Consider the following 57671-nt stretch of genomic DNA (forward strand, 5'->3'; position numbering starts at 1 on the left):
CCGGCACCCTAGTCCTCAAAAACCCCGAACTCTTCAACCTCACCCCACCCGACGCCACCACCACACTCATCCGCCACATGCGCGTCAACCACATCACCGGCACCACCACCAAACTCCGCGACATCGCCACCACCATCCTCACCATCCGCACCGACCAACCACTCCCCGGAACCCACACCGTCCCGGTGATCGCTCGCAACGGTGGCGTCGTCCACGCGATCCCCCTCTCTCGCAACGGTGTCGTCGTCCACGCGATCCCCCTCCCTCGCGACAGTGGCGTCGCCTTCGTCGACCCCGCCTACTCCCCCAATGTCAATGCGGCCTTCGCCCACTCCGACGCCGACGTCGTCCACGTCCTCGCCCACCACGACACCACCGAAGACACCTATTACCTGCCCGGTCACCTCGACAGCCGAGTCCCCTACTCCCCGGCGGATTTCGCCGACACGATCGCCGCCCTTCCCATCACCTGGAACACGAAGAACACCCTCAACCTCTGGGCCTGCAACCTCACCTTCGACCAGCACACCACTCTCATCAACCACCTTTACCGACACCCCGCCCTCCACCACCTCACCATCGTCGCCGCCTATCTGGACACCCCCCTCTACATCGCCCCCGATGGCACCATCACCACGCGGAATCCTTTCGTCGCGAACACCCTCTTCCTCGGTGTCGGTCCGGATGTCAAACGTGGTCTCGACAATGACGCCGAAGCCGGGCGATTCGGTGGTGCCAAACGGCATAAGGCATCCTTGCCGACCGGGCCCACCTCACCGGCGGCGGTCTCCCTTCTTCCCGCCGCGCCCTCTTCTCTGGTGGCGGGCATCCGCGACCGGCTCGATCTGTTCGGAGAAGCCGCCGCGGGCGGCCGCCCGTTCGATCCGATGCTCGGCCCGGATCTGTTCGGTCTCGGCCGGCCGCCCGAAGCTCCGGAGGGACTCAGCGAGATCGACTACGACCTGCTGAGCGTCGCGCAGGGAATGACCCTCCTGCGGCGCCTGGATCTCACCCGTCCCTTCCCTGACGAAGACACGCTGACTCCGGAGTCACTTGCCGACGGCCGGGCCGACGTGCTCACTTCGGAATGGACGGACAGCGACCGCAAGCACTGGGAGCACGAGGAACTGGACTGGGACACGCTACCCGCACGCAGGGAGACCCCGAAGCTGCTGCACGGTATCTGGCTGGGTGGGCCACTCGCCGATGCCGGTACGACGGGAATCTTCCAGCAAGGTTTCGCGGAGTCGGCCAGGACACTGGCCGGGCAGGCGGTGTTGTGGACCGATGTTCCGCGGCGCCGCTTCGAAGCCGCGCTGGCGAACGAGTCCGACGCTTCCTACGCCGGTGAGCGTCAAATGGCGCGCTGGGCGAGGTCGAACGGCATCAACCTGGTGAATGTCGACGAGGTGTTCAACGCCGAAGCGCCGATGAGACTGGATTCGTTCTATCGTGCGGAGCTGACGAAGGGGACGCGGCGTGGCTATGCCGCGGCGTCCGACACCTTGCGAGTACAGGCACTCGCCAGGTTCGGCGGGCTGTACCTGGACGGTGACGACCGGCTGCTCACCCCGGACATCCTGCTCCGCGTCCACGAATCACCGCTGGGCTTCGGTGTCAGCGGTGTCTCCGGTGCGGCCTGGAGCGTGCCGGAGACGATGTGGAACAACAACGGCCTGGCCTGGGCCAAGGGGCACCCCATGGGATGGGTGTACCTGGACGTCCTCGAAAGGAGCTACCGGCTGCCTCAGGCGGAGGTCTTCCCGGACGTTCTCGCCAAGGCGGAGAAAGAATCCTTTGTCACTCGCTTCGGGCGGCCACGGCGCCACTCGGTGTTGTGGCGCACCGGTCCCCAGCTGTTCCCGAAGCTCCGGGATCGGACCGGCGAGTTCGCCCCGCTGACAGGTATCACGCACAACTCGCTCTCCAGCTGGGTGCCTGGACGCGGCCACGAAGCCGAGCCTCCTCGAGTCACGGCGGCGGATCCCGACGGCACGGCCTTGCTGACCGCGAAAGTGATCCAGACCCTGGTCCGTGAGCTGGCGAACCGCCAGGGCGATCTTCACCTCACCGAAGTAGCGGATCTGGTGGAGCGGCACGAAACACCCGCGGCGATCTGGTCGGCCGCGCTCGGCTACTTCGCCGACACACCGCTTCTCCGCGAACGAGTCCGCACGATGACCTCCGACCGGTATCAGCACGACGGATTCACCACCGTGTCGCTGCCTGCGGAGGCGGCGGCACTTCTGCTGCCCCGCGAAGGCCGGCACGTGGAGTTCCTGGGTGAGACGGTCGTCCCGATCACGATGCGGGCTTCTTCCGGCCGCACCGGCGGACCCAACGAGATCGACTGGCCGTCGCCGCCTCCGCCGCGGGATCTCGCCGAGACCGTTCTCGCGAAACGCGCGATCCCACGGTCCGAGACCACTTCCGTACGGGAAACCCCGGCCCCCGACACACCGGAGCTGGTGCTCGACGATCCCCTGGCCGGGCGGGCACCGGACGCCGGACAGGCGAACAAGTTGACCGAACTGGTGCGCTATCTGGCCGAACAGTCGGTCCTGCGCACGCGACGTGGCTTTCCCCAACCGTCCGTCGAACTCCGGGTGGCGGGTGACACCAGCGGAGCCGAGCTGATCCAACGGCAGCTGATAGACCAGACCCACCGCTTGCGGGACGATGCCTCGGCACCGGATCCGACCGTCCAGGTCCGGCAGGTGCCCGAGGTGGCGGCAGGCAAGGTCGAACTGCGGGTGGACTGGGAACTACGCGGCAGTGGCTCGTCCACACCCGCACCGATCTCGACGTCCCCGGTCGCGAAGCCGCTCACCATCACCACGGATCTGCCGCCCGCCCGGCACCCGATCCTCGACGATCACGGCTGGCGGCACAGCACCGCCGCCACCGCGGACTGGATGACCGACCCCGCGCCGCTCACCCGCGCCGAACTCGACGCGGCCCGCGACCGCGTCGAACCCGTCATCGTCCGCGCCGAGGACACCGGCCCGCAGGTGCTCGAACTCCTGCCGGGACGCCCGACCGAGCAGTGGTGGCAGCCCATCGCCTACGACTACCGCCGTTTCGAGGCCAGGCCGGGGAAGTGGGTGCAGGAGTACACTGTCCGGCTCGACTTCGTGAGCGCGCCCGGCTTCGGCCTCGCCCGCTATCTCGACCGGGCGCAAGGAGCCCTCGACCGGGTCTACAACCACCGTTACCGCCTGCCCACCGGTGACGCGTTCCACCTCCGCGTCGAGCACGATCCCTCCGGTCGCGCCCACGGTACCGTCACGGTCACCACCCCCGGCACCAGTGCCGACCAGCTGCACTGGCCCGCGGACATCGACGATCTCACCCTCGCCCACGAGTTCGGGCATTTCACCGGACTGCACGACGAATACGTCCGGTTGCACGGCAAGGACAAAACGACCGCCTGGGCGCTGCGCGGCCCGAAGTCGAGCCGGGTGGTGTCCGATGATGGCTTGTACACCCGTTACCTGGCCGACTATCTGAACGCCCCCAGCGGCCGGGCCGCCTTACCGGTTCCCTCGGTGAAACCCCGCAATCTCTGGCTCGTGGAGCACCGTGCGCGCACCCTCGGCGCGACCGCCGGGATCTCCACCGGCAGCCCGGCGACCACGGACGGGACGGCCCCTGCGGTGTCCCGGTCCACGAGCGAGCCGGACCCCGTCGCACGCCTGTCCGCCCTTGCCGCACAAGCGAATCGGCATCTCGCGGCGCTGCCCGAGTCCATCGCGCAGGGGCTGCGAGCACGGCTCGAGGACCAGCACGCCGAACTGGCCCGGATCACCACGGCTGGCCTGTCGCCGCGGGATCTCGCGGGACTGGCCGCCCGGATCGCGGATCTCGAGCAGGCGGTCACCGAACTGCGGGAAGCCCGCCTGCGGCAGCTGATCACACTGCACGAGGCGGCCGTCTCCGCCGGTACGCGTGGGGAGAACCCTTTGCGGTTCTATCCCGAGGGTGTCCCTGGCGGCGTGACCAGCCGTCCGGACGCCCGGTTCGGGCTGGAATTCGAGTTCCAGCTCCGCGGTGCCGATTTCGGCGGGCAGATCGGCGCCCTGGGCAGGCTGCTGGAAACGAACGGGATCGTCGAGTGGAACGGCGGCGCGTGGTTCGACGACACCGACACCGACCCCACCCGCTGGACCTTGGTGGAGGAGCCCGATCTCGATGCGGGCGCGGAGCTGCGGTCGCCGATTCTCCGGGGCGTTCCTGAGAGCTGGAGGGAGACCGAGCGAGCGTTGCGCGTCATCGGTTCGCACCGGAACTCCGACGGCGGGGAACCGGACGCCGGAGGGGTCGGGGGCCATGTGAACGTCAGCTTCGATCGGCGCCCCGACCTCGCCGTCTACGGCCGTCTGGCCCAGCTGACCAAGGTGTTCGAGGATGTCCTGTACCGGCTGGGCAACCACTCCGGTCCTGATGCCCCGCACCGCCGGCTCCAGCCGGTGGGCCCGAACGCGCTACCACTCGCCTTGAGTGACATCACCTCCGCCGACGATGTCCGGGCCCTCAACACCACCAAGGACGAGGCGGTCAGCTTCCGCAACGTCGACGACGAGCCCGGAGACCGCGTCGAATTCCGGTTCTGGGCGGGCGGACTCTCCGAGGCCGAGTGGCAGGCGCGCGCCGAGGTCAGCGGCGCGCTGCGGCTCGCGGCCGAAGACCCTGCCCTCGACGGCAGGTTGCGCGAGCTGCTCACCAAGCCTCGGCTGGTCGGGCACACACCCGCTTTCCCCGGCCGGGAAGCCGAGCTCGCCTACTTGCTGGACTTCCTGGAACTGCTGCCGCTGAGCCGCGCCGCGGAAGAACTCGCAGTCGTCCTGCACGCCAGGACCCGCACCCTGTCGGTGACCGCGGGCAACGACCCTCGGCTCGTGGCCCAGAGCGTCGTCGGTCCGGGTGGGCGGGGCTGGTCCTTCCCGGTCCGGGGCACCGGCATCCCCGAGGCGCTGCACACCACGGCGAGCCTGCCGCGGTATCCCGGAGCCGAGATCGTGGCGGCGACCCTGACAGCCGGTCAGGACGCGGTCGATCTCTGGACCGCCGACCCGGTTCCCCTCGACGCGTTCGGCGAAGTCCTCCAAGCACGGAACCCGACGTTCGGCGTGCCCGGTTCCGAACTGCCTCCGGGTGGTTCTCCTCGGCTCGTCCTGGCGGTCCCGGGAGGAGCGGCGAAGCTGGGACCTGTCGTGTCGAACGCCATCGACGAGCCGGTCGTGGCGACCGATGGACGGCTGTGGTTCACCGCGGACGACCGTCTGGAAACCGACAGCGAGTGGGTCGAGCTCGTTTCCGGTTCCGTCCGGCTGCGGAGCGGCCATTCCGATCTCGGTATGGCGCTGGCGCTCATGACCGCCATGGATCCCGATCACAGCGAAAGCCCGGCCGGTGTGCCGTCGGAGCAGCTCCCCCTCGGGCCGGCACTTCCGGAGGCCCCGGACCTCTCGTTCCTGCCGGAGATCGTGCCGGACCCGCAGTCGTTCACCCAGCAGGTAGTCACCACGTTCGACGACCTTTGGCGTACCGGGGAACGCATCGAGGCCATCGAGAGCGCGCCCCCGGGCGTCCCTCCCCTCAGCCTGTCGTTCCCCGAGACGGCCACCACCGTGATCGCCGACGGGTTCGCGGCACTTCGGCCGACCGCGCGCGCGATCGCTCAGGCCGCGGTGACGCGCGCGGAGCGGAAAACTCCCGGTTTGGAAGTCACCGTCACCACCTACAGCGAGCGACCGGGTGCGGCGTCCTTGCAGAGGGCCGCACAGGTGCGCGCACTGCTTCGCGCCGCCTTGGCCGAGGAGCTCGCCACCCGATCCGACGGTCCGGTCCGGCTGGAAGACATCGAGATCCACGCCGAAATCGCGAACAACCCTGATGGTGTGACACCGGACGGCCATCACCACGTCGTGGTCGAGACCTCCGTTGCCGTCACCCGCTCCGCCGCCGAGGACTCCGCGTTCAAAGCGTACGACTCGGTAACCCACAGTCTGGCGAGCCTTCGACTCCCCAAGGCGGAGGTCGAAGGCAGGCTGGCCGAGTTCAGCGAACTCGCCTCCGGTGGACGGCTTGAGCATCACCCCCTGCCCGACTCCGCCCGCGGGCAGCTGATCGTCCTGAACGAGACTCTGGCCGCCTTCGGTGACGCCGAGGTCGTGGACCGGGTACGCGCCTTGGTCAACGAAGCCGTGCTGGCCGCGTCCCTGGTCCCCGTCCGGGAGCAGATGCTTCAGCCGCAACAGGGAAGACGCGGTCTTCCGGTGGATCGGCGGACGATCCAGCCGGTCACGCCCGCCCGGCTCACCCAGCTGCTGGACGAGCTCACCACTCACCTCGCACGAGGCCAGGATCCGACCCGGGCGCCGACCTCGGCGGCGACGGGCATGACGATCACTCCCGGCGATCACCTCGCCGTGCGCCTCGCGTCGCTCGGTTTGGTCAACCTGAGCGCTTCCTCGCGGGCCGCGGTGGCCGGCGATCCGCTCTATCGGCACCTGCTCCGGAATCCGGCCGCGCTGGTGGAAGCGTTGTTCGCCGGAACGGGACACGAGGAACAACGCTTTCTCAACACCTGCGCTCCGGCCGCGATCGACACGGGTGTCCGCGGCCGGGTGCCGACCATCGCCGGGTTGCTGTCCGTCGGGCGCGCCGTGGCGGACGCCACCGATCGCGATCTCCTGCGGGTGGACCCGGTCGCGCGAAGCAAACGCGACCGCGCCTTCGGCCGGACGCTGGAAGCGATGGTCCGCAAGCGCGTCAGCGACGCGCGAGCCGAGTTCTCCGCCATCGAAGAGGCCGCTTTCGCGTTGGTGTCCGCGAATCAGGCAGACCCCTCGGCCAAACAGGCTTGGAACGCGCTGAGCGACCGCTGGGGCCGGACGATGCAGAAGTTGTCCGCCGCGGACCTGCAGGCGGTCTCGGTGCCGGTACTGACCCGCAAGGTCATCCCCGGCGATTGGCTGACGAGCCTGATCCTGACCTCGCCGCTGGTCGTCGACCGCGGTGCTCGGCGGCTGACCGGGGTGACCCGGAGTTCCTATGTCGCACGGCTTCAGCCGCACCTCGCTTTCGAGCCGGACGGCACGATGTTCGGCGCGAACGAACTGATCAGAGATCCTGAGCAAGAGGTCCGTCTCGGTGAAGAGCTCACCAGCCCGGACGCGCTGGCCGCGTTCTGGATGGAGGTGAGGGCGCGAGGCGGTACGGTCGTCCTGACTCCGGGCCACTGCGTCCAACTGGGAGCGGCGATCTCGGACGGTGAACCGGTCTTCGTCCTCGGCGACGGGAAGTACGCGAACTCGCTCCAGCAGACTCCGGAACAATTCGCCCGCTGGGCGAAATCGTGGGACGCGAGAACCCATTCGAAACTCTTCCCCACGCTCGACGACGAGTCGAAATCGGGATCATCCGGCTCGCTACATACCCGCGTTTCCCGATCATGATCCCGCCCACAAAGGCCATACAATTAGGTAAGGCTGTGCTTACCTAAACGGGTGACGAGCGTCGAAGGTGCCCAGTGAGCGGGGGCGTCCGGTTGCCGCCGGAGCTGCAGTCCTTCTTCCGGGTCGGCCTGGGAATGGAATGGCCGGAGTCCGACGAAGCCGGGCTCCGCGCGCTCCAGCGCACATGGCAGGACTTCGCCGACGCCCTCGGCGCGTACCAAGACGCGGTGGCGGTCGGCGCGAGGCTGGTCGACGACGCCATGGACGGCGACGTCGCGCGGGTCGGGTCGACGCGGTTGCGGAGTGACGTCTCGGCGGCACTGACCGAACTGGCCGAACGAAGTGAAGACCTCGCCGACATGGCCAAAACCGCGGCGCTCAACGTCCAGAAGACGAAGATCATCTTCGTCGCGATGGCGGCACTGGCCCTGACCACCGTCATCACCTTGCTCTCTTCCCTGCTTTTCTTCCTCGTCCCAGCAGTGAAAGCGGCGGCACAGGTCGGGCTGCGGGCGGTGCTGCAGAAGCTCATCACGAGCATGACGAGCCTCACCGTCAAGCAACTCGCCGTCGCGACCGGGCATCTGGCCAAGAACGTCGCCATACTCGCGGGCACCGGCGGCGCGTTCATGGGCGGCCTCGACCTCGGCGTCCAAATAGGACAGATGCTGTTCTCCGACCGGGACGAGATCGACTGGTCTTCGGTCGGCTACTCGACGCTCGGCGGCATGGGCGGAGGTGCCGCGGCCGGGGTCGCCTACGGGGCGTCGCGAGGCATCCGCGCACTCGCCCGGAGCGAACGGAAGACCGGCGAGGTCTTCGCTCCCCGCACCTTGATCGCGGGCAAGCTGGGCGACGTGGCCGGCCAGGTGATCGCCACCCCGGCAGGCAACGTCTTCGCCAATCTGGCGACCGGCGGCAAAGGCGGGGTCTGGGGAGGTTTCCTCGGCGCGGCAGGCGGTTCCGGCGGGCGAACGGCGAACAACGAAGGGCCGAAGCAGTACTTGCCCGCGTACAGCGACACTCTGCCGCCAGGCCATCAGCTGCTCATCCCCTCGCCCCGCGAAGAACCACCGCCGCCCGCCTACACCCGGGGCGATCGTGTCGCCGCCGAAGCGGAACGCGCCCGGCGGAAACTGGGCAAGCTCCGCCAGACCGACGCGGAGGAGATCTACGCGCAGGCAGCGCACATCGTTTCGCGGCACCACCGGATCCCGGTCATCCTGGACGGCGTCGCGACCACTCCCGTATGGCAGCTGCGGGAGCTGATCAACGACGTCGAGGACGTCGTCGCCGAAAAGATCCACCACACGGACTCCAAGACGGCGGTCGCCAGTTCCTCGATTCTCGCGGACGAACTCGGGACCCGGCGGACCACGGGAATGCCGGGCGGGGCCCCGGCGAGCCGGTCCGAGTGGTATCCCGAGACCGAAGCGGGGCCTTCCAACAGCCGGTACGAGGCCGGGCCTTCGAATCACGCCGGTTCGAGTTCGTCCAGTACGGCCCTCGAATCCTTTCTGGCGCCCGACGTCGAACTGCAGCCCCTCGCCCCGCCACAGTCCGCGAAGACCGAACACGTGCGCACACTCGCGCGCACCAACGGTGTGGTCGCCGCATCGGTGGACGGAACCGCGATCCGGGCGGACGTACGGCAGCTGCTCACGACCGCCGACGTTCCGCCCGCACGGACGGAACGCATCCTGGACGCGCTGACCGACCTGACGTTGCGGGACAACTTCAAGCTGTTCGCGCACGAGGGCTATGTCGTGACGGACGGGCACGGGCCGGACGCCGTCGAGCTGGTCGTCCGCGGCGGTCCGGCCGACAACACCGCGGCGGCCACGGGCGTCGGCACCGTCGGCTCGCCGGATCCGGCACGAGCGACCAACATGGTCTCCGGTGGCGCCTACGGCACCGCGACCCAGGACGCCGCTTCCGCCCCTCGACGGCAGGGCGCGCTCGCCGACCGTGTCTCGGCCCCGGTCGCGACCCCGCCGCTCACCTGGCGGACCATCGATCCCTCGATCGGCGTCAAGGGGGTCACGTCGCTGCCCGGCTGGCGGACCGCCGCCACCGACGAACTGCAGACCTCGTCCTCGGTGACCCCGCCGGACAACTGGACGGGCGAGCCGTTCGACCTGAAGCACACCATCACCCTCGCCCGGCCCGGCCTGCCGGACGAGAGCGCGCTGGGAACCCAGCCGGGCGGTGTCGGGCTGAGCGTGCCCGAAGCGCTGCATGACCTGCACCCGGTCACGGACGGATCCGGCGGGCCCGCCGGGCCGCGGGCCACCTTCCTCAGCGGCGATCACCGGCTGTTCACCGCGATCGGGGACCTGCTGAGGCACGATCCCGCCTGGGCCGCGGCGATGAACACGCCCGGTTCGGCGCCGCGCACCGACCTCCGGTCACTCAGTGGCAGCGCGACGCTGTCCCAGGCAGGCGAAAGGCTGCTGAGCGGTGGCACGCTGTCGCGTAGCCTGCGGCTCCCGCGCGCCACCGGCGGCGCGCTCACCGCGGTCGTCGAACTGTCCGCCGTCATGTCCGACGCCCGTGACCACATCGCCAAGGCGCGATCGGAGGGCGACGCCGCCAAGGAAGGCACGGTGAGCGCCCAGGGCCGCGGTCACCGCGCCGAGACCTCCGCCACGGTGACGTCGCGAAGTCCGTTCGACGTCAACGGTTCGCTGGGATTCGGTTTCCTGTGGAGCATCCACGACAGGCCCAGTGAGATCTTCGGTGACCGGCTCGATTTCCGGTTCGACGTCAGCGGCTTCCGGTCCGCCGCGGAGAACCGTGAGACGACCCGCACCGAGGAGACCACCGCGTCGACGACCTGGTCCTCCACCGGGGAACTGCGGGCGCGGATCAGCGACGTCACCTACGACATCCGCGTCCGGTTCGACGACGGCCGCGAGGTGCGCGGCCAGCAGTTCGTCCCGGAGGGCCGGGCCACATGGTCGGTGGTGGCGGAACCGGCCACCATCGACGGCGTCGCCACCGCCACCTTCGACCCGCGCAAGATTCTCGGCGCGGCGGAGACACGATTCCCCGGCGCCGAGAACGTCCGCGCCGAACTCGGCAGGCGGCTTCCCGAAGGCGTGCTGCGCACGGAGGACGGCCGCACCGGACACAGCTCTTCAGCTGACAACATCGCGCTGCTGGACAGCCTCGTCTCCCCCGACGGCTTCAAGGCTCGCTCGGCCGACCTCAACGGCGACGGCCTGTCGTTCCTGCTCGTGCGGGAGACGCATCACCTCACCAACCGCTCCTCCGAGCTCGTCCACGTACTCGTCCGTGCCGTCGGGGCGCCGTCCGGGCACCAGCACGGCAACGACGTCCGGGAGCCACCCCGGGACGGGCTGAGCGGTGAGGTCACCGGCAAACGCAAGATCGAGCAGACCGCCTCGGCCGAAGGCTCCGTCACGGCCGGGGGAAGCGGCGGTCTCGTGATCGGCGCCGGTTCGGCGGCCATGGTGCGCAGCTACGAGCTGTCCGGGGGCGCCAACCGGTCGTTCGGCAACGTGTCGAAACAACTTGGCGTCACGAAGGAATCGGGACAGGGACACGGCTGGTCGTCCGCGGGCGTCACCGGTCATTCCCGCCACGTCGGATATCAGGTGACGATCCGCGAAGGTGCCCGGTCGACGACCTTCTTCGTGTCCGGAGGACTGGCCGAGACGACGGTGGGCGGGCGAACGTCGTTCGAGTCACCCGGCGCCGACGGCAACACCCCCTTCGCCAGGGTCGAAAGCGCCACACCGACCGCTCCGCGTGACTGGACACTGGGCACCTTGCCGGACCACTTCGCCGTCCACGGTCTCGACCTGCCACCCGGGATCGCCGGCTATCTGGCGAACAAGATGTTCGACGGCCTCAAGGGCCAGCACCTGGCGCAACACCAGCTCCACATGTTCGCCGGAAGGGACCGGCTGGCCGCCGACCTCGACCAGGTCGTGACCGGCACCTACCGGATGCCCTTACACCGCTATGGGCGGAGCGAGGGCGACTTCGTCGGCTTCGGGGAACGGCTGGGCGAAGCCGGCCTGGCGATCGAGCTGTTCAATCCGCGCGTCGAAGGGCCGCCTCGGAAAGTCACCCTGACCTTCACCGCGAGCACCGGGACCTCCCTTTCCCACGGTGTCCAGCGAACCCGGGGCGGATACACCTACGGCAACGGCCGGACGGGCATCGCGGGAAACTCCCAAGGCAACCTGTACTCCTTCCCGCAACTGGGATACGGACGGTTCGGGAGCGAGTCCCACGGCGTCACCGACCGCGCCGAACACGAACGCTCCCGGCGCACGACCTACTCCGGTGACGCCTATCTGGTCACCTACGACGCGACCGTGCACCTTTCCGCCCGCGAGCACCGGCACTTCGGAGCAGGCCCCTACGACTCGACGACCTCGGGTGCCCCGGTCCACGCCGAAGCTCACCGGCGCGACACCGTCCAGCTCTGGGTCCCGGCCGAGGAGATCGGCCAGCTCGGCCTGAAGACCGACGGTCCCGTCACCGCGTCCCTCACGGACGACCGGCTCCTGCGGCCCCACGCCTACGACCCGGGCGACGCGATGTCCGTGCGGCCGGAGACCACCTGGCGGCTGATCGGGTCGATCGAGCGGGGATTGTCCGAGCTGGTCACGCCCGCCGCCGCGCCGCCGTCCTGGTTCGCCCTGGCTTCGTGGGCGGGAGCGAAGGCCGGGCAGCTGGTCTTCGGGGCCGGTGACCGGCGAGCCGTGGACGCCCTGCTCACCCAGGTCCTGCCCGATCTGGCGCCCCGGCGGCTGGAGGAGCTGATGCCCCGGCTCGTCGCGGGTGGCCGGAGCTGGAACGACTCCTTCGCGGGCCCTCTCGGCGCCACCGACATCGAACTCGTCCTCAAGGCCCGGGTGCTGCCCGGTGTCTTCGAGCGGACCACCGAGGGCTGGTCGGACGTGCTCACCACACGCGACGCGAAGTCCCAGGACCAGGTCCACGCCGAAACCGTGTCCCACAGCGCCAACTTCGCCTTCCGTATGCCGCTGTACCTGCCGCACAAACTGATCCGCGGCATCAACCCGTCGGGCCAGAGCGGTCTGTCCGGGAACACGACACTCACCACGACGGAGACCGGCAAGACCCAGACGACCGGCTCCGCGTCCCTTTCCGGTGACGCGGCCGTCTACCGGCACGACGTCGAGTTCACCGTCGAGTTGCGCCGGACGGCGCGCCTGGGCCGGGCCGTCCGTTCGTTCACCGGCGGCCTGACCGACTACTTCACCGGGACCCCCACGCTGTACCGGGCACCGGACCTCCTGCTGCCGGATTCGGCGCGAAGCCGCACCCTCGTCGCGGAAATCGGCGAAGAGGTTCCCGCCGGTGTCATCGGATCCTTACCCGCGAAGGCCTACGTCGATGTCTTGGGTGGTGCTGTCGCCAATGTCGTGACGGACATCCTCGAAGGTGTGCAGGTCGCGGAGGAGACCGGCGCCCAGCTTCCCCGGGTGCCGTCGGAAGCGGCCGCCGCCCGCGACGTCTTGGCGAGCGCCGTTTCCCCGGAGGCCCTCGCCGCCGCACTCCCCGAGGCACTGACGAACGCGGGCCACCGGATCGAGGGGCTGGACGCGGACCCGTTCTACGCGGCCGGCTTCGCGCAGCGGAATCCGTTGTCGGCCTTGGTGATCCGCGCGGAACTCGCTGAAGCATGGGTCCGGCCTTCGGCCAAGGACGCCGCCGAGATCGCGGTCACCGAGGTGAAGGACCGTTCGGTGCGCCAGGACACCGCGACCGGGCCGATGTGGAGCACCCTGTTCGGCACGCTCAACGCGAGCCTGTTCCCGAAGACGGCCACGGCGGGCAAGAGCATCGCGGAGGGGCTGATCCCCGGGACCTCGCTGGTCGACCTTCCGGAGGTCCGGGCGGTCGGGCCGGTACTGGGCTGGATGAACACCACGGGCGTCGGCTCCACCGGAGTCGTCTCCGACCGGAACGAGAAGACCTCCGGCCCCCTGTACCGCGTCCGCGCCCAGGTGACCTGGCGGATCACCCCGGAGTACCGGGGTGCCGAACGGGCGGACTGGACCGGCGAAAGGACGGCTTCCGAGCTCGTCTCGTTCCGGACCGACGCCGACGGCCTGCGTGCGATCGGCCTGCGCGCGCCGGATCCGGAGCCGTGATCACCGCCCTGATGCGGCTGCCGCGTCCGGATGCGCGGCGTTCCACTGCTTCTCCGATTCCAGCCAGGCCGCTTCCGCCTGGCTGCGGATGTCGGTCATCTGCCGTCCGAAGGTGATCGCGGCCTTGTCGGCCAGTCCGACGTAGTTCGAACTGCTTTTCGCGTCACTGAGCGACTTCAGCACCCGGAACGTCTCCGGATGGTGCTGTCGCATCCAGTGTTCGAGGAATCGTGCCTTGCGCCTCGGGTCGGCGAGTCCGTGCCCCGCGAGCCATTGCTCGTGCTTCTTCAGCCACGGAGCTTCGAAGTTCGCCAGCGCGGAGCCGGAGGAAGCCTGCGGACGCGGGTTCGCCGCCGGCGCGGGAGCCGCCAGCTCGTCGAGTCGGCTCGCCGAGCGGCCGCAGAAGCCCCGCAACAGCGAGATCTTCGCGAGCGTACTGGCGACCCCGAGCGCCGCGAGCGCGACACAGCGGGTGGTCCCCACGACCAGCGACGCGCCGAAGGTGAACGGCGCGAGCGCGAGGGCCACCACCACGGTCGCGATGATGTCGCCGAGGACCGAGGTGATGATGTCCCGGACGAGCGCGCGTACGGCGGCGATCACCGCCATGGTCGTCTCCACCACGTACCCGGCCGTTTCGATCGACTCGCTGACCGAGTCCAGCCGGGTGCGGAAGGCGGACAGCACGTCGGCGAAGGACTCGGCTGTCTCGCCTTCCCAGTCGCCCGTCGCGGTCCGGGTGGCCTTGTCCAGGTCCTCGGCGGCGAGGCGGACGTCCTCGGCGTGCCGGTGCAACCGGTCCGCCATGGCCTTGATCTCGGGTGGGTCCCCGACGAGCAGGTCCAACGGCGCCCGGAGGAAAGCTACGTGCTCGATGAGCCAGCCGAGACCGGCCGCGATCAGCTTGCCCAGTGGGTCGAGCACCATGGCGGCGGTGTCGAGGGTCAGTGCGACGACACCGATCCCGAGCTCCGCCGCCACTACCGCCTGATCGCGGTCGTGCGCCTGCCTGATGGTCGTCGCGAGATAGTTCCCGGTGTCGACGATCCCGGCTCCGGCCGACCAGGTGGCCGGGTCGATCTGCAGCTGTCCCATCAGCGCCACGCGAAACGGGCGAACTCGGCCGCGTTCTCCTCGTCAGTGCGTTCGACGTCGTGCGCGGCGTCGCGGACCGCGCCGGCGAGCTCCGAGATGCGGGTGGCGAGGTCGGTCACCTGGTCGCCGAGCCCGGCGAGGGCCACCCGGCAGGGAACACCGAGCGCCTGGGCGGCGAAGACACCGAACGCGCCGACCTGTCCACCGCCGAGCCCGGAGATACCCCTGGCGACGCCGGTCAGGTCGGCGGAGGTCACGGATTCGAGATGACGGGCGTACCGCTCGAGTTCGGGCACGTTCGCGGAAAGCAACGACGTGGTCATGCCATCAGCATGGCGCGGGAATGTTTCCGTGCGTCCGGTGACGGATTAACCGGAGCTGAACGACACGTGCTCATCCCGATTTCGAAGGTTTCCGGAAAAAGGGTATTCCCTCACGAACACGGATCAGGGTCCTGGTGAAGTCGCGTAAGCGGAGGTTGTGAGTGGCGATTCGGCTTCTGGCGGACTCGTATTTGGTTACCTACCGGGTCTGTCACGTGGTCTACCGCTGGACGTGGTCGCCGCGGCTTTGGTCAGCGCGGTGCACGTTGCGAAAGTGGCTTTCACACCGCTGAAGGTTGCGAAAGTGGCTTTCGCGACACAGCAAGATGAGCCCTGTGAAATGCCACGGCCGCCGGAACGGCCCGATCCCGAAACCACCCATACACAAGTCGGTCGAGCGTCAACGCCCTTCGAAAGACGGCTTCCGCTTGTCCAGGAACGCCCGCATTCCTTCTTTTTGGTCGGCGGTGGCGAACAGCGAGTGGAACACGCGGCGTTCGTATCGGATACCGTCCGCGAGCCCCGTCTCGAGTGCCCGGTCGACACAGTCACGGGCCGCCATCGCGGCGATCTTGCCGTACCCCGCGATCCGGGTGGCGGCCTCGGTGACCTCGGCGAGGAGCGTGTCCGCCGGGACCGCCCGGGAGATCAGGCCGATACGTTCGGCTTCCACCGCGTCGATCAGCCGTCCGGTGAGGATCAGGTCCATCGCCTTCGCCTTGCCCACCAGCCGGGTGAGCCGCTGGGTGCCACCGATACCGGGGATGACCCCGAGGGTGATCTCCGGCTGGCCGAATTTCGCGGTGTCGGCGGCGATCACGAGATCGCACATCATCGCCAGCTCACAGCCGCCACCGAGGGCGAACCCGGAGACGGCCGCGACCTTGGGCGTGCGCAGGGCGGCGAAGGCTTCCCAGCCCCCGAAATAGTCCTCCGACACCATGTCGGAGACGGTCTTGTCCGCCATCTCGGAGATGTCGGCGCCCGCGGCGAAGGCGCGCTCCGATCCCGTGATCACGAAGCAGCCGACCTCCGGATCCTCGTCCAGGGGCTTCAGGGTGCCGACCAGTTCCTCCATCAGCGCGGTGTCGAGCGCGTTGAGAACCTTGGGGCGGTCCAGATGTGCCCAGACCACTCGCCCGGCGCGTTCGAACCTCACTCGCATGATGTGTCCTTTGTGGTTGGTCGGATCAGGAATCCCAAATGGCGCCGTAGGCCGGGATCCCCCGGCGTTCGAGACCATGGACGACCTGCCAGGTGAGTTTCTTGTTGGAGATGCAGATGACCGCTTCGGCGCCGAAATCCCGGTACGCGGCATAAGCCAGCTCGACCATGTCCGGTTTCCCGTGCGCTCCGGTGTCCCAGATCCGCGCATGGGGCTGCACGGCCAGAATCTCGTCGACCAGTCCGTCCCCGTAGGTCACCCGCGGGTTCCGGGTCGCCCAAACCAGGAGCGCCGGAACCTCCTGTGCGAGCAGGTGCGGCAGGCAGGGCCCGATCCCGCTGCCTGTCGCCACGTAGACGACCTTGCGGAACAGGGTTTCGATGTTGGCGACACCCGCGGTCGTGATGCCCTTCACCCACACATGCGACGGCATGTCGTCGATGAACTTGCCCGTCCAGTCTCCCGCGCGCGAGATGGTCAGCCGGAAACCGTGCTCGTCCGGCGCGGGGATGTTGGCGAAGGAGTGCCATTCCCGCAGGGGTGACCGGCTGATCGCGGTGGACGATCCGGCGAAGGGTTTGCGGCCGTGGGTGAACCGGGTCAGCGCGACATGCGACGACGGCCGTTCGATGGAGACCGGGACCCGACGCAACCGGGTCCACGGTGCCGCGATGGCCACGGTGAGCACGATCAGCGCCCAGAACTGCGGTGCAGTGAGCAGCGGTTCTCCACTGTGGACGATCCGGGTCATGACCAGCGCCCACAGCAGAACCAGGGTCAGCCATCCGCCGAAACGGTGCGTCAATTCGAACCGGTTGTGGGATTTGACGCGCATCTTCGGCATCGCCGTGACGAGGATCCCGACGAGCAAGGCCGTCAAGGTGTAGGCCAGCACCAGCACCGCCGTCGGCGCGCCCTGCACGGTGGCCAGCACGACGAAAGCCGCGAACCACAGCGATCCGACCACGGAGCCGCCGACGTGGAGACCGCCGAAGTGATAAACCTTGCCCAGCGTCCAGCGCACCTTCAGCGGCCAGGTCACCGGCGCGGCGGTGGCGAGCCGGAACAGCAGGTTGATCAGGCGCTGACGCCGGATGAGCACGGCGAGCGTGAAGTTGGCCAACGAGGCGTCGGCCGCGAAATCCGCGGTGATCCCCCCGGGTAGCGCGAAGCCCAGCACCACCAGGTTGATCACCAGGACCGAGACGGCCAGCCGGTTGTGGTGCATCAGCATCGGATGTTTGAACATCCGGCGTAGCGGCGGGAGCGGTTCCGGGAGCACGATCTTCCCCGTGTGCTCGCCCAGCGCGGTCATCCTGCGTTCTCCTTGTTCCGTGCCAGGTCCGTGAGCAGCCGCTTGTCGATCTTGCCCCGCGACGTCATGGGCAGCTCTGGCACCGGGTAGACGACTTCCGGTGTGCAGTAGTAGGGCAGCGTCTCGGCGACAGCGCGCCGGGCGGCCTCAGGATCGACCGTCGCGGGCTGCACGAACGCCACCAGGGTCCGGCTGTCGAGTTTCAGCGTGACCGCCCTCGTGCACCCGGGCACCTGCTCCAGTACCGCGGACACCGAGTCGAGTTCCACCCGGAAGCCACGGATCTTCACCTGGTCGTCGGTGCGCCCGAAGTGCTCCAGCTGCCCGTCGGGTGTCCAGCGCGCCAGATCCCGGGTGCGGAACATCATCCGGCCACCACCGAGGAACGGGTCCGGCGCGTAGCGCGCGGCGTTGAGGTCGGGGTTGGCCAGGTAGCCCGCCGAGACACAGTCACCGCCCGCCCACATCTCACCGATCTCCCCGATCGGGCAAGGCCGGCCGACCTCGTCGAGGACGTAGACAGTGTTGTTCGACAACGGTTTGCCGATGGTGAGCAGGTCGGCGTCGGGCCGGTGCGCCTGCATCGTGTTGACGATCGTCACCTCGGTCGGCCCGCAGCCGTTGTAGAACGTCTTCGTCCGCGCCCAACTGTCGGCCAGCGGCCGCGGGCAGGGCTCCCCGGCGACGGCGACGGTCCGCACCCGTTCGCACCGGTCCGGATCCAGCGAGGCGAGAATGGTCGGCGTCGCGACCAGGACGTCCACCCGGCGAGCCGTCTCCTCGATGTCGTCGCCGCGGATCAGCAGGGTGCCGCCGTGGGTGAGGCAGCCCAGGATCTCCCATGCCGCCATGTCGAAGGCGATGCTGAGGATCTGCCCCACCACGGTGCCCGGCCGGATCCCGAGGTCACCGGGCTCCGAGTGAAGCAGGTTGACGACGTTCGCATGGGTGACCACGACACCGTTGGGCATCCCTGTCGTGCCCGAGGTGAACAGGACATAGCAACCGCGCTCGGGCGGCACGTCGACGTTCACGGGCGCGAAGTCCTCGCATTGGTCCATGAACGAGTCGATGTCGAGGCTGGTCTGTCCACTCGGGAGCGCCACCGGCACGTCGGACTGCGTGAGCACCAGCCGCGCGCGCGTTGTGGCGAGGATGTGCTTCAGGGCGACGGGACGGGTGACACGACCGTCCTGGGGAACGTAGGCGGCCCCCGCCTTCAGGCTCGCCAGGATGCCGACGACCATCGGGATACCCCGCCGCAGGACCAGGGCGACGTTGTCCCCCACCCGCACGCCTCGCGCGACGAGATGGGCGGCCAGCCGATCGGCATGCCGATCGAGGTCTCCGTAGGTGAGAACCCGGCCCTCGTGTTCGACCGCGATCGCCGCTGGATCGACGGCGGCGTGCCGCTCGATCGCCTTGTGGACCGCTTCGCGGGGAACGGCGCGAGCGGGTCCCCATCCGTACTGCCGGAAAAGCCGGCGATCCCCGGCGGGCAGACCTGCCGATTCCAGCAGGACGTCGGCCGATCGCGCCTGGGAATCAACGACTGATGTCATGATGAATTCGCCTCATTCTAGAACTCGCCGACAAAGTGAAGTTGTCGCCGGCGCTGAGGTTCGGTCGGCAGGTTCAGCAGACGCTCCAGCAAGATCACTGATTCGGGACGGCTTGATCCTGGCACGAGTCACCCGGCGTAACCGCCGCTGATGTCCGAAATTCTCCCAGGACTGCACTCTTTGCCGTTGCGGCCCGGCCGACCTGGCCACGGCCCCTTTAGTGCTCACAAGCTTCCGGTCCAGCGACGAGGACTGATCACCCTCGACACGGAGATGGCACCCGACAGACCCCAGCCTTGCTTACGCACAGTGATATTCAGCGGCCGGGGTTCGTGAAGAAATCCCCTCTACCTGCTCGACATTCCCAGGCCGAATGCCTTTTGCGCACCGGCCACGGTGCTACAAATTCTCGCCGCGGCGATCCGCTGGAACCCGCGACCGGAACCGACGATGGGACGGGAGTTTCCACATGCTGCCGAGAGGCCGCGGCACTCTGGTGGTACGCACGAATTTCGCGGACCAATGGGCCTGGGACGACCTCTGCGAACTCGTTCGCCAGCGGGCGCGGGACGTCAGTTCGGCGAAGGTCCGGCTGGTGGACGATCCCGACTACGACGGTGCCACTACGGAGGATCTGCTGGACCTCCTGCCCGCGAAATCCGGGTACACGCATCTCGCCGTCGCGGACAAGCTGATCTGGCGGCAGGAGGCCGCCGCCCGCGAACACAGTGTTCTGGTCGTGGATCTCCACCGCCACCGGGAAATCTCCCGCCTGTCCGCCGCCGCTTTCGCCGAGTCCCTCGTCTCGACCACTTCGGCGGAAGGCTCGCGTGGTGATCGCCGAGGCGAAGTTCTGCCGTTTCGCGAGCGGCGATTTCCGAGCCGATCCGTAGGCCCGCTCTGACCTGCCGAACCACGTCGAAGGGAACGCTGTTGCGGGACAACGGATCGAAGCGCGAGGTCACCGGCACACTGGTCAAAGTGCTGGCATACCGCCGGGACGACAGGGGCATGAGCCTGGAACCGTTCGCGAGCCGATGCGTCCGCACCGGCGAGATCCACGAACTCGTCACCACGACTCACACCGACCCCGGGGCGCCGATCGACGACGTCGGCTTCCTGGGCTTCGCCGAAATCGACCGGGCCGGCGTGCTCGACCAAGGTGACGAAGTCTGGATCGGCACCAAACTCCTCGGCACCGTGCTCGGCTTCGACGCCTCACATTTCCCCGACCACTATGCCATTCTCATCCACAACGGCCGGACGATCACGGGCGAAGACGTCGCTCTCGAACCCGAACAGCAAGTGCGCTTCCGCGCCTGGTGACGACAGGCCTGGACCGTACGTCGCGCATTTGACGAACGTCGTGAGTGGCGATTCGGGTTAGAACCCGAATCGCCACTCACGACCCGCCGTACCGCCACGTCCCGTCGGTTTGTTCGAGGAAGTCAGGCGAAGCCTCCATCAATGGTCAGGTTCACCTTGTTGAGCCCGCGGTTCTCCAGCAACATCACCGAGGCCTCGACGACCTCGCCCATGGTCACGAGCCGGCCGGAGGGCGTCTGGACCCGCACGCCTTCGAGCAGGTCGGCCGCGCCCGCCCAGTACGGGCTGTCCCCTACCACTCCGGGATGGATCGCGTTGATCCGCACGGGCGCCACCTCCGCGGCGAGGGTGCGCACCATCCCCAGCACCCCGGCGTTGACGATGGAAATGTTCGTGGAACCCGGGTACGGCCGATCCTTCGCCATCCCACCGAAGAGCAGTACCGAACTCTCGGGGGTGAGGCGGTCCAGCAAAGCGTGCACGACGGTCGTGTACCCGACCAGTTTCATCGTGACGAGATCGACCGCGCCGCCGACGTCGTAGTCCTTCACCGAATTCCGGTCACGCTGGATCCCGACGAGCGCGAGCCGATCGACCGGCCCGACCCCGGCCAGCGCGCCGGCGATGCCCGGCGGATCGGCGAGGTCGACGGCGATGCCTCGTACCGTCCCGCCGATCTCGGCGGCGATCTCCTCCGCCCGTTCGGCGTCCCGCCCGGTCACCACGACGGAGTGCCCGTGCCCCGCGTAGTACTCGCCCAGTTCACGGCCGATCCCGGAAGTACCACCGATGATGACGATATTCGACAACTGTCCTGCTCCTCACTGATTCCCGCAGATTCCGGGACGGTAGACGGCCACGTCCACCGAGGCCCACCTCGCGTACCACGCCCTGGAACGTCGCCGACGATCCACCACCCAGGTGTCCCGCCTTCGCGAGTGAACTCCCTACTATTCTTCAGCATTCGGTGCCAACCGTGAAATCAACCTTAAAATGAGAAAATGTCAGCCTCACCGACTCCGAGCTTCCCCCACTCGTCCATTTCGGGTTTCACGTGTCCTTGTTCGGAACGGTAGGCGCGACGGTCGGGATCTATTTCGCCGCCGCGGTCACCCCCGGACCCAATCTCCTCTACGTGGCACATACCGCCTCGGCGACCTCCCGCAAGTCCGCCCTGATGGCCGCATTGGGTGTCGCTTCCGGCAGTACGACGCTGGCTGGGATCTCTGTCCTGCTACTCGGCGATCTCCTTCCTGTACAAGGAGCGGCGTATCGCCTCATGCGGCTGGTGTGCGGCCTTTACCTGAGCTACTTAGGGCTGCGAATCCTCCGTAGTTTGCGCACCACCGACCATTCCGAGCCGAACCCGGTCGCTCACTCCGGCTCGCGCGTATATCTGCGAGGAATACTCACCATCGTCACGAACCCGAAGGCGATGCTCTTCTTCGGCGCGTTGACAGCGACCGTGTTGCCTCTTTCCGTGCCACTGACCACCCGTATTTCCGCGGTCACCGCGCTGGCACTGTCCGCGCTTTCATGGTATTGCCTCGTCGCGATCGCTTTTTCCAGCGAACCGTTCCAACGGCTGTATCGCCGGATCGTCTTCCCGATCGACCTGCTGTCGGGATGCTTCTTCCTCGCGCTGGGCTTGTACCTGGCGTTCGCTCCATGAAGTCCACTTCCAACGCCCGCGAAGAAAGATGACCGATGAAAACGGATTCCGAGCCCTTGCGATGGGCCACCCGAATAGTCACCCGTGACCACGACGGCGAGATCGCCCGAGGTCTACTGGACAGGTATCGCGCGGTCCACCGGTCCCCGGCGATCGTCTCGGCGATGCTGGATCTGGCCGCGGGCTGGGACAAAGACCCGCTCGAAGCGAAGCGCGTGTTCGAGATGAAACGCTCGGAGTGGGAGGACGAGGGCGGCTTTCTGGAGAAGCTCGGCACAGAGGAGATCGGGAGGTGGATCCTCTCGGATGACTACGTCGTCGCCGAAGCCGCACCGCACCTGGCGGACGACGGTGGCCGGTTCGAAGCCGTCGCACAGCGGGTCTACCGGCTACCCGGGAGTGATTGGATCATCCCGGTACTCGATGCCCCGGGAAACGAGATCTACGACCGCCAACTGTACGACGAGATGGCAGAGGCGGGCCCACTTTCCACGGCTTCGTTCGACTACGGCGGGGTCTTGCCGGAATGGGCGGGGCAGGGGGCGGCGGGGGCCGCCAGGCACACCGGATTCACGGAAGTGATCCGGCGATGCGCCGAGGCCGAGATCCGGTTCCTCGTCGGCTGGATCTACTCGATCCAAGGACTGGTCCTGCACGACCCCGTCGACCGAGCTGTTTTCGGCGACCGATTGGCTTTGGAGAGGTTCGCCCAGCCGCCGATCATCAACCGGCGATCGCTCGAAACGAACATGGGAAGCCGGCGGCTGCCGGCCACGCTTCTCGGCCTCCGGCGTGACACCCCTCCGGTACCGGTGGTTCACGGCGAACGCCGCTACGGCCTCGACGTGCATTGGTACGTGCTGGCGATCCCGGTCCGGTCGTGCGCCCCGTGAGGTAAGGCGACCTGACCGAATCTCGCGTGCTTGGAGACGGAACTCCCGTGCTTGGACACCGCACATCCGTGTGCGGCATCCAAGCACGCGAGTCACGTCCCTGAGCACGCGAGTCACGTCTCTGAGCACGCCGTCCGCGGCGAACGGACCCGCCAGCAGGAGCGTTCCGTCCGCTGGAACGTCCGTTGGCGGGCGGGTCGCGCTCCGCCCTAAGGTCGGCCACCTGAATCCGGCCCGTGCACGAGTCGATTCCACCGCCCGCATTCACGTTCGCTGAAGCCGAAGGGGAATTCCGTGTCGTTGCAGTACCGCCGGTTCACCATGCCTTTTCCCTCTCGACTGAACGTTCACGCGCAGCGCGCGGAGGAACACGGGAGAGAATTCGTTCGCAGGTATGGGCTCGTGACCACCGATGCGGACAAGCAGCGCTACGACGATTCGCTCATCGGAACGCTCATCGGCCGGACATTCCCCCATGCCGACGCCGAAATCCTCGACCTGATGACCGAATGGATGGCGTGCAACCTGCTCCTGGACGACGTGTTCGACGAGTCGGAAGCCCGCGTCGACCCGGTCCGGCTGCGAGAGATGTGCGACGAAGTCGTGTCGTGGCTCCCGGTGGACGGCGGGGAAGTCGCGCACAGCGGCTCTTCATTCGCACGCGCTTATGCGGACATCTGGGCGCGGACGTGCGCGAAGTCGAGTGTCGCTTGGCGCGCCAAGTTCGTCGCGCACTTTTCGCTGTTCCTCGGGCGTTGCGTCCACGAGGCGGCCAACCGCCGCGACAAGCGGACGCCCGGGGTCGCGGAGTACATCGAGTTGCGTTCTTGCGCCTTGATGCCCTATCTCGATCTGCTGGAACTGGCACAGGGCTGGGAGCTTCCCACCGAAGGCCCCTGCACCGCGGAAGACTTCAGTGAGCTGGACGCCTCCCTGTCCTCGGCTTCGTTGTGGATGAACGACCTCTTCTCCTGTGAGAAGGAGTACAACCTCGGGGACGTGCACAATCTCGTGGTCGTCCTCAAGAAGGAACGTGGAACGGATCTGCAGACCGCGGCGGACACGGCCGCCGAAATGATCCAGGCCGAGATCGACGACTTCGAGCGGCAGAGCGAGGATCAGTTGACGGGCAAGATCGCCGCCCTTCTGGATCCGGCGCTGCGATCCGCGGCGGCCGATCGCGTGGAGTTCTTGCGGAGCTGGCTCAGCGGCCAGTTCGAATGGCGTTTCGAAACGAAGCGGAACCAAGGCTCCAACGTTCGGCTCGTCGCCGGATCGGCGATGCGCACCTAGGCCCGAGACCGCACGGCAGCCGGGGAGGTGGCATGAGAGACCGGTATGCGCGAGCTCGATACCTGAGCGGCCTGGACCCGGAGAAGGACTGCCATGAGATCCACCGGGTGCACTCGCGCCTGGAGTTCCCCTGGGACTACGGGCGCGGGCTGGAGATCGCGCTGTGGAAGGCCTGCTGCGTCCCGACGGTGTCCGAGCAACTCCACCGTAGCGGGCATGTCGAACACTTCAGCCAGAAACGGTACGACGACACCCGGATCCTGCTGGGTGAGATCGTGACGAACGGAACCGAGTCGCCCCGGGGCCGCCAGGCCATCCGGCAGATCAACCGGGCGCATCGAGACATCAGCTGCGCCAACGAGGACATGCTGTACATCCTGTCGACCTTCGTCTACGAACCGGTGCACTGGATCGACCGCTGGGGCTGGCGGAAGGTCACCGACGCCGAGAAACTCGGCAGCTTTCACTTCTTCCGCCGGATCGGCAGGCTCATGAACATCGTTTCCCTGCCGGAGGATTACGACTCTTTTCTCGAGTTCAAGAACAAATACGAGAAACGGTGTTTCCGGTACGCCGAGAGCAACCGGCAGGTCTCCGAAGCGATTCTCCGGCTGTACGTCTCGTGGTATCCCAGGCCGATAGCGCGGCTCATGTCGCCGGTGCTGCCTGCCCGGCTGGACGAGCAGGCGCGGCACGCGCTGGGCCTCCCGGATCCGGGATCGTGGGCGAGGGCCACCAACGCGGCGATCCTGACCGCGCACGCGCATTTCGAAAGGCTCGCTCCACGGACTGCCGCGAAGCTGACGTCCAGACCCCCGGCGCGCACCTACCCGGGCTACCCGACCGGTTACGACCTCTCGAAGATCGGCCCGATGCATGACGCCGCACAACCGTCGAAAGGACGAGATGGTGACCGAGTTCCCGTTCGGCACGGAATTCTACATCGACGGAAAGTGGATCGAACCGATCTCCACCACCGGGGCTGACGTCGTCGATCCGGCCACGGAGCGGACCATCGCACGGGTCACGCTGGCCGGGGCGGAAGACGTCGACCGGGCCGTGGCCGCCGCGAAGTCCGCTTTCCCGACGTGGTCACGGACCGGCCCACGGGAGCGGGCGGCCCTGCTCCGGAGGATCTCCGAGGTGTACGGGCGCCGGTCCCCCGAACTCGCGGCGGCGATCACCGCGGAGATGGGGGCACCGGTGAAGCTCGCCGGCAAGGCGCAGGTGCCTGCTGGACTCGGGCACGTGCTGACCGGTATCGATGTGCTGGAGGACTATCCGTTCGAGCGCCTGCGCGGGTCCACGTTGATCAGGCGGGAACCGGTGGGGGTCTGCGCGCTGATCACACCGTGGAACTGGCCGCTGAACCAGATCCTCTGCAAGGTCGTCCCCGCGCTGGCCACGGGCTGCACGATGGTGCTCAAACCCAGCGAGAGGGCGCCGCTGAGCGCGTCGCTGCTCGCCGAGATCCTCGCCGAGGCGGGTGTGCCGGACGGTGTCTTCAATCTCGTCCACGGCGACGGTCCTGGCGCGGGCACCCTGCTGGCCAAGCACGCCGACGTCGACATGGTGTCGTTCACGGGCTCGACCCACGCCGGTGTGCTCGTCTCCAGGAACGCCGCCGGCACGATCAAACGCGTCTCCCTCGAACTGGGCGGCAAGTCGGCGAACGTGGTGCTCCCGGACGCCGACCTGCCCGCGGCCGTGCGGACCGTGGTGGACGGCTGTTTCCGCAACACGGGGCAGAGTTGCAACGCAACCACCCGGGTGCTCGTCCAGCATGATCAGGCGGCGGAGTTGATCTCACTGCTGGAAAAGGCGGTCGAGGCCATCTCCGTGGGGGACCCCCGCTCGCCGGGCACCGAACTTGGCCCGGTGGGAAACAAGGCCCAGTTCGAGAAGGTCCAGGCTCTCATCTGGTCGGGGATCGAGGAAGGCGCCCGGCTCGTCACCGGCGGGCTCGGCGCACCCGACGGGCTGGACCTCGGCTTCTTCGTCAAGCCGACGGTCTTCGCCGACGTCACCCCCGACATGCGGATCGCGCGCGAGGAGATCTTCGGTCCGGTCCTGGCCGTGCTGACCTACGAAGACGAGGAGGACGCCATCAGGATCGCGAACGACAGCGACTACGGCCTGTCCGGCGCCGTCCAATCCGCCGATCCCGGGCATGCTCTCGCCGTCGCACGCCGAATCCGCACTGGGATGGTGGGGGTCAACGGGGCGGGGAGCGACCTGCACGCTCCCTTCGGTGGGTACGGACAGTCGGGCAACGGCCGCGAATGGGGTGAATACGGCTTCGACGAATTCACCGAGCTCAAAGCCATCTTGGGCGCGGTGCCCACCCGGTGAAGGAACTTTCCCTCGACGACAGGAGCGAAACGATGACCTCGGCGCCACAGCACGACGAACACCTCGGACACGACCACGCGCACGGCGAAGGCTGCGGCCACGTCGCCATCCCACACGGTGATCACGTCGACTACGTCCACGATGGACACTTGCACGTGGGGCACAGTGGCCATTTCGACGAATGCGAGCGTCCCGCGCACGAACAGCACGACGATCACCGCCACGATCACGGTGAGGGCTGCGGCCACGTCGCCGTTCCCCATGGCGATCACGTGGACTACGTGCACGACGGCCACCGCCACGCCCGGCACGGCGACCACTACGACGAGCACTGATCGCCGCGCCCGGCGAGCGCCGCACGCGCTATGGCGTCCGCGTCCAGCAGGGTCACCGAAGCCGACCACGGCCGCGCGCCGACCGCGGTCGCCCAGTGCACGTGTTCGGTCGGGACCCCGAAGGCGAACCAGCGTGGATGCGCTCGACCGGCCGCGTCGACGACGCGGAACGGGCTGCGGGTGACTTCGAGGCCGCCGGTCTCGTAGTCCCCGATGCGGTAGGGCCTGCACTGTCCCGCGCGGCGCATGGCGGTCAGCAGCGGGTTCACCGTGGCCCGCAGGTCGACCTCCGGCATCCGGGCTTCGATCAACGTCGTGGCGACCACGTCGTGGCCGGTCCACGACGACGCATCCGCCGCGTACCCGGCCGCGACCCGGCGTACGCGTGCCCCCGGGGCGAGCACCTGGAGAACTCCCGCGGAAAGCAAGGCGAGCATCTCTTCGATCCGGCCGTGAGGCGGCCCGATGGACAGGAACGCGTTGAGCGGGGTGTACCAGGCTGCCACCTCGTCCCGGTACGAGTCGCCGCTGACCCCGCCATGATCGACGGCGAGCCGGATCTCGTTGCGGAGATCCCTGAGCACGTCCAGCGCGGCCTTGAGCGGATCGCGCACGTTGCCCCGTTTCGCCCTCGCGACGTCCCTGGCGAGATACTCGGCCAGCCAAGGCCGGTGAGCGCTGCCGGGGCCCGGTACGGGAGGATTGCCGATCCGGTCCCAGTCCCACCGCAGGCGGGAGGGCAACCGGTACCGCGACAGTGTTCCTTCGTCACCGTAACTGTCCGCATAGGACTCCGAGAACTTCTCGAGCTGCCATCGGCTCAGCCGTGTCGAGAGCAGTCCGCGGTAGTAGACACCGCGGACCTCCCGATCGATCAGCGGCCAGATGTCGCGCCGGAAGCCCGCTTTCCGCGGCAACGCGGCGACGCGTTCCGGTGTCAGGAAGGCGGGCAGATGCCGCCCCGCCGTGCCTTTCTGGTTCACACCTCGCGCGTGATGCGGCACCCCTCGCCGGGAGACCGCGTAGAGCCGGGGTTCCCGCCCGGACGGGAGGTACCGGCCGTTCTCGAACCTTCCGCCCCGGCCGACGGTGAACAAACTCAGGTAGTCGAAGAACGTCAAGCCGAGACCACGCAGCAGGACCGGCTCTCCCGGCCGCACCCCCGTCAGGTCGGCGTCGGCCGCGTTTCCCGGCGGCAGGTGGCCGTCCTCGTGCTGGTTCGCACCTTCATGCCCGAGCGCCAGCACGACCGCGTCCACCCCGGTTACGCGGCTTCCGCTCGCGAGTTCGACGCCGCGCGGGCCCAGTGCGACGGCGGTGTCGCGGTGGACGACCACCTCGACCAGCCGGTGTCTCCGCAAACGGTGGAAGAACCACGTCAGATAACGACCGTAGAGCGCCCGTGAGCCGTAGGAGTCCGGATCGATCCCCGCCCATTGGGCCAGTGAGGGGCCTGGCAGCCGGGGGCCGGCACACGGCACCGTCTCGTCGGTGAAGAGCGTCACTTGCCCGGCGACGGTGTTCATCAGCAGGTGCTCCGGCTGATCCGTACGCCAGACCCGGCCGGGACCGGGTGGGTAGGGGTCCACCACGTGCACCACGACCCGGTCTCGCGCGTTCGCGCAGACCCGTTCCAGGACGGAGGTGCCCCGCGGTCCGGCGCCGATCACACAGATGACCGTCACGCGAACCGGGTACTGATGGCCAGGCGGTTGTAGGAGTTGATCACGATCGCGATCCAGAGCAGTTCCCTGGTCCCGGCCTCACCGAACTCGCGCATCGCCGCTTCCAGCAGGGAGCGGCTCACCTGTCCGGTGTGGACCAGGGTCACGGTCTCGGCGAGGGCCAATGCGGCACGCTCGCGCTCGGTGAACGCCGGATGTGTCCGCCATTCCGGCAGGTTGTCGAACAGTTCGGGCGCCTCCTCGCGATGCGCCGAATGCAGCCGGACACAGTATTCGCATCCGTTGAGCTGGGAACAGCGAAGCTTGATCAGCTCACGCAGGCCCGAGGAGAGCGAGGAATTCTCCTCGGCGGCCTTCGCGAGTTCTCCGAGCGCCGTGAAGGCGGCGCCCTTTCCGGGGTCGAGCATGGTCACGCTTTCTCCTCGTGTCGACCGGCGGCGAGGCCGGCCAGCGTCCGATGACAGACCTTCCCTGAACGGCTCACCGGCAATTCGGGCAGGAGCAACAAGGACTCGGGCAGTTTGGGCCGGGCGAGGCCCGTGCCGCGAAGGTAGGCGGCGAGTTCGGGCAAGGTCAGCGATTGTCCTTTTCGGACTGTCAGGCAGGCGCAAAGGCGTTCGCCCAGCTCGGTGTCCGGCACCGGGACACAGGCGACCTCACCGACCGCGGGATGCTCGCCGATCGCGAGCTCCACCTCGGCGGGACTGATGGTGTAACCGCCGCGGATCACCACCCGCTTGCGCCTGCCGGTCACGTACAGCCTGCCGCCGTCGCCGAACCGGCCGTTGTCCCCCGTGCGCACCCAGCCACCGTCGAACCGGTGCTCCGCGTCCAGCGCCGGCGCGCCCACGTAGCACAGCGGCGTCATCGGGCCTCGTGCGCAGATCTCGTCGTCGACCAGCCGGATCTCACACACCGCCGGATCCGGGACTCCCACGCCGTGCTCCGGCGTCGACGTATGGCAGTTGACCCCGTCGGAGGACCCGTAGACATCGATCATCCCGACGCCGAACCGCGTACGGCAAGCCGTTCGCGTCGACGGCGGCAACGAGTCGCCGCTCGACACCATGGCCGAAAGCCCGGCCGTGTCCACCTCACCGGGACACTCGGCCATGCGTCGCCACATCGTCGGCACGGCGTACACGTGCGACGGCCGGTGTTCGGCCATCAGCGCAAGCGCGGCGCTCGCCTCGAACCGGCGCGCCAGGATCAGCGTGCCGCCATCGCGGCACACCGTGACCGGCACTCCGAACGAGCCGAAGCCCGAGGTCAGGGACACCAGCACGAGATCGCGAGGCACCTCGATCCCACCGCGGACGGCTCGGAGATAGTTGGCCCGCCCACCGGCGAAAGCGTTGTGCGAGTAAGCGACCATCTTCGGTTCCGACTCCGAGCCGGAGGAGACGAGGATCCGCGCCGGGGCCTCCGGATGAGGACGGGTGACGCGGCCCGCGCGCCGCGACGCGCCCGCGATCCGACCGTCCCCGATGCTGAACCGAGCTCCGGCGCGTTCGAGGAGGGCTTCCGCCCCGGACGGTACCGGCAGCACGACGGCGCCGAGCGCGAAGACCGCCAGTTCGGCGATCACCGCGGCACGCCCGTTCGGTTCCCGCACGCCGACGATGTCGGTCGAGCCACATCCGGCGTTCACCAGCCGGACGGCCAGTTCACGCACGGCGACGTCGAGCTCGCCGTAACGGAGGGAGCCTTCGTCGTCGATCACCGCGGTGCGGTCCGGGTGCTCGCGGACCCGGTCGCGGAACAACGAGTACAGCTCGCGGTCCGGGCAGTGGCCCCGCCGGACCCAGTCACCGCGCACGGCGGCGGGTACGAGATCACGCAGGACCATCCCCGTGGAGGACACCCAGGTCATGAGGTGAACCGCCACGGCGAACCGACGAGGACGCACTCGTCGTGGACGAGCGCCCTGGAGAAGCGAGGGTCGGCGGCGAGGGCGGCGAGGTCGTCGCACACCGGCACGGTCAGCGGACGGTCGCAGCGCCGCCGGGCGCCCGCGTTGAGCCGGTGGGCCGCGGACAACAGCGACGAGTCGACCCGTGTGGCGCCGCGGGCCAGCGCCGTCACGATCCCGTGCGCCGACACGATCCCGCCGAACACGTCGACGATCGTCATCAGCGACGGCGGCACGCCCGCGTGGGCCTGCACGACGAAGTCCGTGCCCACGGGCGGCTCCGGCCCCAGCTCGGTACCCCAGCCCGACGCGTGCGCGTACACGATCCCCGGCCGGGCACGCGCCAGATCGTGCCCGGTCAACGACCACCGCTCCGCCTTGCCCGGTGCCCAGTTGTGCAGGAAGACGTCGGCCCCGGCCGCGAGCTCGATCAGCCGCCGCCGCCCCGCCGGGCCGGTCAGATCGATCTCGACGACCTCCTTGCCCTTGTTGAGCGCCTGGAACCTGGCCGAGGTCTCGCCTGCCATCGGCGGCACCCAGCGCAGCGGATCACCTCCCGGCGGCTCGATCCGCAGCACCGACGCGCCAAGCGACCGCAGCAGATGACCGGCCAGGGGCCCCTGCACCCGGCGACAGGATTCGAGCACCACCAACCCGGACAACGGGAGCGCCTCCACCGGCGCCACCGGCCGGTGCCCGCGCCCTTCCCCGCTGACGACGAACGCGGGCATCCCCTCGATCGGATGGTTCGCCACCCGCACCAAGGTCATCCCGGTCCGCATGGCCGCCCATTCGGCCCGGGCGATCGGGCAGGCGGCGAGGAGGCGCGGCAGTCCCGCCGGAAGCGGGCAGGTCGCGGTCGCGAACCGCTGCATGAACGGCCGCCAGCCCTGCGAGACCGCCGCGCGATCGGCGCCGAGTTCGGTCCAGAACCTTTGCCACACCTCAGGATCGAGCGTCTCGATCTCGAAGGCGACCCCGTCGGACGAACGGAAGGGCGGGCCGCCGGGCAGGAACTCCTCCTGGTGCTCGTCCCGGGTGGTCGCCGCCGCGAGATACTGCGAGATCGCCAGCAGGGCGGCCTGTGCCAGCGAGGTGCTCACCCCGCGCAACGGAATCCCCCGGTCCCGGGCCAGCCGCACCGCCGCCGCGCCCAGCTCGGCGAGTTCGGCCGCCACCAAGGACGCGTAATCGAGCCCGAGCGGGGCAGGTCCGCCGGATCGCCTGCCGTGCACATGCATGATCCCGCAGGCGGCCTGCACGTCGAGTTCGCCGGTCAACGGGAGATCGACCGGACCCGCCACCGTCACCATGTCCAGCGCGCCGGTCATTCCGGGCGCCTCCCGTGCACGGAGTAGACGACGCACGACGTCGCCCGGAAACCGGGATCCGCCATGACCTCGCGCACCTCGGCCAGCTCACCGTCGGTCATCCCGGCGGCGACCAGCCGGTCCCGCAGATGCCGGGTGTGGTGGATCAGCAGGCGTACGCCCGGCGCTCCCGCGCGCCAGGGGAAGATCATCGGCACCGGATCGACGTCCACCAGTCCCGCGGCGGCCATGGACGCCGCAACCTGGCGGCCCCAGGTGCCGTCCCCGCCCGCGGCCTCGAACGTTTTCCGCTTGGCCGCCAGGAACTTCTCGTAGAGGTGGACCGCCCGCTCGCCGGGCGCGAGCAGGACCGGGCCGTAGGAGATGTCGAACTCGTCGATCTGCAGCCAGCCGCCCGGTTTCAACGCCCCCGCCAGCTTTCCGAGCACGGCTTCCCGGTCCGGGAGATGCTGCAGGACCAGCCGCGCGTGGATGAGGTCGAACGCGCGGGGAGGCAACGGATCACGAACCACGTCGTGCCGCACCACGGTCAGTCCGGGCGCCGGTGCGACGTGGTCCGGTTTGATGTCGGTGGCGAGTACCGATCCGGTTGGCGCCACCTTGGCGGCGAGCCAGTGTGCGACACCGCTGCCGCCGGCCCCGACTTCGAGACAGGACCAGCCGTCCCGGATCCCGGTTTCCTCCAGCCGCGCGAAAGTACTCGGGTCGTAGGCTTCACCGAGACAGCGATGCTGGTCGTCTGCGTGTCTGCTGTGGTTGTCGAAAACGTAGGCCGTGGTCACGTCCATCGCCCCGTTCCGTTCGTGTCGGCCGTCCCGGTCAGCCGCGTCAGCAGTTCGCGCCGCCGCACCTTCCCGGTCCCGGTGCGCGGCACGTCGTCCCAGGAGAGCACCACCGGCTCCCCCATCGGCGGCAGATCGTCCACCGCCGTCCGCCACCGTGCCGGGTCCAGCGCGGTGTCCGTCACCACCACCGGGATGGGTTCGCGCCCGACAGCGGAAAGCACCACACACTCCTCCACGGACGGCAGGCGGTCCTCGATGAGATCCTCCGTCTCGAGGCAGCTCAGGCCGGGAACGGTGTCGACCTCGCGGTCGAGCAGGGTCACCGCGCCCGTCCGGCTCACCGTTCCGATGTCTCCGGTGTTCCACCATCGTCCGTCGGCCTTGGCCTCCCAGCGATCCTGTTCACCGACGTAACCGGTGCACCGGGCACGGGTGCGGGCCAGCAACAGGCCCGCGCTTCCCTTGGCGACCGGTTCGGCGGTCGCCGGGTCGACGACCCGCAGTTTCGCGAGACCGGGCAGCGGCCTGCCGAGGTTCCGGGTGGAGCCGGCGGTGCGCCGGGTGAAGAACCGGAAGGACAACGGACCCGTCTCGGATTGCCCGTACCCTTGCATCCACAAAGGACGCTTGCGCCCGCTGGCACGCAGCATCGCCCTGATCACCGGCGGATGCATCGCGTCGTAGGTGCTGACGAATCTCCGCACCCGGTCGAACGGGTTCTCCGGCGCGTTCGCGAGCGAACGCCACCGCACGTAGGTCGACGGGAGGGCTTCGACGACGGTGGGCCGGTGCCGTCCGAACACCCGGGCCGCCGACGACGGCTCGCTGAGGATCACGATCTCGCTCGGGGCGAGGCACAGCGCCGAAGCGGTCCAGCAGAACGTGCGACCGTGCGCGAACGCGCTGGCATTGCCCACCACGTCGTCGCGTCGGACGCCGATGACGGGCCAGCGCACCGATTCCGGCCGGGCCAGCCGGTCGATGATCGTCCTGGTCGTGTGCACGACCAGTTTCGGGACACCGGTCGTGCCCGACGTGTGGCAGATCAGCAGCGGTTCGTCATCGCCCCTGGGGTGTGGCGCCGGTGGCCGCCCCGCGGCGAAGTCCTCGACGCGCAGCACGCGACGGGCGCGTGGGACCGGGCGGTCGGTGACCACCGCCGCGGCGTCGAGGCGTTCCAGCAGGATGTCCAGCGTGCCTTCGGGGAGCTTGCCGGACAACTTCGCCGGGACCGCGCCGATCCGCACCGCCGCGCACGCCAGCAGGTCGTAGTCCCAGTGGTTCCGTTTGACGACGGCGACCCGGTCGCCGGGCCGGACACCGGCCTCGTGCAGCCATCCCGCCGCGTCCCGGACCAATCCGGCGAGCTGGTCGACGGTATGGGCGATCCCGCGTTCCGGCGCGATGTCGAACGGCCGGTCGAGGCGCACGACCGTCCGTGTGTGCGCGCACTGGTCGAACAGCTTTCCCATGTCGTGAGGTTTCATCCGGGCCTTCCGGGTCGGGATGGGTACAGGTGGTCGTGAGTGGCGATTCGGGTTCTAACCCGAATCGCCACTCACGACCGGGGCCAGGCGCCGCGCGGCCCGCAGACCGGATCGGACCGCCGCTTCACTGCACGGGCTCAGGAACACCCAGTCGCCCGCGTAGTCGACGGCCCCCTGGCCGAGGCTCGCCTCGAAGCCGGCCCGCAGGGCGAGCGCGCGGGGAGTCGCTTCGGGCAGCGCGTCCGGTACTCGCCGGACGATCGCGCGCCGGGTCGCCGACCGCAGACCGGGGACGAACCGTTCACCGGCGCCGGCCAAGCGCTCCGTGACGTCGTCGTCGGCCATCGTCAGCAGATCCGGCGCCACGGACGGGTGCGCCATGAGCGTGACCAGCCCGCGGCCCGCCGGCGCGCGTCCGGGATTCTTGAGGTGGTCGAAGATGATCGTGGCCACCGTCCCGTCCTCCGCGGTCGGCACCGTCAGCGCGTAGCCGGGGCCGCCGAGCGGGCGGTCGAGCAGCAGATGCGCCTTGACCACCGGGGTGAACGAGCACACGCTGAGGAAAGCGGAGCCGTGGCACGGATGCAGCCCGGCCGCGACCGGCGCGGGCACGGCCAGCAGGACCGCCCTGGCGGAGATCTCGCGAGCCCCGCTGACGATCCTCGCCGAAGACCCGTCGTCGACGACTTGGTCCACCCGGAACCCGGTGGTGACGTCGACCTTCTCGGCGAGGGCTCGCGCGAAGGTGTCCATGCCCTCGGCATAGGTCCGCCAGGTTCGTGGCGAACCGACCGAAGTGAGCAGGGCGAGCAGCGGCGCGACCGCCGAACGTGCCGGCTGCCAGCCGAAGAAGCCCGAGACGACCGGTTGCAGCAGATAGTCCAGCAGATCCGGATGGTAGGGCGCGGCGAACTCGGCGACGGTGCGGTCGCCGAGGCCTGAAACCTCCGGCCGTTCGACGTCGAAGGTGCCTCGCATGGCCCTCGCTCCGTCGAGACGCGCGCGCACCCCGAGCCCGGCCCCGGTGATCAGTCCCCGCGGTTGCGCGACGCCGCCACGGGCCCGGCCACGCCACATCTCGATACCGCGGCCGATCCTGGGCGCCGCCGTGCGATCGATGCCCAGCTCCGCGAGTAGTTTCCAGGTCTCGCGATACCCTCGCTCGGCGATCTGCTCGGCACAGGTGTCGATCACGAAACCGTCTTCGCGCAAGGTCGTCATCCGGCCGCCGACGACGTCGGCCGCCTCGAACACCCGTACCTCGCACCCCGATCCGGCGAGCCGGTACGCGGCCGCGAGACCGGCGACCCCCGCCCCCACGACGGCGACGTCGACATCGGTCATCCGATCACCACCAGGTTCACCACGAGAAGCGACCCCACGGTGATGCGGTGTATCCGGATGCCGAGCATCCGCGCGCGGAGGATGTCGCCCGCCCCGAAGCCGAGCCAGACCTGCCACCCCCGCGCCACGATCGTCGGCAGGAGTGCCAGCGGGAACCACCACGGACCGCCGAGCGCGGGCGCGGCGAGGATCAGCACGAGCTCGGCCGCCGACACGGCGATCACGAAGAACATGTTGCCCCGCGGCGAGGTCAGGGCCGCGACCGTCGGCCTGCCGACGCGGCGGTCCCCCTCGATGTCGTTGGTGTTGGAGTAGACGCCGAACAGCAGCGGCCCCAGCCCGAAGAGCAGCGCCTGGGCGAGTGCGAACCCGGTGATCTCGCCGGTCGCGAGGCCGTAGGGCGCCAGCACCAGTGCCCAGCCGAGCGCCGCGATGAAGAACTCCTGGAAGCCGTGATAGCTCAGCTTCACTCCCCAGGAGTACTGCAGCGAGAAGAAGTAGGTGACCGCGATCAGCGCGACCGTCCACAGCGGACTGAACGGGGCGATCGCGACGGCCGCGAGCCAGAGCACCGCCCCGATGACCCCGGTCACCCACGCGAACCGGAGCACCTGGTCTTCGGTGAGTGCCCCGGCCACCAGCGGTTTGCGGTACCGCTTGCGTCCGGGATCGTCCGGCGAGTAGTTCGCGATGTCGCTGCCGTCGCGATACCCCGTGAGATCGTCGAGCGCGACCATCGCCGCGATCACGAACACCTCGCCCAGCAGGAAGACGCCGATGGTGGTCAGGACCGCCGGATCGAACCTCAACGCGGGCGCGAGCAGCGTCCACACCACCGCCACGCCGAGGTAGTAGTCGACGATGTCGAGTTTGGCGAGCCGGAAGTACGCTTTGCCGCGCGCGGCCGTCAGGGTCGTCACCGCGTACCGTCCAGCGCGATCAGCGCGGCGAACGAGCGATCGCCGCCGTAGTGCAGCTCACGCCGTTCGAGCAGCCGGGATCCGGGGAGGAGGGCCAAGTACTCCTCCACCGGCCGCAGCCTCGAAAACCTTCCGACCGGGATGTCCGCCTCCTCGTATTCGATCAGGACGAGATGCCGCGCCGCCGCGGCGATGGACCGGCACGCCTCGGCGACCTCGTTTTCGTCCAGCACGTGCATCAGCACCCACACGCAGACGGCGACGTCGAACCTCTTGTCCCGCCATGGCAGCCGCTGGACCCGTAACTGCTCGAACTCCACATTGGACAGTCGCGCGCAGTTCTCCTCGGCCAGCGCCAGCATGCGCGGGGTCATGTCCACCGCGGTCACCGCGCCCGCCCGCTCGGCGATAGTGGGAGTGATCCTGCCCATCCCGCAGCCGATCTCCAGCGCCGTGCCGATCGGGCCGAGCGAGCGCAGGAACTCCGTGACGAGGCGACGGGTGCGGGCGGTCGTCTCGGCCGCGAGTTCGACCGGCTGCGAGGCGCGCATCACCCGGGCCAGGCCGGTGCGATCGGCACGACGGCGCCATTCCTCGGCGACCGCGCCCGAGGTGGGCTTTTGGGTGACCTGCTGCATCACGGCTCCTTCGCGAACTCGCACACCGCGTCGGCGATGTGTTCCACTTGCTGATCCGTCAAATGGGGGTAGATCGGGATGGCGAGCGCCCACCGCGCGGCCAGCTCCGCCACCGGCCAGGCGTCCCCGGGCCGGGCGAAGGGCTCGAAAGCGGGCTGCCGCGGCAGTGGACTCCGGTAGTAGACGTGGGAGCCGATCCCCCGCTTCGCCAGATGCCCGCGCAGTTCGTCCCGGCGTTCGCACAGCAGTGAATAGACGTAGTAGCACCGGCCGTCCCGATCCGGCGGAGGCGCCAGGACCCCGCAGCCCGCCAGCTCACCGAACCGTCCGGTGTAGTACTCGCCGATCCGTGCCCGCCGTTCGAGCCGCCGGGGGAAGCCGGGGAGCCGGTGCAGCTGGAAGGCGGCCATGATCTCGTCGAAGCGGCTGTTGTAGCCGACGCGGTGATACCGGAACCGCGTCTTCCCGTCCTGACCGTGGTTGCGCAGCATGCGCACGACCTCGCCGAGCCCGGGGTCGCCGGTGACGACCATGCCCCCTTCACCCGGCATCCCGAACGTCTTGACCTGGACGAACGAGTACACCCCGGCGTCGCCCCACATCCCGGCCGGGATTCCGGCCAGCGTTCCGCCCTGCGCGACCGCCGAGTCCTCCAGCAACCGCACGCCCGTGCTCGCGGCGATCCGGCGCAACGCCGGCATGTCCGCCATGACCGAGAACAGGTGCGCCGGCATGATCACCTTGGTCCGCGGGGTGACGGCCCTGGCGACCGCGCCGGGGTCGACGACCATGGTCCACGGGTCGATGTCGGCGAACACCGGCGTCGCGCCGAGCAGGGCGGGCGCCGCCGCGAGTGGCGCGCATCCGAAGGCGGGCACGATCACCTCGTCACCGGGCCCCACTCCCATCGCGCGCAGCACCAGCAGGAGCGCCGAGGTGCCGCTGCCACAGGCGATCGCGTCGGCCGCCCCGATGGAGTCGCGGATCTCCGCCTCGAACCTGGCGACGTGGTCGCCGAGAATGAACTTCTGCTCCGGCGAGCGCCCGATCCGCTCGACGACGTCGAGCAGCACCTCCCGGTCGTCGTCGAAGAGGTCCTCCGGGAAGAACGGCAGGGTCATGTCCGCGCACCTCGATAGAAGGCGCGGATCAAGCCGCAGACCTCGTCGATGTCGCCGTCCGACATGTCCGGATACAGCGGCAGCGCCAGCGTGTGACGGCAGGCGTTCTCCGCGTTCGGGAAGTCACCCTCCCGGTGGCCGAGTTCGGCGAAGCAGGGTTGCAGGTGAAGTGGTGCCGGGTAATAGACCTCGGTCTGCACACCGTGCGCCGACAGGTGCTCCGCCAGGTCGTCCCGCGAGTCGACCTCGACGACATAGACGTAGAAGACGCTGTCGGTTCGGGGAACGGGCACCTTGCGCACGCCGGTCAGGCCCGCGAGCGCCTCGGTGTACCGCGCGGCCAGGCTCGCGCGGCGCGCGATGTCATCGTCCAGCCTGTCGAGCTTCGCGAGCAGCACGGCGGCTTGGATCTCGTCCATCTTGCTGTTAAATCCCGCCAGGCCGGTCGTCGTGGCGATCGCGGAAAAGTCGCCGATGGTGGCCCCGAACCGGCCGTGGTGGCGAAGCGCGTCGGCGATCTCGGCGACCCCGGGATCGTCGGTGAGGACCGCGCCCGCGTCCCCGATCGCGCCCAAGGTCTTCGTCGGGAAGAACGACAGCACACCGCCCGCCCCGAACAGCCCGGCATGCTTGCCGTCGCGGCGCATGCCGATGGCCTCCGCGCTGTCCTCGACCACGACCAGTCCGCGCTCCCGGGACACCCTGAGCACCCCGTCGATGTCCGCGAGTCCCGAGAACAGATGGGTCGGCATGACGAAACGGGTGCGTTCACCGGCGGCGGCCGCCACCGCGGCCGGGTCGATGCCGTAGCCGTCCGGTTCGATGTCGGCGAAGACCGGGCGTCCTCCGGCGAGCACGACCGAGGTCGCCGAAGCACCGAAGGAGAAGGCTGGGACGACCACCTCGTCCCCGGGCCGCAGACCCGCCGCCCGGAGCAGCAGGACGAGCGCGTCGGTTCCGCTGTTCACGCCGACCACGAATCTCGCGCCGGTATAGGCGGCGAGCGCGGCCTCGAACTCCGCGACCTTACGACCGTGCGAATATTTGCCATTCTCGATCACTTCGACAATATGCCGCCGGGTGACCGGCCACACTTGCTCGAATGTGTTCGATTGCGTGAAGAAAGACACCGCCAGCGTACCCACCTCCGGGTGGTATGGGGGAACCGGTTCCCGAGCGTAGGACAGGGTTTGCACCTACTCGCCGGTTTCGCACTTCCTGGTCAACCCGCCGGAAAACTATTGACAGAAACACCTCTCACTGTCAGTTTTGCCAGGGATTTTCGAATACGTGACCCGAGGGGCAGACACACCAGTGCGTTCACTCGTCGTGGGACTCGGCCGGGCCGGGGCCGGTCTTCATCTCCCGGTTTTGACAAAACTCAGGACCGGCCACCCGCACCTCTTCGACGACGCACCCGTCGTCGCGTGCGATCCGCGGCGGAACCTTCCCGCCAGGCCCGGCCTCCTCGTCGTGAAGACCTTCGGCGAGGCGAGCAAGGATCTGGATCCCGACGACACGGTCGTGCACGTCTGCACACCGCCATCCGAGCGAAATTCGATCATCGCCGAGGTGGCCGATTCGGGGTTCCGCAAGGTGATCGTGGAGAAGCCGCTCGCCGGCGACATCGACGATCTGGCCCGGATCATCCGCTTGCGCCGCAAGCACAAGCTGCATGTCGAGGTCGTCGAGCCCTGGCTCGCCAGCACACTCACCTGGCGGCTGGTCGAACTGATCCGTAGCGGCCGGTTCGGCGCGCCGAAGACGATCGACATCGTGCAGAACAAACCACGGTTCCGTCGTTCGCTCACCGTTCCCGGTCACCCGACCGCCTTCGACGTCGAACTGCCGCACGGTGTCGCGCTCGCGCTGCGGCTCGCGGGCAACGCCCGCGTCACCCACGCGAGCGGGTCCGATCTGGAAGTGGAAGGAAACCGCCGGCCGAGAATGGGCGGGGCGACCATCGGACTCCGGCACAACACCGGCGTGCACACGGAGATCCGTTCGGATCTCACCTCGCCGGTGCGCGAGCGACGGGTCACGGTGGACTTCGAGAACGGCCGCGCGATCGGCCACTTCGCGGTGAGTGGCGACGATCACCATTCGCAGCTGACCGTGCGTTCGAACGGCCAGTCGGATCATCTCGTGCTGAGGGACGACGCGATGACCGAATGGATGCTCCAGGCGTATCACAAATTCCAGCTGCAAGGTGAACAGACGCTGGGATTCACCTTCGCCACCGAAGTGGTGCAATTGCTCTCGGTGGCGAAGAACATCTGCGCGGAACCGCTCGCGCGCCCCGAACGCGAACCGGTGACACCCCATGCCGAGTGACCCGGTACTGGCGGGGATCACCGACGAGGCGGCGTACGGCATCGACGGGCAGCTCGCGGCGCTCTGCGTATTGGGCTGGCGGGCGATGGAACTCCGCAGCGTCGACAGGGTCCCCGTCGCGGACCTCACGGACGAAGAGTTCGCCGCCGTGTCGGCCACCTTGAACGACAACGGCGTGCACGTGGTCTGCCTGGCCTCCCGGATCGGTTCCTGGGCCCGGCCGGTCAGCACGGACTTCCAGGACGACCTGCGCGAACTCGACGTGCTCGCCACAAGAGCGCGCACGCTGGGCACGCCCCGGCTCCGGATCATGTCGTATCCCAACGCCGGCCTCGACGATTCCGGCTGGCGTGCCGAGGTGATCGCGAGGATCACCGCCTTGGCCGAACGTGCCGAACGGCACGGGGTGACGCTGCTGCACGAGAACTGTTCCGGCTGGGCGGGCACGAGCGCCGAACGGATGCTCGACCTGCTGGACGAGGTCGCGAGCCCGGCGCTGAAACTGCTGTTCGACACCGGGAACGGCGTCGCCCACGGTTATGACGGCTTCGACCTGCTCACCGACATCGTCCAGCACGTGGATCACGTGCACATCAAGGACGCGGACGAACGCGGCTTCACCATCCCCGGCGAAGGTGCCGCGCGCGTCGCGGACTGCGTGAAACTCCTCCGGGCCAACGGCTACCGCGGCGCGTGGTCGCTGGAACCGCACCTGTCGATCACCCCGCACGGGCCGGGCGTGCTGAGCGCCGACGCGATCGCCCGGTTCGTCTCCGCGGGGCGGGCGATGGCCGGGCTGATCCGGTGATCGAAGCGGATCGTGACCTGCTCCTGCGGCTGCTCGGGCTGCCGACCGCTGGCCCGCTCGAAACGGCGGACGAGGTCCTGCTCTGGGAGGCGATGCGCCTCTACGCCGACGCGGCGGCGGAGATCGGCCTCGAAACCCGGCACTTCGCCGCTCCAGACCCGTCGGTGCTGGAGTTGCCCGGCGTTCCCCCCGTTCTGCGGGACTTCGGGCCCGAGTTCCTCGCCTGCCAGCCGAGCCTCGTCCTCGGGATCGGCCCGGCCTCCCCCGCGGTGATGTTCAACGTGCATCTCGACACGGTGGCGCCGTTCGAACCGGCGGGCTTCGACGGCAGCAGGTTCACCGGCCGCGGCGCCATCGACGCCAAGGGGCCCGCGGTGGCTCTCCTGGCGGGGATCCGCGCCGCACTGGCGGCGGATCCGGCCGTCGGCCGCGACGCCGGCGTGCTCGTCCAGGCGGTGTCCGGCGAAGAGGGCGGCGCGATGGGCACGTTCGGCACCCGGCCTCTCGTCGACGCCGGATTCCACGGCGAGCTCAACGTCTTCTGCGAACCGACCGGGCTGCGTCACCTGCCGCGATGTTCCGCGTCGATGACCGCGTGCGTGCGAGTGGACGGCGACGACGCGATCGACGACGAGCCGCACCGGGGACACAACGCGACCGTGCTGCTGGGGTTCCTCGCCCAGCACCTCGCCGCGGAACTGGCACCGCACGGCCGGATCTGCGTGGCCGGACTGCACACCGGACACCTGCACAACCGGGTGTACGGACGGGGTGAACTCCTGCTGAACCTCCCTTACGAGGACGAGGACTCGGCGACCAAGCTGGCCGCCGCGCTGGAACACGGGCTGCGCGATGGTCTGGCCGGGTTCGGCGCACGCTTCCGGGATTCCCCGCCGTTCCGCCGGACCGCGGCCGACGCCGCCGCGATCACCGGCCTGCACTGGCGCAAGCGCGGCCTGCCCGCGCTGCCGCCACAGGACATTCCCCTGCTCGACGAACTCGTTCCGCGCTGGCCGGACGACGAGCCCGGTTTCACCTGCGACGCCCTCTGGCTGGCCGGGGTGCCCGGCGTCCGGACGACCGTGCTCGGCCCCGGCTCGCTCGGCGCGAACAACGCCCACTCGAGTGGCGAGTACGCCGACGCCGAAGACCTCGACCGCTTCAGTCACCTCGTGCGCGACATCATCGTGCGCTTCAGCCGAACCGGAGGAAAGTGACCGTGCTGGTGCCCTACGAGTCCCTGCTGTCCCTGGTAACCGGGATCTTCCGGGATCGAGGGCTTCCCACGGAGCGGGCGGCGATCGCCGCCGCGGCGCTGTGTCACGGCGATCTGACCGGCGTGACCTCGCACGGCACGGTCAACCTGACCCGGTTGTACCTTCCGCTGCTCGACCGGGGCCGGATCGACCCGGAGGCGGACATGCACGTCCGGACCGATCTCGGTGCGTGCGTCCTGGCCGACGCCCGCCGGGCGCTCGGATTGTGGTCGGCTTCCCAGGCGATGGAACTGGCGTGCGCCAGGGCGTCCCGGTACGGGATCGGCATGGTCTCCCTGCACGGGGCGACGCATATCGGCTGTGCCGGGCACCACGCGGCGCGCGCCGTCGCCCACGGGATGATCGGCCTGATCGCCTCGAACTGCGGCGGACAGCGGATCGCACCGCCCCCGGGCGGCACCACCCCCATGCTCGGCACGAATCCCCTCGCGCTGGCCTGCCCCGCCGGTGACGCCCACCCGTTCCTGCTGGACATGAGCACCACCGTCGTCCCCACCGGCCGGGTCCGCGCCGCCGCCCGGGCGGGCCGGGCGATCCCGCCGGGCTGGCTGGCCGCCGAGGACGGGTCGCCGGTGACCGACGCGACAGCGTTCGATCGCGGCGAGGCGCGGCTTCTCTGGCTGGGCGGAGAGCCGGAGACGGGCGCCTACAAGGGTTTCGGACTGGGTCTGCTGGTCGAGATCCTCGCCGCCCTGGTGCCCGGTGCCGCGCTGGGAGCCGTGTCCTCCGACGGCGACAGCGACGACGACATCGGCGTCATGGCGCTGGCGATCGCGCCGGAGCTCCTGCGCACCGGCTTCTCCGAAGACGCGACCGCCCTCTTCGACGCGGTACGCGGCTGGCCCGCCTGGGATCCCGGCGCGCCGGTGGCCTATCCCGGCTGGCACGAGGGCGAACGCGCGGCGCGATTCCGTGATCATGGGGTGCCGATCCCCGCCGCGATCTTCGAGGAACTGCGCGCGGCGTCGGCGAGGGTGGCCGGATGATCCGCGTCGGTGTCGTGGGCCTCGGTGTCATCTCCCGGTTCTACCTCGCGGCGGTGGAACGGTCCCCGGACTTCACCCTGGCCGCCGTCTGCGATCTCGATCCGGCCGCGCTGCGTGACGTACCGGTTCCGGGGCACCGCGACCATCGTTCGATGCTCGCCGCCGGAGGACTCGACGCGGTGATCGTGACCGCGCCCAACGACGTCCACGCCGCCGTGTGCCGGGACGTGCTGGACGCGGGCCTGCCGGTCTGTGTGGAGAAACCGCTCGCCACCGCGCTCGCGGACGGCGAGGACCTGGCGGACAGGGCGGCCGCCCGGGACGTCGCCCTGTTCACGGCTTTCCACCGGCGGTACAACAGGAACGTCCTCGCTTTGCGCGAGGAACTCGTGGACGCCGCCCCCATCGAATCGGTGAAGGTCCGCTACCTGGAGCGGATCGAAGACCACGTCGGCGACGATCGCTGGTACCTCGACGCGGAGCGGTGCGGCGGCGGCTGCGTCGCGGACAACGGCCCGAACGCGCTCGATCTGGTCCGGTTGTTCCTCGGCCCGGTGGCGCTGCGCCACGTCCGGATCACCCGCGACGCCGACGGCGTCGACCGGCAGGCGACCCTCCAACTCGACGGCGCCGTCGTGGAACTCGACTGGTCGTTTCCCGGAGAGGCCAAGGACATCGAGGTGCGGCTGACGGACGGCACCCGCTTGCACGCCGACATGCTGAGCGGTTTCCCGGAGTTCAAGGAGTCGCTGTGGCACGAATACGCCGGGTTGCTGCGTGATTTCGCCGGGGCCATCCGGCGGAAGGGAGCCTGGCGCGACAGCGGCCTCGCCGGGCTGTCCATAGTGGACGAATGCTACCGAAGGGAACGTGATGCGGGAGAACGGACCGAAGCGCCAGGTCACCGGCACGCTGGTGAAGGTGCTGGTACATCGCCGTGACGACCGGGGAATGAGCCTGGAGCCGTTCGCGAGCCGATGCGTCCGCGCCGGTGAGATCCACGAACTCGTCACCACGACCCACGACGACACCGCACCCGGAGCGGTGATCGACCACGTCGGATTCCTCGGCTTCGCCGAAATCGACCGCGCCGGAGTGATCGACCGCGGCGACGAAGTCCGGATCGGCTCCGAACTCGTCGGCACGGTACTCGGCTTCGACGCCTGCCATTTCCCCAACCACTACAACATCCTCATCCACAGCACACGGACCATAACCGGCGCGGAAGCCGCTCTCCGGCCGGAACAGGAAGTGCGCTTCAGCGGCCGGTGGTGAGTGGCCCCGGGGCAGGCCACTCACCACCGTGCTTCAGTCCGCCGCTACTTGCCCAGCAGCGGAACGTCGCTCTTGCCGAGGTGGTAGTCGCGAACCGCGTGCACGAGCTCGTCGACCGTCAGCTTTCCGTTGCCGTTCACGTCGATGGCCCGGAACGCGGGAGCCACCGCCGAGGGCTCGACACCGATGGCGTCCAGCCACTTGGCGAACTCCCGCTGGTTGATCTCCCCGTCGCCGTCGGTGTCGCAGAGGCCGACGATCGCCGCGATGGTGGGCCGGGCCACCCGGTCGAAGCCCGAGTCACCCTCCTGGAAAATCTGCGCCTCGATGACCTCGGTGAACTGCTTCTCGCTCAGCGCGCCGTTCGGGCCGGCACCCGCCTTGCTCGCCAGGTACTCGTACATCGCCACGAAGGAATCCTTGACCGCGCGCGCCTGCGGTGAAGCCGGATCTTCACCGAACGCGTTGATGATCCGGCCTGCCTCGGCCTCGAAGTCGGACTTCTCGATCTTGCCGTTCCCGTTGACGTCCCACTTTTCGAAACGCTTCTTGAGCCTGTCGTTCTTGACGGCGGTGGTCATGCGTAAACACTCCGTTCAGGGGAAATTTTCGTCGGCATTGCGCTACCTGTTCACCGGCGTTGTCACCGGCGGGTCGATCAGAGGCGGACGACCTCCTCTCCGGGAACCTGTCCCGTCGTGTCGAACAACAGCCGGGCTGTCGAGGCCAGCCGGCTGAGCTGGTAGGCGCGGTGCGGCACCAGGAGAACGGTCACGTCCGCGGTCCGCAGCGCCGTTTCGAGATCGCTCACGGGCGGCCCCAGTTCGGGCACCGCGAGCGCCACCGGGTCGTGGTAGGACACCTCGGCCCCGAGGGCGCGCAGCCGGACCGCGACCCGGATGGCGGAGGACTCCCGCGTATCCGGCACGTCGGGTTTGTACGCGACACCGAGCAGGAGCACTTTCGCCTCCGGCAGGGGTTTCGCGATCTCGGCGAGCAGCCGGGTCACCCGTTCGACCACGTGCCCCGGCATACCGTCGTCCACCGAGCGGGCCGCGCGCACTATGCCGAGTTCCGCACCTTCCCGTTCGGCCTTGTCCAGCAGGTATTTGGGGTCGACCGGGATGCAGTGCCCACCGACTCCGGGACCGGGGCTGAACGGCATGAAGCCGAACGGCTTGGTCGCGGCGCAGTGCAGCACATCCCAGACGTCGACGCCGAGCCGGTCGCAGAAGATCGCGATCTCGTTGACCAGGGCGATGTTCACGTACCGATAGGTGTTCTCCAGAAGTTTGGCCATCTCGGCCTCCCTGGTACCGCGAGCCACCACTACCGTGTCGACGAACCGCCCGTAGAACTCCGAGCACCGCCGAGCACACGAAGGAGTGTGGCCGCTGACCACCTTCGGGGTGTTGCGAACACCGAACCGGGTGTTTCCGGGATCGACTCGTTCGGGCGAATAGGCGAGGGCGAAGTCGACTCCGGCGGTCAGACCGTGCTTTTCCAGGATCGGCCGCACGATTTCGTCCGTGGTACCGGGGAAACTCGTCGACTCGAGCACGACCAGGGTGCCGGGCCGCAACTGTTCGGCGACCGTCTCCGCGGCGGCACGCACCGCGGCGAGGTCTGGCCGTCCGTCGGACTTCAGACCGGTCGGCACGCACAGGACGATCGTTTCCGCCGTGCCGAGCACGACGGGATCCGTCGTCACCGTGAACCCCTTCGCCTTCATCGCCTGTAGCCGGTTCGCGGAGACATCGGGCACATGGGACCGCCCGGCGGCGACCTCGGCCGCGACGAAGGGCGAGATGTCGTAACCGAGGACCGACAATCCCGTCGTACCCGCCGCTTCCGCCAACGGCAGCCCGACATAACCGATCCCCACGACGACAAGGTCGACAGACACTTGAGCCTTTCTCGATTCCGTGGTCACCCGGCCACTCAGCGGCTGATCGAGAACGAGCCGCTCATCGGCGGGACGTGGGAGCCATAGCCCGGCTCGATCCGCACACCGGGGGTCAGGCACAGCGGATCCCCGTGGACGACCACGCCGGAAGAACTCTGATTGACCAGAACGTGCGCGGCGACCGGCAGAATGGTGCAGCCTTCGGGGTTCTTGTAGCTGTCCACGCGCTGGAATTCGGTCGAGAAGACGACGACCTCGCCCGCCACGGCCTGGGCCGGCGGACTGGACACGATCAGCAGCGCGCTCGCCGACGCCGCGCCGAGTATCGCGGTGACAAAACGATTCATCGAAGGCCTCCCACCCATTGATCTTGACTTCTCTCCGCACGCTAACAGTCACTCGCAGTGAGATACTCCGGGCAGGCCACTTTCACGCGCACAGGTTGCGGTGCCCTTGACCAAGATCATCCGGATGGCCGCTACAGGCATCCTCCGGGTGCTTTCCAGGATAGTGCCATTCACGAGAACGGGTGCTTCGCGGGGCCATCCGCGCTTGCATCGGGATCAGAACGTGAACGAAGCGCGCAGCCGTCTGATCGTCCAATTCCGGCTGCCCTATTTTACCTTTTCCCCCGATATGCATTGACAGCAAGACCGTTCGCCGGGTGCTTTTCGCGCACAGCCTTCCAGAAGGAAGACCCGGACCATTGTCCACAAAGGACTCGATTGCGGGGCTGACCGCGTGACGTGGCAGATCAAGCCACTGCGAGTACATGAAGGCCCCCTTCCTTGCGCCTGGCGCAAGGAAGGGGGCCTTCATGTACTCGGCCAAGCAAGGTCGCGCCCTTGAGACCTCAGTTGCAGATCAGCAGGCTCAGACCGCTTTCGATGCTGATCATCTCGGGCAGGTCGGCGTTGTCGAGGCCGTCGGCCACCGCCAGAGCCTGGAGGTCGAGCACGGATTCCATGTTGTTCTCCCTTCGAGTGGTGTACACCCCGGCCGGAGCGGCCGAGTTCAGTGCGTTCCCGCCGGGACAGGCGCGAGGCCGGGCAGGAACGGGATGGCGGCGACGTCGGGGTCGCCAATGGCCGCGTGCAGGGCCAGGAGCACGCCCGCGCCGCCGGTGGCCAGGTCGGCCGACAGTCGCAGAAGCTGGTGGCCGGGGAAGCGGATGCCGCCCGGCCCGGAGACGGCGTGCAGGCCGAGCGCGGAAACATGCGTGGCCAGTGACGCCGCACTGGCGGTGTCCTCGCGGTTCCGGGTCGCGGCGGCGAGGGCGAGGATCAGCCCGGCGCGCCCGTGCAGCAAGCCCGGATGCGCGACGAATTCCCCGTGGCAGCCACGAAGCAGCTCGGCGAGCCGGGCGACCGAAGGCGCGTCGGGCTCGTGCGCCGCGAGCGCTGTCAAGGCGAGGACGACCCCGGCGGATCCCGCGGCCAGGTAGGGCAATACGGTGCCGGTGCGGGAATTCGAGGCCCGCAGCGCGCCCTTGTCGGGCACGCAGTTGTCGAGGTCCACGCCCAGTGCGCGATCGGCGTACTCCAGCCATCGCCGATCACCGTCGTGCTCGAACAGCCGCACGAAGAACAATGTCGCCCCGGACCAGCCGTCCGCGAGCCCTGCGGTGGGGACCTTCGCTGCCCCGCCGATCATCGATGCCAGCCGCCGCCCGATCTCCACCGCCGATCCGGCACCGTGACGGGCCCCGGCGCACAACTCGGCGAGGCCGACACCGGCGAGGCCGTCGGAAAGCCCCGGTCCCTGATCGCCTTCCGGCGACGGGGGCAAGGTGGCGAGCAGGGCGGCCGCCTCGTCGGGATATCCGAGGTGCCAAAGGACGCAGGCTGTGCCGTGGCCACCTTCGAACAGGCCCGCGCGGTGCGGTGCCTCACGACGGACCGCGTCGAGGAGCCACTTTTCGAAGCGGGGGAACCGCCCTCCACTGGCCACATCGAGTGCCCACAGCACACCCGCTGCGCCGTACGCGAGGCCGGTCCCACCGGTCGAGAACTGGCGGATATCGCCTGGGAACAACCGATCGGCGCGCTCAGGTGTCGCGCTGTCCACGATGCCGGACACGAGAGACGCGCGCAGTGCGGGCCAGTCGGCGTGGCCCGGCCGCTCGGGCCACGCCGACGCGGCCTCGGTCTCGGCTCCAGCTATCACGGTGCCGAACCTTCGCTGGACGAACCGCGCCCAGCCGGCCGTTTGCCGGGGCGCCACCTCCAGCATGGGAGTGAGGGGTACGAACAGCCAGAGGCGGAGCCGGTCCAGTGCGTGCTCGTCCACCGCGGTCCCCCGAAGACCTGCCGGGGCACGGAAACCGGGCGCGGCCAGGGCTTGCCCGTCAGGGTCGTGCGCGCCGGAAGCCGCCTCGAAGTCGATCAACGAGACGTTGTCCGCCTCGTCGACCAAGATGTTGCCCGGATGCAGGTCACCGACGGCGATCCCGCGTTCGTGGACGCGCCCGACGGTACGCACGACTTGTTCGTGTATCCGTGCGGCACGCTCCGCGTAGGTCCGGATCTGCTCACCGGCGGGATCGGGCCGGGTGAGCGGGTAGTGCGCGACGAGCCACCTGTCGAGCCTGATGCCCGGCATGTCGTCCAGTGCGAGGAAGTGATGACCGCCCCGGACGAAGTGGTCGTGTACTGCGGGAATCCCCTCGATCCCGGCCAGCCGGCCCAGTATGTCGCGTTCCCGCGCGAGCCGCTCGACGGCGTCCCGGCCACGCGCGTCGAGACCGGCGTACGGACGGGCCTCCTTGAGCACGATCCGCTCGCCGTCGGAGGGCCGAACGGCACGGTAGACGCCTCCGCCATTGGAGAAGTGCAGCGCTTCTGTGACACGGTAAGGAAGGCCGCTCTCCCCGCGCCGGCGGGCGGCCAGGTGGGGCCGCAGGATCGCGGGCACCGTCACCCAGTCCGGAACGTCGAAGCGCGGTGCCCGGGAATCGGGGACGACGGAACCGTCCGGCCGCACCAGATCCGTCGTCAACCTCCCGTCCAGCTTCTGTGGAGCGAAAGATCCGTACCGCGTGTACAAAGGACCGTCGCCGTACCGCAGGTCTGTCAAGACGTAGGGCCCTTCGACACCCTTGAGCGCGACGGAAAGCAGCTTCAGCGCCGATTCGAACGTGGACTCGTCCGGCGGGTAGATCGTGATGAACTTTCCGCTGCTGCCGCGGGACGCGTACTTCCGGTTGCACCACAGCAACACGTCGGCCGAGCGCAAATGCTTGAACGGCAGTCCCGTTGCCACACAATGGGAATACGTCTCCCGCAGCGCGCGCTCGGCGTCCGCGGACCTCGCCGACACGTGAATCTTCCAGCCCTGTCCCGGCCCCTCCGCGCCCATGGGCCGCAAAACCCGCCATGGCCCGCGTTCACCGGCGGACCATCCCGGCGGTACCGGCGCCATCGACGCGAATTCCTCGTCTCCGGGCCGATCACGCGGCTTGTCGTAATAGAGAGTGCCCTCCGGGCAGAACTCAAGATAGCGCGGGTCCACGAGTTCCTTTCCCGGTCCGATAGTGCCGCTTACAAGATCGACCGGCCGCGTCCGGGTCACACTCGTCCATCCAGGTGCAAGATCATCACCAGCGGTGATCAACTCGCCGGTAGGCCACCCAGGGCGGTGATCCTTTGTGACCTCGGCCGCAAACCGTGACTCCCGTTCTCGCCGGCTCAGCCCACTTCCGCGCCGCGATAGGTACGGACCTGCCGCGTCGCGGCGGAGTAGACGACGAACTGGCCACCGCTCTCGAGAACCAAGGGGTTCTCCCGGTATTCGTGGACCGGGAGCACGATCGCGTTCGTCGCCGCGAATCCTGTCCAGTCCGCGCCCAGGTTCGGCCGTAACAAGTCCAGCAGACGTACGGCGACACTTTCCTCGGCCCCGCTTCCCACGTCGCAGAACAGCAGTGCCAAGCCGTTGCGCCGCCGAGGCGGAACGTCGGCCAGCAGCCCTCGCGACACGATCAAGTCGTGCAGAAACCGGGGGTCCGCCGCGAAGGTGTCTCCTCCCGGAGGCGACAACGCCGCCTGAAAACCCGTCGCGTTCCCGCCGCCTGCCAAGTAGAACGGCCGGACCCCGAGCCGGGCCCACGGGATCTCCCGCTCGACGACCAGCCGGCTGCCGTCGGCGCCGATCCCGTAGGTGTCGTATCCGACGTCCTCCTGGTAGCGAGTGGACCATTCGTAATAGGTGCGCTCGGTGTCCTCGGTGAGCAGGGATGCCCATGTCGCCTGGTCGAGGTGGTTGGTGGAAGGCAGCGAAGCCATGACGAGTTCCCCGTTCCGAGCCGTGTGATAGTCGACGCGGACTTCCTCCGGCCGTGGGGGTGGCGCGCTGAAGAGAGTGAACGTCCGTCCCGGCGGAACCTCGAAGCCACCGTCCGGGCGCAGCGCGGTGTGGGACGGCGCGAGGTAGATGTCGCGCATCATTCCGGCCCGGCGTAGCGCGGCTTGCAACGCCAGCACCTGCTCCGCGATCCGCGCGGGCGCGCCGGACAATCCGGTGACGACCAGCGGCGCCGCGGCGTACTCGCCCGCCGCGCGGCGGAACTCCGCGTCGGCGGCCAAGCCCGCGCCGAACTGCGCACCGTCCAGCCATCCTGATCGATTACCCCGCGTGTTGAGGAAGCCGGACCCGTCACCGAAAACCAGGAGGTGCACCGGATTCCACGTCAGGTGCTGCCACGGCACGGGCTGGGGCACGGTGCTGCCCGGCGTCCAGATCCGCCGGAGATCTTCGTGCTCGACCGCGCTCGCCCAGGCACGGGCTTCGGCGCCGTCGTTGAAAGCCCCGGCGGAGACACCGGTGAGTTCGCCGTCGCCCCGGTCGAGGCCGACCGTGGACAGCTGCCTGATGACCTGATCCGCGGTGATCGCGGCGATCGCGGGCAGACGTGCCGGTGTGCCCGCGGACTGGGCGGGACCGGCCCCGTCCCGAGGTGGTTCGAGGCCCATCAAGGCGGCCAACGTCGGCTGTGACGTCTCGCCTCCCGTCACGAGCCGCGTCGTCGGTGCCCGTCCCGACATCCGCGCCCACGGCGCCGCCGTGCCCGGCAGTCCGTCCGGCATCACCACCGCTTCCCGCCGGTCGACGGACCACTCCAGCCGCCCGTCCGGACGCCGCCGGACGAAGGCCGCGCCGTCCGGCAAGGGAACGGGGAACGAGCGCGCGGCGCGGCTCGACTCGATCGCCCGGCCGCGCAGCGCCTCGGTCAAGTCCACTTCGGACGTATCACGAGCGCGGCCGTCCGGGCCGAATTCGATCCATCCCCGGTCGGCCACGGCGACCCCGTCCTCGACCCGGACTTCGCCGCGGGTGGCCAGAACGGTCATGCCGAGGTGCGTCGCGAGCGGGCCGCCGAGCACGAGGGCACCACGCGGCACGACCAAGGCGAGCTTCGTGGCCGTCGCGCCCCTGAGGAGCCCCGGCACGGACTCGGCCAGCGCGCGGGCCAGCGCGTCGATCGGGAGTTCGGTCCCGTTCCACGTGCGCAGCGCCGGACCGTCACCGTTGAGGGTCCCGAGCAAGAGGTGTGCGCCGGGCTGCGCGTCGAGGGAGTAGAGCCGCTCCACGGCCAGTGCCCGGGCTTCCGGAACCAGCGTGACAGCCTCCCGCCGAAGCAGAGAAGACCTCCCCTGCGCCAGTGCCGGACTCGGCCCCTCGCTCCGGCTTGCACTCTCGGCGTAGACGAAGGCGGCGAGGTGACTCAGATCCCGGGAGACGGAGAGCAGCTCCAATAGGTCCATCAGCTCGCTGATCAAGGCGGCCTCGCCGAGGTCCGGGTCGACAGGATCGTCGACGAGCCGGGGCTCACGCATGCGATGATCGAGCGGCCCGTCGAGAAGGCCGTCCTTGGCCGCTTCGACCAGCGCGACCGAAAGAGCCGTCTGCGCGGCGAGTACGGCGGGATCGGAGCTGCCGGGCCAAAATCCCAGGCGGATCCGTTCGGTACCGGTGCCGGGGTCGACCTCGAAACCGACAGCGTTCACCCCGTCGTCCGGCAGCGCGGCCGTGTCCTGCGTCGTGCCGCGTTCGGGAAAAACGACCGGCCGTGTCTCGACCGGCGACCGACGAGAACCGCCGAAGCGAAAGAGCTGAGCTTCGAAACCCTTCACCAAGCGCAGAAGCCGCCGGCGTTCGGCGGATGTGAGGAACTCCCCGGGATCGACCCGGATCACGGTTCCGAGCGCCCTGTTCCCTGCCCCGGCTTCCCTGCCCAGCGAGTCCAGCTGCGCGAAAACGGACGACGTCTGCTGCATCGGCAAGCGGACGAACCGCGTGCCGCCGGCGTCCACCGCCTGTCTCTCTCGTCCGTCCGTCGCGGCACCATTTCGATCCGCGGGGAGGGCCAGTGCCACCTCGACCCGGCCGTCCGGGGGTTCGAGCGTGGTGACGTCCAGGCCGTCGATCAGCCGCCCGGAGCCGTCGTCCGGGGTCCGGAGCAGCCGCAGCTCGGCCAAAGCCTCCACCGTCTCGGCGAGCCGGGAAACCCGTAGCCGGGCCCGCAGATCCGCGGTTGTCGCGATCCTGCCGAGCGCGAAGGACGAAGCGAAAGCCCCCGCCGGGGCGCCATCCAGTGAGCGCAGGTCCACGACGAGAAGGTGGAAGGCGTTCGCAGCGTCTCCATGGTGTTCGGTGCCCAGGACGTCCAGGTGGTGTTCAACCACGTGGAGCTCCTCGAAGTAGCTGCGTAGCAGCGCCTTCTTGTCCGACGGGAACCTGCCGCGGGCGGCGGCGAGGGCATCGTCGAACGCGCGTTCCCGCGTATCCCAGGCGGCCTCGGCGTCCCCCGGCCAGAACTGGACCCAGGACCGGCTCGAAGTGATCCCCGCCGCGGACCGGTGGACCACTTCGCCGGCCGTGGCCAGCACCGGCACCCCCACTCCGTCGGCCAGGCTCTGCGCCTGCTCCGGCCGCAGCCAGGACACCGCGACGCCGAGACGGCCGCGGACGATCCCGTCCGCGAGCGTCCCCGCCGTCTGCCCGAGCAGGCCCGCCAAGTCCCGCTCGGCCAGCCGAGCCACGAACTCCTCGAACGGCAGGCGGCCGTCGGCCAGGAGCAGTGAGTCATCCTTTGGCGCCCGCTCGGCGAGCACGAGGTGCGTGTCCCGCGGCGTCGAGAGCGCTTCGAGCAGTTCGAGCGTCCGGCCGAGCTCGGAGCCGGGGCCGGGGAATACCCGGACGTTGCCCCGTCCCACCGAGCCGTCCGACGCGTTCCGGACAAGGTCCTGCCCATCTTCGACCTTCGCGAAAAGGCGGAACAGCGGCTCTTGATCCTCCGGCGACAGGCGGAGTATTTCGAGCAGGTCGAGGAAACGCGCGGTCCTGGAAACCGTCGCGGGAGCGGCACCGGCGACGTACGCCCCGCGCTCGTCGCGCAGGAGGCGCTCGGCTGCCGGCCGCGCGTCCCAGGCGGCGTCGTAGAGGCTGGCGAAGAGATTCGTCAGGGCCGCGACGGCCGCCGGATCCCGGACCGGGTACGGCAACCGGAAGGTCACCGACGGGGCGCCGGCGAAAGAGAGTCCTTCGAAAGCGATGAGGTCCCGCGGACTGGCGTTGTAACCACCGACTTCAGCGGTGCCGACCGTCGTGGGATACGGGTTCGGCAGGACGGCGCTCCGGTTCGCCGCCACGCCCGGCCCCGCAGCGGCGGCCACGAGTTCGAAGATGACCCCCTCGAAGATCTTGCCGAGCCACGCCAGGTCGAAGACCGCGCGATCGAACTCCGGTCTCATCGACGGTTCCACGACGACTTCGTTACCGAGGTGGATCGCGTCCACCGCGAGCGGCCCGGACATCATGTCCGCGAAGGCCGTCCAGTCGTGGTCGCCGAACCAGCCGGAAGGCGAGCGGAAGGCCGATCCGCCCTCACCGGTCGCCCAGTCGCTGACCAGTACCGCCGGAATGTCGGGGTGAAGAGTGCGGCCCGAGACGGCGAACCCGCTGTACCCGGCAGCGACCTCGGCGAGAAGCTCGTCCGGCGGCGGCCACCGCCGCGACGAGGTCTCCGCGTACCTCGTGATCTCCTCGTGCGCCCAGCTCCGCCAGCCGGACCGCAGTTCGTCGACCACCCGGCCCCACTGCCGCAGGTCGGAGCGAAGGACGGCGGTACGGTCGCCATCGGCGGACGCCGTCTGCCACGACTCGAGCCATCCGCCGATTTCGGCGACGACCCCGTGAACGTCCCCGTCGCGGTCGACCAGGTGCCCCTCGCTGTCCCAGGTGTATCCGGGTGGTGTGACTCGCCGCAGCAGGCCCCGATCCGGCGGCAGGAGAAGCACGAGATCCTCCGCCTCCTCCGCGATGGCGCGTGCCTGCCGCACGACTTCGTCGGCATCCTGGGCCGCGCGCCCAGCGGCCACCGCGACAGGCACGAGTGTTTCGGCCTCCTGGACGTATCCCGTCCTGGGCAGCCAGGAAAGCAAGTACGGCGGCTCATCGGGGAAGTGCCGCACCCAGGACCTGCCGGACCATGTCCTGATGTCCACCGGACGGCCGAGCTCCACGCTCAGTGCCTGCGCGAACCTCGGCAGTCCGTCCGCGCCCAAACCGGACACTCGAAGGACCGGGCGCCGGTCGAAACCGGACGCGCGGAGCTGGGCGGCCACCGCGGCGACCTCCGAATCGGCCCGGAGGTACACCTGCACCCGGTCTGTCTCCGCGCGCACCACGGCCGGTTCCGCAACGGCGTCCGGATCGAGGCTCACCACCGCGTCCGGCGGCCGCTCCCCCGCGACGATCGTCCCGTCGGCCCGCACGTGCAGGCGCACCTCCAGCGCATACGGCACCACCCGCACGCCCGCCGCGTCCGGCCGCGCGTCCACGTACCGCTGCACCGACTCCACCACCGGATGCGTCAGATCGCACGCCACCAGCAGCAGCCGCGACATGCGCGACCACGGCACCATCGACACCGGCAGCGCGTCCAGCGCCGCCGCCACCTCCGACCGGCCCGATGGCACCTCCAGCGCACCGGCACGATGCCGTCCCACCAGCACGAACGTCCCCGGCTCGACATCCATTCGCCCCACCGCCGCGGCCACCGCGCCAGCCGCTTCCCGCGGTACGAAGGCCGCGCCGCCCACCAGCGCCCCGCGGGCAGGCAACGGAGTCACCACCACATCGCCGCGTGAAACCGTCGCTTCGCGGAATGGCAGTGAGACAGCGTGGAGTGGTGTGCCTTGGGAACCGGCAAGCAACGCCGCGGTCAGTACCGTCTCGCCGGTCTCGCGCGATCGTCCGTCCGGGCCGAACTCGAGCCAGCCCCGGTCGGTCACGGCGGCCCCGTTCTCGACCCGGACGTCGCCGCGGGTGGCTAGAACCGGTGTCCCGAGCAGCTCGGCCAGCGGACCGGCGACTCCTCTGGCCCCGCCCGGGACGACCAGTCCGAGCGGCGGCACCCGATCGCCTGCCGACGCAGGCACTGACCAGCTCAGGGCGTCGGCCAGGTGCTCGGCGGTCAGCTCGTCCCCGTTCCAGGCCGACAAGCTCCCGCGGGCGGAACCGGGGGTGCCGATCACCAGATGCGCGCCGGGCTGGGCATCCAGCGAGTACACCCGTTCCAAGACCTGTCCGACGGATTCGCCCACGCCGGGGAAGATCGCGACATTTTCGCGGCGGACCAGCCGGGACAAGCCGTGCGGATCGGTCCGGTCCCCACCGGCCCAGTCCGCGCTGTGCGCGTAGGTGACGACGATGAGTGTCTCGATCTTCTGGGAGACCTCGATCAGGTCGAACAGGTCCGCCAGGCCATCCACCGGGGAACCCGAACCGTCCGGATCGTTGACCAGACGGGGTTCTCGGATCAGGCCGTCCAGCACCCGGTCGATCAGCGGATCCTTCGCGGCCTGGATCAACGCCCTCGACAGCGCCGTTTGCGAGACGAGCACCGCCGGGTCGAAGCTGCTGCGCCAGAACCCCAGCCGGACGAGTTCGGTCCCGGCGGCGTGGTCGATCTCGAAGCCGACGGCGCCGGTGCCGTCGTCGGCGAGCGCCGCCGGCCCAGGGTCGAGGCCGCGTTCGGGCAGGACCACCGGCCGGACTTCGTGCAACGCCAGCTCGGCCCCGCCGAACCGGTAGAGGGTCGCCTCGAACGCCTTCACCAGCCGCAGCAGCCGCCCTCGTTCAGTCCGCGTCAGCAGGCGCCCGGCGTCCACCCGGATCTGGGCACCGAGACCGCCGGCCGGCCACGCTCCGTCATCGGCCGACCGTGCCAACTGATCCAGCTGCGTGAAGACCTCCTCCGTCGGCTGGAGCGGTGAACGCAGGAATCGGGTGCCCTCCGGTCCCGGCTCGTGTGTCCAGGCTCCGCCCACTACGTCGAGGACGTCGCCTCGGCCGGCCTGGCCGACGGCGTCATCGTGACCGTGGAATGCCAACCGCAGCTGCACGTTGCCCACCGGCGGCTCGACCGTGCTGGCCCGGAAATGCGGTACGAGGCGCGTGCCCCCGGCCGGAACCCCATGCCCTCGTTCGTACTCGAAGAGCTCGGACAGCGCTGCGTCCCGGAGCGTCCGCAGCTGGGTTCGCAGGTCCGCCGCCGCCGCCACGCTGTCGAGCGCGAACCGCGCGGGAACCTCTCCGGCGGCCACGGCGGAAACCGCGTCCGCGCGATCGCGCAGGGCGCCTTGTCTCGTGAGCAGTGCGTCAAGATCCTCACCGGCCAGCGCAGCCAGATGCCGATCGGCCGACGCGAGGTTCGCGTGGAAGTCCTCCAGCAGGGCCGGGACGTCCGAGGGGAAGCGGCCGCGTGCCAAGGCCACCGCGTCGCCCAAATCCGTGGCGCGGGCGGTCCAGACCGCGGTGGGATCGTTCGGCCAGAACTGGGTCCAGTGCAGGTCCGATCGGATCCGGCCATCGGAATCACGGACGACCTGGCCCCCGGTGGCCAGCAGCGG

Annotated in this window: 39 protein-coding genes (1 of these 39 running past the window's edge); 16 read left to right on the plus strand and 23 right to left on the minus strand. The window is 69.0% G+C overall.

The window, feature by feature from the left end; genetic code table 11:
* Nucleotides 1-8 precede the first annotated feature (8 nt).
* Nucleotides 9-746 (minus strand): hypothetical protein, encoded by a 738-nt coding sequence (locus IE302_RS41425; protein WP_191259943.1) that lies wholly within the window; start codon nucleotides 744-746, stop codon nucleotides 9-11.
* A 9-nt stretch (nucleotides 747-755) separates the two neighbouring features.
* Between IE302_RS41425 and IE302_RS41430 the strand changes: the two genes are divergently transcribed.
* The gene (locus IE302_RS41430) at nucleotides 756-7460 is read left to right on the plus strand and encodes a hypothetical protein (protein ID WP_191259944.1); all 6705 of its coding nucleotides are present in this window, start codon (nucleotides 756-758) and stop codon (nucleotides 7458-7460) included.
* A gap of 74 nt (nucleotides 7461-7534) precedes the next feature.
* Nucleotides 7535-13618 carry a WXG100-like domain-containing protein gene (locus IE302_RS41435; protein ID WP_191259945.1) on the plus strand — a complete coding sequence of 2028 codons (6084 nt, stop codon included), beginning with the start codon at nucleotides 7535-7537 and terminating at the stop codon, nucleotides 13616-13618.
* On the opposite strand, the gene IE302_RS41440 is transcribed toward IE302_RS41435, so the two are convergent.
* From IE302_RS41440 to IE302_RS41460, 5 genes are all read right to left on the minus strand, one after another.
* On the minus strand, nucleotides 13619-14713 hold the full coding sequence (locus IE302_RS41440) for a WXG100 family type VII secretion target (protein ID WP_191259946.1): 1095 nt from the start codon (nucleotides 14711-14713) through the stop codon (nucleotides 13619-13621).
* Nucleotides 14713-15036, minus strand: a complete 324-nt coding sequence (locus tag IE302_RS41445) for a hypothetical protein (protein ID WP_191259947.1) — start codon at nucleotides 15034-15036, stop codon at nucleotides 14713-14715. The genes IE302_RS41440 and IE302_RS41445 overlap by 1 nt, the downstream gene beginning before the upstream one ends.
* A gap of 400 nt (nucleotides 15037-15436) precedes the next feature.
* Nucleotides 15437-16201 carry an enoyl-CoA hydratase-related protein gene (locus IE302_RS41450; protein WP_191259948.1) on the minus strand — a complete coding sequence of 255 codons (765 nt, stop codon included), beginning with the start codon at nucleotides 16199-16201 and terminating at the stop codon, nucleotides 15437-15439.
* A 25-nt stretch (nucleotides 16202-16226) separates the two neighbouring features.
* Nucleotides 16227-17516, minus strand: coding sequence for an FNR domain-containing protein (locus tag IE302_RS41455; RefSeq protein WP_191259949.1), 1290 nt, complete (start codon nucleotides 17514-17516; stop codon nucleotides 16227-16229).
* Nucleotides 17513-19078: an amino acid adenylation domain-containing protein gene (locus IE302_RS41460; RefSeq protein ID WP_191259950.1), complete on the minus strand. Its 1566-nt coding sequence runs from the start codon at nucleotides 19076-19078 to the stop codon at nucleotides 17513-17515. The genes IE302_RS41455 and IE302_RS41460 overlap by 4 nt, the downstream gene beginning before the upstream one ends.
* A 469-nt stretch (nucleotides 19079-19547) precedes the next feature.
* On the opposite strand from IE302_RS41460, the gene IE302_RS41465 reads away from it, so the two are divergent.
* Both IE302_RS41465 and IE302_RS41470 read left to right on the plus strand, forming a co-directional pair.
* On the plus strand, nucleotides 19548-19982 hold the full coding sequence (locus IE302_RS41465; protein ID WP_191259951.1) for a DUF6924 domain-containing protein: 435 nt from the start codon (nucleotides 19548-19550) through the stop codon (nucleotides 19980-19982).
* Between the two features lie 29 nt (nucleotides 19983-20011).
* Nucleotides 20012-20404 carry a DUF6917 domain-containing protein gene (locus tag IE302_RS41470; RefSeq protein ID WP_229908338.1) on the plus strand — a complete coding sequence of 131 codons (393 nt, stop codon included), beginning with the start codon at nucleotides 20012-20014 and terminating at the stop codon, nucleotides 20402-20404.
* A 122-nt stretch (nucleotides 20405-20526) separates the two neighbouring features.
* Here the strand turns inward: IE302_RS41470 and IE302_RS41475 are convergent, their stop codons facing one another.
* Nucleotides 20527-21213 carry an SDR family oxidoreductase gene (locus IE302_RS41475; protein WP_191259952.1) on the minus strand — a complete coding sequence of 229 codons (687 nt, stop codon included), beginning with the start codon at nucleotides 21211-21213 and terminating at the stop codon, nucleotides 20527-20529.
* A 245-nt stretch (nucleotides 21214-21458) separates the two neighbouring features.
* Between IE302_RS41475 and IE302_RS41480 the strand changes: the two genes are divergently transcribed.
* The 6 genes from IE302_RS41480 to IE302_RS41505 all read left to right on the plus strand — a co-directional run bounded on the left by IE302_RS41480 (nucleotide 21459) and on the right by IE302_RS41505 (nucleotide 26949).
* Entirely contained in the window at nucleotides 21459-22076 is a 618-nt protein-coding gene (locus IE302_RS41480) for a LysE family translocator (RefSeq protein ID WP_191259953.1), read from the plus strand.
* 35 nt (nucleotides 22077-22111) lie between these two features.
* A complete protein-coding gene (locus tag IE302_RS41485; RefSeq protein ID WP_191259954.1) occupies nucleotides 22112-22969 on the plus strand; it encodes a hypothetical protein in 858 nt (285 codons plus the stop codon).
* Between the two features lie 402 nt (nucleotides 22970-23371).
* Nucleotides 23372-24262 (plus strand): terpene synthase family protein, encoded by an 891-nt coding sequence (locus tag IE302_RS41490; protein WP_191259955.1) that lies wholly within the window; start codon nucleotides 23372-23374, stop codon nucleotides 24260-24262.
* A gap of 32 nt (nucleotides 24263-24294) precedes the next feature.
* Nucleotides 24295-25248, plus strand: coding sequence for an oxygenase MpaB family protein (locus IE302_RS41495; RefSeq protein WP_191259956.1), 954 nt, complete (start codon nucleotides 24295-24297; stop codon nucleotides 25246-25248).
* Nucleotides 25169-26614: an aldehyde dehydrogenase family protein gene (locus tag IE302_RS41500; protein ID WP_191259957.1), complete on the plus strand. Its 1446-nt coding sequence runs from the start codon at nucleotides 25169-25171 to the stop codon at nucleotides 26612-26614. Before IE302_RS41495 ends, IE302_RS41500 begins: the two co-directional genes overlap by 80 nt.
* Nucleotides 26615-26646: 32 nt before the next feature.
* Entirely contained in the window at nucleotides 26647-26949 is a 303-nt protein-coding gene (locus IE302_RS41505) for a hypothetical protein (protein WP_191259958.1), read from the plus strand.
* Here IE302_RS41505 and IE302_RS41510 read toward each other — a convergent pair.
* From IE302_RS41510 to IE302_RS41560, 11 genes are all read right to left on the minus strand, one after another.
* A complete protein-coding gene (locus IE302_RS41510) occupies nucleotides 26934-28634 on the minus strand; it encodes an FAD/NAD(P)-binding protein (protein ID WP_191259959.1) in 1701 nt (566 codons plus the stop codon). The genes IE302_RS41505 and IE302_RS41510 overlap by 16 nt on opposite strands.
* Nucleotides 28631-29041, minus strand: coding sequence for a carboxymuconolactone decarboxylase family protein (locus IE302_RS41515; RefSeq protein ID WP_229908344.1), 411 nt, complete (start codon nucleotides 29039-29041; stop codon nucleotides 28631-28633). Before IE302_RS41515 ends, IE302_RS41510 begins: the two co-directional genes overlap by 4 nt.
* A gap of 2 nt (nucleotides 29042-29043) precedes the next feature.
* Nucleotides 29044-30507, minus strand: coding sequence for a class I adenylate-forming enzyme family protein (locus IE302_RS41520; RefSeq protein ID WP_191259961.1), 1464 nt, complete (start codon nucleotides 30505-30507; stop codon nucleotides 29044-29046).
* Nucleotides 30504-31877 carry a CoA transferase gene (locus IE302_RS41525; RefSeq protein ID WP_191259962.1) on the minus strand — a complete coding sequence of 458 codons (1374 nt, stop codon included), beginning with the start codon at nucleotides 31875-31877 and terminating at the stop codon, nucleotides 30504-30506. The genes IE302_RS41520 and IE302_RS41525 overlap by 4 nt, the downstream gene beginning before the upstream one ends.
* Nucleotides 31874-32665 (minus strand): class I SAM-dependent methyltransferase, encoded by a 792-nt coding sequence (locus IE302_RS41530; RefSeq protein WP_191259963.1) that lies wholly within the window; start codon nucleotides 32663-32665, stop codon nucleotides 31874-31876. The genes IE302_RS41525 and IE302_RS41530 overlap by 4 nt, the downstream gene beginning before the upstream one ends.
* The gene (locus IE302_RS41535; protein WP_191259964.1) at nucleotides 32656-34134 is read right to left on the minus strand and encodes a class I adenylate-forming enzyme family protein; all 1479 of its coding nucleotides are present in this window, start codon (nucleotides 34132-34134) and stop codon (nucleotides 32656-32658) included. Before IE302_RS41535 ends, IE302_RS41530 begins: the two co-directional genes overlap by 10 nt.
* Nucleotides 34135-34203: 69 nt before the next feature.
* Nucleotides 34204-35493, minus strand: coding sequence for a protoporphyrinogen/coproporphyrinogen oxidase (locus IE302_RS41540; protein WP_191259965.1), 1290 nt, complete (start codon nucleotides 35491-35493; stop codon nucleotides 34204-34206).
* Nucleotides 35490-36413, minus strand: coding sequence for a UbiA family prenyltransferase (locus tag IE302_RS41545; RefSeq protein WP_191259966.1), 924 nt, complete (start codon nucleotides 36411-36413; stop codon nucleotides 35490-35492). The genes IE302_RS41540 and IE302_RS41545 overlap by 4 nt, the downstream gene beginning before the upstream one ends.
* Nucleotides 36410-37051, minus strand: a complete 642-nt coding sequence (locus tag IE302_RS41550; RefSeq protein WP_191259967.1) for a class I SAM-dependent methyltransferase — start codon at nucleotides 37049-37051, stop codon at nucleotides 36410-36412. Before IE302_RS41550 ends, IE302_RS41545 begins: the two co-directional genes overlap by 4 nt.
* Nucleotides 37051-38172, minus strand: coding sequence for a DegT/DnrJ/EryC1/StrS family aminotransferase (locus tag IE302_RS41555; RefSeq protein WP_191259968.1), 1122 nt, complete (start codon nucleotides 38170-38172; stop codon nucleotides 37051-37053). Before IE302_RS41555 ends, IE302_RS41550 begins: the two co-directional genes overlap by 1 nt.
* The gene (locus IE302_RS41560; RefSeq protein ID WP_191259969.1) at nucleotides 38169-39302 is read right to left on the minus strand and encodes a DegT/DnrJ/EryC1/StrS family aminotransferase; all 1134 of its coding nucleotides are present in this window, start codon (nucleotides 39300-39302) and stop codon (nucleotides 38169-38171) included. Before IE302_RS41560 ends, IE302_RS41555 begins: the two co-directional genes overlap by 4 nt.
* A 199-nt stretch (nucleotides 39303-39501) precedes the next feature.
* On the opposite strand from IE302_RS41560, the gene IE302_RS41565 reads away from it, so the two are divergent.
* From IE302_RS41565 to IE302_RS41590, 6 genes are read left to right on the plus strand one after another with little or no spacing between them, the layout of a single operon-like run.
* Nucleotides 39502-40506, plus strand: a complete 1005-nt coding sequence (locus tag IE302_RS41565; protein ID WP_268246806.1) for a Gfo/Idh/MocA family protein — start codon at nucleotides 39502-39504, stop codon at nucleotides 40504-40506.
* Nucleotides 40496-41314 (plus strand): sugar phosphate isomerase/epimerase family protein, encoded by an 819-nt coding sequence (locus tag IE302_RS41570; protein ID WP_191259971.1) that lies wholly within the window; start codon nucleotides 40496-40498, stop codon nucleotides 41312-41314. The genes IE302_RS41565 and IE302_RS41570 overlap by 11 nt, the downstream gene beginning before the upstream one ends.
* A complete protein-coding gene (locus IE302_RS41575) occupies nucleotides 41311-42531 on the plus strand; it encodes a M20/M25/M40 family metallo-hydrolase (RefSeq protein ID WP_191259972.1) in 1221 nt (406 codons plus the stop codon). Before IE302_RS41570 ends, IE302_RS41575 begins: the two co-directional genes overlap by 4 nt.
* The gene (locus tag IE302_RS41580; RefSeq protein ID WP_191259973.1) at nucleotides 42528-43577 is read left to right on the plus strand and encodes an Ldh family oxidoreductase; all 1050 of its coding nucleotides are present in this window, start codon (nucleotides 42528-42530) and stop codon (nucleotides 43575-43577) included. Before IE302_RS41575 ends, IE302_RS41580 begins: the two co-directional genes overlap by 4 nt.
* Nucleotides 43574-44518: a Gfo/Idh/MocA family protein gene (locus IE302_RS41585; RefSeq protein ID WP_191259974.1), complete on the plus strand. Its 945-nt coding sequence runs from the start codon at nucleotides 43574-43576 to the stop codon at nucleotides 44516-44518. Before IE302_RS41580 ends, IE302_RS41585 begins: the two co-directional genes overlap by 4 nt.
* Nucleotides 44451-44852, plus strand: a complete 402-nt coding sequence (locus tag IE302_RS41590) for a DUF6917 domain-containing protein (protein WP_191259975.1) — start codon at nucleotides 44451-44453, stop codon at nucleotides 44850-44852. The genes IE302_RS41585 and IE302_RS41590 overlap by 68 nt, the downstream gene beginning before the upstream one ends.
* 44 nt (nucleotides 44853-44896) lie before the next feature.
* On the opposite strand, the gene IE302_RS41595 is transcribed toward IE302_RS41590, so the two are convergent.
* The 5 genes from IE302_RS41595 to IE302_RS41615 all read right to left on the minus strand — a co-directional run.
* A complete protein-coding gene (locus IE302_RS41595) occupies nucleotides 44897-45433 on the minus strand; it encodes an EF-hand domain-containing protein (protein ID WP_191259976.1) in 537 nt (178 codons plus the stop codon).
* 77 nt (nucleotides 45434-45510) lie between these two features.
* A complete protein-coding gene (locus IE302_RS41600) occupies nucleotides 45511-46758 on the minus strand; it encodes a nucleotide sugar dehydrogenase (protein ID WP_191259977.1) in 1248 nt (415 codons plus the stop codon).
* 35 nt (nucleotides 46759-46793) lie between these two features.
* On the minus strand, nucleotides 46794-47105 hold the full coding sequence (locus IE302_RS41605) for a hypothetical protein (protein ID WP_191259978.1): 312 nt from the start codon (nucleotides 47103-47105) through the stop codon (nucleotides 46794-46796).
* 667 nt (nucleotides 47106-47772) lie between these two features.
* Nucleotides 47773-50268: a class III lanthionine synthetase LanKC gene (gene lanKC, locus IE302_RS41610; protein WP_191260000.1), complete on the minus strand. Its 2496-nt coding sequence runs from the start codon at nucleotides 50266-50268 to the stop codon at nucleotides 47773-47775.
* 176 nt (nucleotides 50269-50444) lie between these two features.
* A protein-coding gene (locus tag IE302_RS41615; protein WP_191259979.1) for a WXG100-like domain-containing protein crosses the window boundary here: on the minus strand, nucleotides 50445-57671 show its 3' portion. 3957 nt of this gene lie beyond the right edge of the window; only the last 7227 of its 11184 coding nucleotides appear in the window; the start codon falls outside the window, past its right edge; its stop codon occupies nucleotides 50445-50447.

The sequence above is a fragment of the Amycolatopsis oliviviridis genome, from assembly GCF_014654365.1.
GTDB classification, from domain to species: Bacteria; Actinomycetota; Actinomycetes; order Mycobacteriales; family Pseudonocardiaceae; genus Amycolatopsis; species Amycolatopsis oliviviridis.

Excerpts from the sequence above, each read along its gene's own strand:
- IE302_RS41425 (WP_191259943.1), bottom strand. The coding sequence starts at position 746 with ATGCCGTTTGGCACCACCGAATCGCCCGGCTTCGGCGTCATTGTCGAG.
- IE302_RS41535 (WP_191259964.1), bottom strand. The coding sequence starts at position 34,134 with ATGGGAAAGCTGTTCGACCAGTGCGCGCACACACGGACGGTCGTGCGC.
- IE302_RS41505 (WP_191259958.1), top strand. The coding sequence starts at position 26,647 with ATGACCTCGGCGCCACAGCACGACGAACACCTCGGACACGACCACGCG.
- IE302_RS41515 (WP_229908344.1), bottom strand. The coding sequence starts at position 29,041 with ATGCTCGACCCCGGAAAGGGCGCCGCCTTCACGGCGCTCGGAGAACTC.
- IE302_RS41530 (WP_191259963.1), bottom strand. The coding sequence starts at position 32,665 with ATGGACGTGACCACGGCCTACGTTTTCGACAACCACAGCAGACACGCA.
- IE302_RS41555 (WP_191259968.1), bottom strand. The coding sequence starts at position 38,172 with ATGACCCTGCCGTTCTTCCCGGAGGACCTCTTCGACGACGACCGGGAG.
- IE302_RS41445 (WP_191259947.1), bottom strand. The coding sequence starts at position 15,036 with ATGACCACGTCGTTGCTTTCCGCGAACGTGCCCGAACTCGAGCGGTAC.
- IE302_RS41550 (WP_191259967.1), bottom strand. The coding sequence starts at position 37,051 with ATGCAGCAGGTCACCCAAAAGCCCACCTCGGGCGCGGTCGCCGAGGAA.
- IE302_RS41590 (WP_191259975.1), top strand. The coding sequence starts at position 44,451 with ATGCGGGAGAACGGACCGAAGCGCCAGGTCACCGGCACGCTGGTGAAG.
- IE302_RS41485 (WP_191259954.1), top strand. The coding sequence starts at position 22,112 with ATGAAAACGGATTCCGAGCCCTTGCGATGGGCCACCCGAATAGTCACC.
- IE302_RS41570 (WP_191259971.1), top strand. The coding sequence starts at position 40,496 with ATGCCGAGTGACCCGGTACTGGCGGGGATCACCGACGAGGCGGCGTAC.
- IE302_RS41540 (WP_191259965.1), bottom strand. The coding sequence starts at position 35,493 with ATGACCGATGTCGACGTCGCCGTCGTGGGGGCGGGGGTCGCCGGTCTC.
- IE302_RS41455 (WP_191259949.1), bottom strand. The coding sequence starts at position 17,516 with ATGACCGCGCTGGGCGAGCACACGGGGAAGATCGTGCTCCCGGAACCG.
- IE302_RS41605 (WP_191259978.1), bottom strand. The coding sequence starts at position 47,105 with ATGAATCGTTTTGTCACCGCGATACTCGGCGCGGCGTCGGCGAGCGCG.
- IE302_RS41525 (WP_191259962.1), bottom strand. The coding sequence starts at position 31,877 with ATGACCGGCGCGCTGGACATGGTGACGGTGGCGGGTCCGGTCGATCTC.
- IE302_RS41595 (WP_191259976.1), bottom strand. The coding sequence starts at position 45,433 with ATGACCACCGCCGTCAAGAACGACAGGCTCAAGAAGCGTTTCGAAAAG.
- IE302_RS41465 (WP_191259951.1), top strand. The coding sequence starts at position 19,548 with ATGCTGCCGAGAGGCCGCGGCACTCTGGTGGTACGCACGAATTTCGCG.
- IE302_RS41585 (WP_191259974.1), top strand. The coding sequence starts at position 43,574 with ATGATCCGCGTCGGTGTCGTGGGCCTCGGTGTCATCTCCCGGTTCTAC.
- IE302_RS41450 (WP_191259948.1), bottom strand. The coding sequence starts at position 16,201 with ATGCGAGTGAGGTTCGAACGCGCCGGGCGAGTGGTCTGGGCACATCTG.
- IE302_RS41460 (WP_191259950.1), bottom strand. The coding sequence starts at position 19,078 with ATGACATCAGTCGTTGATTCCCAGGCGCGATCGGCCGACGTCCTGCTG.
- IE302_RS41440 (WP_191259946.1), bottom strand. The coding sequence starts at position 14,713 with ATGGGACAGCTGCAGATCGACCCGGCCACCTGGTCGGCCGGAGCCGGG.
- IE302_RS41495 (WP_191259956.1), top strand. The coding sequence starts at position 24,295 with ATGAGAGACCGGTATGCGCGAGCTCGATACCTGAGCGGCCTGGACCCG.
- IE302_RS41500 (WP_191259957.1), top strand. The coding sequence starts at position 25,169 with ATGGTGACCGAGTTCCCGTTCGGCACGGAATTCTACATCGACGGAAAG.
- IE302_RS41520 (WP_191259961.1), bottom strand. The coding sequence starts at position 30,507 with ATGACCTGGGTGTCCTCCACGGGGATGGTCCTGCGTGATCTCGTACCC.